Genomic DNA, 57,671 nt, shown 5'->3' with positions numbered 1-57,671 from the left:
TGCCTGGGTCGGTCGCTCATTGCGCTCGCTGACGGGAAGACCCGCGAGAGACACGGAGGACGCCGACCGGACGGCAGGAATGCCGGACAGACCGGTGCCCAGGTTCGAGACGCCGAGCATGCGTGTGGAGACGACGACCGAGCGATCGGTCATTTTCACGGTGTTGATGAAGCTGGTGTTGATGCTGATCACTGGAATCGCCTCCTCTCGGCGTCTTGGGGGACCGGTGCGAGCCGGTCCGACGGTTATTAAGTACAGCACGGAACCAGGGCCTTGGAGAAGGCCGCTGCTGCCGTGGTTAAGAACCTATGGGGATTGCTGGGGCATGCGCAAACTATTTTCTCGACGAGTTTCAATCAGTCGCCCTCACCGTCCCCTGCGACCTCTCGACCTGCGCAGATGGCCAGAACGTCGGCTCCGAAGCGGTTGAGTTTGCGCACACCGACCCCGGGGATACGGGCGAGCTCGCCCTCGTCGTCGGGCGCGGTCTCCGCGATCGCCATCAGCGTCTTGTCGGTGAAGACGCAGAACGCGGGCTGCCCGCTGCGCTGCGCCTGCACCGCCCGCCACTCGCGCAGCCGCTCGTAGAGACCCTCGTCCATGTCGGAGGGGCAGCCCTCGCAGCGCATCAGCTTCATCTCACCGGCGTCGGTGAGGGTACGGCCGCAGACCCGGCAGCGCGCGGGGCTCCGGCTCGTACGCCGTACGGCGGTGACGCCGCTGCTTCCGGCGCCGCGCTCGATGCCTCCCGAGGCGCCGCCACCGCCACGGCCCGCCGTGGCGACGGAACCGGGACGCAGCCCGTCGAGGAACCGGCTGGGGCGTCGGCCCGCGCGGCCGCCGGGCGAGCGGGCGAGCGCCCAGGAGACGAAGAGATGCTCTCTGGCGCGGGTGACACCGACGTAGAGGAGGCGGCGCTCCTCCTCGATCTGTTCATCGGTCTTTGCGTAGGTGATCGGCATCATGCCCTCGGCCACACCGACCAGGAAGACGACATCCCACTCCAGCCCCTTGGCGGAGTGCAGGGAGGCGAGGGTGACGCCCTGCACGGTCGGGGCGTGCTGGGCGCCGGCACGTTCGTCGAGCTCGGCCACCAGATCGCCGAGCGTCGCGCCGGGCTTGGCGGTCGCAAAGTCCTGCGCGAGGTGCACCAGGGCGGCCAGCGACTCCCAGCGCTCTCTGACGGCGCCGGAGCCGGCCGGGGGATTGCTGGTCCAGCCCTCGCCCGAGAGCACCGCTCGGACCTGCGAGGGCAGGTCGATCACGTCGTCGAGCAGCGAGTCGTTGCCGCCGAACCGGGCTGCGGCGCGCAGGGCCGCGCCCGCCTTGCGCACCTCGGGGCGGTCGAAGAACCGCTCGGCGCCGCGCAGCTGGTAGGGCACACCGGCGTCGGCGAGGGCCTGTTCGTAGATCTCGGACTGGGAGTTCGTGCGGAAGAGAATCGCGATCTCACCGGCGGGGACGCCCGAGGCGATGAGGTCGCGGATGCGGCGGGCGGCGCCCTCGGCCTCGGCGGGCTCGTCCGTGTACTCGGCGTAGACGGGCTCGGCGCCCGGGGGCCGCTGGGAGATCAGTTCGAGGCGGTGCTCGGCGGCCCGGCCGCGGGCCTGGGAGAGGAGGCCGTTGGCGAGATGGACGACCTGGGGCGAAGAGCGGTAGTCGCGGACGAGCTTGACGACGGTGGCTCCGGGATGGCGGGTGCGGAAGTCGAGAAGGTGGTCGGGGGTTGCACCGGTGAACGAGTAGATCGTCTGGCTGGCGTCACCGACCACGCAGAGGCTGTCCCGCTCGCCGAGCCACAGCTCCAGAAGGCGTTGCTGCAACGGGCTGACGTCCTGGTACTCGTCGACCACGAAGTGCTGGTACTGGGAGCGGACCTGCTCGGCGATGTCGTGCCGGTCCTGCAGGATGGCGACCGTCAGCAGCAGGACGTCCTCGAAGTCGATGACCGCGCGGTCGCGCTTGAGGTCCTCGTACGCCGAGTAGATCTTGGCGGTCTCGGCCGGGTTCCGGGGGGCCTCGCGGCCGGCACGGGCGGCGGCCGCGGCGTAGTCGGCGGGGATGGTCTGGGTGACCTTGCACCACTCGATCTCGCCGGTGACGTCCCGCAGCTCCCCTCGGTCGAGGCGGATGCGGCAGGCCGCCGCCGCGTCCGCGACGAGCTGGATCTTGCGGTCCACGAGCCGGGGCAGGCTGCCACCGACCGCTTTCGGCCAGAAGTACTGGAGCTGGCGCAGCGCGGCGGAGTGGAAGGTGCGGGCCTGGACTCCGCCGGCGCCGAGCTGGCGCAGCCGGCCCCGCATCTCACCCGCGGCCCGGTTGGTGAAGGTGACCGCGAGCACGCTGGAGGGCTGGAGGATCCCCGCGCGCACCCCGTAGGCGATGCGGTGGGTGATCGCCCGCGTCTTGCCCGTACCGGCGCCCGCCAGCACGCACACCGGACCGTGCAGGGCGGTGGCGACCTCGCGCTGCTCGGGGTCGAGCCCGTCGAGCACCGCGTCGGCCGTGTCCGGAACCTGCGGGAAGAGGGTGGAGTGCGTTGCTGCTGTCACCCCGCCATGCTGCCAGGTCGGAGGAGACGGGTGAGCCGGTTGTCCACAGGGAGGCGCCTGCAGTCGTACGAATGCGGCAAGCGTCACGTCCGCCGCGCACACCGGGGTCGCATCTCGGCCATGCCCCGAGCGTCACGCCCCTCCCCTCCCCTGCCGCGCCCGTCGCGTCTACGGTGCAGGCCAGGACAGGCCAGTGCCCTGCAGGGCATGGCATGGCATGGCAGGGCAGGGCAGGGCAGGGCGGCGAGGATCACGTCTCGGCGGGCGCCCCTGATACCCCCCACGGGAATGGCGACCGGGTGACCTGCGTTCCACTTGCAGCGACCACGCACCCGAAGCCGTGAAGGAGCCAATGGACATGCAGGGCACTGTGACGATGTACAGCACCACGTGGTGCGGTTACTGCCGTCGGCTCAAGAGCCAGATGGACCGTGAGGGCATCGCGTACAACGAGATCAACATCGAGCAGGACCCGCAGTCCGCGGCGTTCGTCGAGAAGGCGAACGGCGGGAACCAGACGGTTCCGACGGTGCTGGTGGTTCCCTCCAGCGGTGGCGAGAACATCGTCATGACGAACCCGAGCCTGGCCCAGGTGAAGCAGGCTCTCGCGGTCTGACGCTCCCGCGCGCCACGCCCCCTCCGGTCGAGGTCACCGGAGGGGGCGACGCTGTGTGCGGCTGTGCGGCTGTGCGGCTGTGCGGCTGTGCGGCTGTGCGGCTGTGCGGCTGTGCGGAGGGTAGGGCCGGCAGCCCCCTGACGCAGCCGGTCGATCACGTCTCCGGCCGACCCGGACCCGGCCGTCACGCGCCTGGGTACACGAACGGTCTAGGCACCGCCCCCCGGGGAGATCAACCCCGCCTCGTACGCGAGGACGACGGCCTGGACGCGGTCGCGGAGATCCAGCTTCGACAGGATGCGGCTGATATGCGTCTTGACCGTGGTCGGGCTGAGGAACAGCCGCTCGGCAAGCTCGGCGTTGCTGAGACCCGTCGCAAGCAGCCGGAGCACCTCCAGCTCGCGCGGCGTCAGTCCGGACAGGTCGCGGTGCAGGATGGTGGCCTGCACCTCGTCGCGGGGGGCGAAGCGCTCGATCAGCCGGCGGGTGATCGTGGGCGCGAGCAGGGCGTCGCCGGACTGCACCAGTCGTACGGCGGCCACCAGATGCTCGGGGGTGACGTCTTTGAGCAGGAAGCCGCTGGCGCCCGCGGTGAGTGCGGCATAGACATAGTGATCGAGGTCGTACGTGGTCAGAATGATCACTCTGGTGCCGTCCGGGCCGCAGTCGGCGAGGATCCGCCGGGTCGCCTCGATGCCGTCCATCTGCGGCATCCGGATGTCCATGAGGACGACGTCGGGCCGGGTTCGCCGGACTGCGGCGACCGCCTCGGCTCCGTCGGCCGCCTCGGCCGTCACCTCGATCCCGTCGGCGGCGAGGATCATCCCGAAGCCCGTACGCACCAGGGCCTGGTCGTCGGCAATGACAGCGCGCAGGGCCGGCCGGCTCATACGGTCCGCCAAGGGATGCGAGCGTTGATCCGGTAGCCGCCGACGAGCGTCGGCCCGGACGTCAGCTCGCCGTGGTACACCGCCAGCCGCTCGCGCAGCCCGATGAGGCCGCGGCCGTTGCCCGCCACCGGCACGGCGTCCCGCGCTCCGCCGGTGTCCATGACCTCGATCTCCAGACAGTCCCCGGCGTAACCGATCATGACGGAGGTTTCGGCGCCGGGCGCATGCTTGATCGTGTTGGTCAGCGCCTCCTGGACGACCCGGTACGCCGTGAGGTCCACGCCGGACGGCAGCGGGTCGGGCGGCAGCGAAACCGCAACGCGCACCGGTGTCCCAGCGGCGCGCACCCGCTCGACCAGGGCGTCCAGCTGCCCGAGCCCGGGCTGGGGCTCCAGGCTGTCGGGGCGCTCGTGGTCCGGGGCCGCGAGCAGGCCCATGACGTGGCGCAGTTCGGCCATGGCGGCCCGGCCGCCGGCCTCGACCGTGAGCAGCGCCTCCTTCGACCGCTCGGGCGCCGTGTCCATCACTTTGCGCGCCGCGCCCGCCTGGATCACCATCACGCTCACATTGTGGGTCACGACGTCGTGCAAGCTCGGCGGCGATCCTGGAACGCTCCTCCTGGACGGCCCTGCGCGTCGCCTGCTCCTGGGCCTGCTGCAACTGCGTGTAGCGGTCCCTGCTCGCCGCCAGCTGTCGCCGCCAGATCCGGACCAGGCCGGCCAGCACCCCGGCGATCAGCAGCACGACGGCCGGACTCGACCAGCCCGGCAGGATGGGTTCCGTGTCCTTGAACGCGAGGCCGGCCAGCACGGCGGCGAGGACCATGCCGGCCATCGCCCGTATCCGGTGGCGGCTGTGCATGACTGCGCTGTAGGCGCCGATTACGCAGGTCACCACATTGATCCAGGTGGCGTCGTCGACCATGGCCAGCGTCGCGCCCGTCACCACCGCGAACGCGATCAGCGGATACCGGCGCCGGTAGGCCAGCGGCAGCGCCGACAGTACGACGAGCACCCAGATCATCGACGACGGTTCTTCCTCCCGGACCTGGCCGTCGAAGGGCACCCCGGGGATCCTGGGCGCCGGAGGCACCTGGGGCCCGACCGACACGTCCTGCCGCATCTGGACGGGCCCGCTGTCGGGGTACCGCGTCGCGACGATCAGCGCGACGACGGTGAGCACGACCGCCAGCACCACGTCGGCGCGCACCGCCCGGCGCGACAGCGCGGCCGGCTTCGCCTCCGGGCGTAGCGCGTCACGCAGTTGCTGACGCCATCCGCGCCGGTCCACCGTCTCCATCAGCTCAGTGTGCGGCCCTTGCGCCCGGACCCGCGTCCGCCTGCGTGAGCAGGCCCGCTGTCCTCGAGGCGTACATCGCAGGGATGACCCCGTGGACGGATCCTCCGCGAGAAGGGCCCGATGTCGGTGCTGCGGCCGACGCGTCCGGAACGGGACCGCTCCTACGTTCACTGAGCCGACAGTCGGCACAAGTCCCCTCCCGACCCTGAAGGACGGACACTCCACATGACCCAGGTGATCCAACTGGAGGGCGTGACCAAGCGGTACGACAGCGCCGACGCGCCCGCGCTCGGACCGCTCACGCTCACCGTCGAAGAGGGCGAGGCGCTCGCCGTGACGGGCCCTTCGGGCAGCGGCAAATCCACGCTCCTGAACCTCGTCACCGGTCTGGACAAGCCGACCGAGGGAGCCGTGACCGTGGCCGGGCAGCGGATCGACCAGCTGAGCGAGCACGCCCTGGCCAAGTTCCGCCGGGCGCAGATCGGCATGGTCTTCCAGTTCTTCAATCTGCTCGACGACCTCACCGTCGAAGACAACATCCAGCTCCCCGCCCAGCTCACCGGGACCCCGCGGCGCAAGGCGGCGGCCCGCGCCGGTGAGCTCATGGAGGTGCTCGGCATCACCAGGCACGCCCGCGCCTACCCCGGCAGGCTGTCCGGCGGCGAACGCCAGCGGGTCGCGGTCGCCCGGGCGTTGGTCAACCGGCCCGCGCTGCTGCTCGCCGACGAGCCGACCGGCGCGCTCGACACCGCCTCGGGCCACGACGTACGGGAGCTGCTGCTGGATCTGCACCGCGGCGGGCAGACCATCGTGCTGGTCACCCACGACCTGCCGCTGGCGGAGGCCTGCGCGAGCCGCACGATTCATCTGGTCGACGGTCACCTGGCCCTCGACACGCACGCGGAGGCCGCCCGATGAGCCGCTGGGGCACGGGCGCGCTCGGCCGGATCGTACGTTCCGGGGTGGGCCGGCGCCGGGTGCAGACGGTGGTGATCGCCGTGGCCACGATGATGGCCGTGGCCTCGGCCGTCGTCGCCGGATCCCTCATGGTCGCGACGAACGCGCCCTTCGACCACGCCTTCGCCGCCCAGCACGGTGCGCATCTGACCGTGCAGTTCGATCCGGCCAAGGCCGGTGCGGCGCGGCTCGAGGCCACCCGGCAGCTGGACGGAGTCACGGCGAGCGCCGGGCCGTACCCCATCACGACCATCCACCCGGTGGACGGTCACGGCGGGCATCTGCCGGGGCTGACCCTGGTCGGGCGGTCCGATCCGGGCGGTGCCGTCGACCATCTGACCCTGAAGTCCGGCCGGTGGGCGCGGAAGCCCGGCGAGATCGTGCTCTCCTCGACGTTCGCCGGACCCTTCCTCAAGACCGGCTCCACCCTGAAGGCTTCGGAGGCCGCGAACAGCCGGACCCTCACCGTCGTCGGATTCGCCCTGTCGGCGAGCCGGACCGCCGACGCCTGGGCACTCCCCGCACAGGTCCGTGGGCTGGCGTCGAAGGACAGCCCGGTCACGAGTCAGATGCTCTACCGCTTCGACTCGGCCGGTACGAAGGGGCAGATCACCGCCGACCGGAAGAAGCTCGCCGCGGCGGTGCCGTCCGGGGCGCTGCTGGGAGCGCAGTCCTATCTGGACACCAAGCACGCCGCCGATCAGGGCGCGGCGGCGACCATCCCGTTCCTGATCGCCTTCGGCCTGCTCGGCATCGTCATGTCGGTGATCATCGTCGGCAGTGTGGTCAGTGGCGCGGTCGGCACGAGCCTGCGCCGGATCGGCATCCTCAAGGCCATCGGCTTCACCCCGCGTGAGGTGGTACGCGCCTATGTGGCCCAGGCGCTGATCCCGGCCGGTGTCGGCATCGCGCTGGGGGTCGTGCTGGGCAATCTGCTGGCCGTACCGCTGCTGGAGGACACCGAGCAGGTGTACGGCACGGCCTCGCTCGCCGTGGCCTGGTGGGTGGACGTCGTGGTACCCGCCGTGGCGCTGCTCATCGTCGGGATCGCGGCGCTCGTCCCCGCACTGCGGGCCGGACGGCTGCGTACGGTCGAGGCCATCGCGGTCGGCCGGGCGCCGCGCACGGGCCGGGGCCAGTGGGCGCATCGGGCGGCGGGGCGGCTGCCGCTGCCGCGGCCGGTGACCTATGGCCTCGCGAGCCCCTTCGCGCATCCGGTCCGTACGGCCGCGCTGCTGCTGGCAGTCGCTTTCGGCACGGTCGCGACGACCTTCGCGGTGGGGCTGACGCAGTCCCTGAACGCGGTCGGCAGGGCATCCGATCCCGAGGACCGCGCCACGGTCACGGCTGTCAGCGGCGGACCGGCCGCCCAGGACAGCGGGCCTCGTTCCAAGGCCCATGGCGCGCCGCCGTCCGCCGACCCGGCGAAGGTCCGCGCCGCCATCAAGGCGCAGGCGGGTACCGCCACGTACTACGGCCTGAGCCAGGACGACGTCACGGTGGCCGGGATCACCGGCTCGGTCCAGGCCAGCCTCTACCAGGGCGATTCGAGCTCCGGCAGCTACGAGATGCTCTCCGGGCACTGGCTCTCCGGCGCGGGACAGCTCGTCGTGTCGACGCGTTTCCTGGAACGGACCGGCACCAGGATCGGCGACACCGTGCGGGTCACCCTCGAGAAGGACACGGAAACCCTTCGGATCGTCGGCGAGGCCTTCGACACGTCGGACGACGGCCTGCACATCCACGCGGACATCGCCGACTTCGCCGCCGCCGAACCGCAGGTCTTCTACATCGAGGTGAAGCCGGGCGTCTCCCCCGGCACGTACGCCCGCAAGCTCTCCGCGGCGTTGAAGCCGCTGGGCGCCCAGGCCTTCGCCAACTCGGCCTCGGAGCAGGAGAACATGATCATCATCTTGGACGCGATGGCGGTGCTGCTCACCCTGATGCTGGTCTCCGTGGCGAGCCTCGGCGTGCTCAACTCCGTCGTCCTCGAAACCCGGGAACGCGTTCACGACCTGGGTGTCTGCAAGGCGCTCGGCATGTCACCGCGGCAGACCGTGAGCCTCGTGCTCGCCTCGGTGGCCGGGATCGGCCTGCTCGGCGGACTGATCGGCGTGCCGGGCGGGTTCGCGCTGCACGGCTTCGTGCTGCCGGTGATGGGGCACGCGGCGGGCACCGATCTGCCCCCGTCGGTCCTCGATGTCTACGACGCTCCACAGCTGGCGCTGCTGGCGCTGGCCGGGATCGTGATCGCCATGCTGGGCGCGCTGCTTCCGGCGGGCTGGGCTGCCAGGGCCCGCACGGCCACGGCGCTGCGCACGGAGTGACTACCGGGTGAACCGCCGGGCAACGCCCGCCGGCCCGCGGGGTTGGGGCTGCCGTGCGGCCGCAGGCACGCGGCGCCTCGGGAGGCGCCAAGGCGCCCCCGGGTGTTCCGGACGGAGCGGGCAACGGGAAACAGGTGCAGGCGTCGGCGGTGCGACGGGCGCCCATGGTGTCCCCGCGCCCGTACGGCAGGCCCCGGGGCGGGGCGGCGCCTGGCTGGTGCCGTCCGCCCTCACCGCCGGGGCGCCCGGGAGCTCGAGGCGGGGCCGGATCGCCCCTGGCGCCGCACTGGCGTCAGGGGCTGTCGGCGAACCGCTGCCAGGGGTGTGCCGGGACGTCGTCGAGATGGTCACGGCTGCGCCGGGGCAGGCGACACGGATCGCGCCCGCCTTTCTCTTCCCGGACGGTTCGGCGCTCACGATCCCTTCGCTCGCACGGGTCTTCGGCGCCCACGATCCCTTCGCTTGCACAGGTCAAGGAGAGGATCGACATCCGACCGGCGTCAGGCGGTGTTCCCCCGCGTCGGCAGGGGCTTGCCGTACCAGAGCTCGATCAGGCGGGCCGCGATCGAGATTCCGTAGGGAGGCACCACCTCCCCGGACTCGAAGGCGGCTCTCAGGTCTTCCCGGGAGAACCAGCGGGCTTCGTGGATCTCCTCGCCGTCGACGTTGATCTCCGACGAGGTGGCACGGGCCATGAAGCCCAGCATGAGGCTGGAGGGGAACGGCCAGGGCTGGCTGGCGACGTAGTCGACCGCGCCGACCGTGACGCCCGCCTCTTCGAAGACCTCGCGGCGTACGGACTGCTCGATCGACTCGCCGGGCTCGACGAAGCCCGCGAGCGTGGAGAAGCGGCCTTCGGGCCAGTGCACCTGGCGGCCGAGCAGGATGCGGTCCTCGTCGTCCGTGACGGCCATGATCACGGCCGGGTCGGTGCGCGGGTAGTGCTCGGCGCCGCACGCCGGGCAGCGGCGGATGTGGCCGGCGGCCGCGATGACCGTGCGCTCGCCGCAGCGGGAGCAGAAGCGGTGCAGTCGCTGCCAGTTCTCCAGGGCGACCGCGTGGACCATCAGGCCGGCGTCGCGGGGGGACAGCAGGAGACCGGCCTCGCGCAGGCCCGCCGGGCGGGCGGACTGGTCGATACGGCCGGGAAGCGCGTCCTTCTGGAGTGCGAAGTAGCTCACCCCGTCGTCGTCCGTGCCCAGGAAGTAGCGGTGCGCCTCGGTGAGCGGGGCCTCGAAGGAGGGCGTCATCAGCAGTTCGGTGGTGCCGTCGGCCACCTCGTCGATGAGCACCTGACCGCCGGAGACCACGAAGGCGCGGGTCGTGGGATGGCTCCAGGCCGCCGCGAGCCAGGCCTCGTCGAGCCGGTGGTGGGCGGCCCGGTCGATGCCGGTCGGAGCGGTGAGCGAGATGGGACGGTCGGCGCTGTGGTCGGTCCAGGTGGTCACGGGTGCTTCCAACTCCCCCGGTGGAACGGTTATTTCGGCGGGCGGTTCAGCAGGACGGGCGTGCGGTGCGCTCTTGAGGGTGTGAATCGGCTTGTTCAGGGTGTGTCGCGCCAGTTCTCGGCCAGGTCGCCCCACAGGTAGGCGGTCGTTTCGACGCCCTTCATGAGGAGGTCGAGTTCGACCTTCTCGTTGGGGGCGTGCCAGCCGTCGGAGGGAACGGAGATGCCCAGGAAGAGCACCGGGGCACCGAGGACTTCCTGGAGGTCGGCCGCGGGTCCGGAGCCGCCCTCTCGGGTGTAGCGGATCGGCTGCTCGAAGGCGCGGCCCATGGCGCGTACGACGGACTGCAGGGCGGGGTGGTCCAGTGGCGTCAGGCACGGGCGGGTGGCCGCGCCGAACGTGATCTCATACCGGATGCCGTCGGCTGCCTGCTCGGCCGCCCAGTCGCGTACGGCCTTCTCGATGTGGTCCGGGTCCTGCCCGGCGACCAGCCGGAAGGAGAGCTTCACCAGGGCCGAGGACGGAATGATCGTCTTGCTGCCGGCGCCCTGGTAGCCGCCGCCGATGCCGTTGACCTCGGCGGTCGGGCGGGCCCAGACGCGCTCCAGGGTGGTGTGCCCGGCCTCTCCGTGGGTGGCCGTCGACCTGGCCGTGCGCAGCCACCGCTCCTCGTCGAAGGGCAGTTCGGCGAAGAGTTCGCGCTCGCGGTCGGTGAGTTCGGTGATGCCTTCGTAGAAGCCGGGTACGGCCACGCGTGCGTGCTCGTCGTGCAGGGCGGCTACCAGGCGGGCGGCCGCGGTGGCCGGGTTGGGCACGGCGCCGCCGAAGGACCCGGAGTGGATGTCCTGCTCGGGCCCGTGCAGGACGATCTCGCACTCGGCGAGGCCCCGCATGCCGGTGCAGACCGTGGGGGTGTCCTCGGACCACATGCCGGTGTCGGAGACGATCACGGCGTCGGCTGCGAGCCGCTCCGCCCGCTTTTCGACGAGGTCGCGGAAGTGCGGGGAGCCGGACTCCTCCTCGCCCTCGATCAGCAGCTTGAGGTGCACGGCCGGGGCGGTGCGCCCGGTGGCGGCGAGGTGCGCCCGGACGCCGAGTGTGTGAAAGAACACCTGGCCCTTGTCGTCGGCGGCGCCGCGCGCGTGGAGGCGGTTGCCCCGGATCACCGGTTCGAAGGGGTCGGTGTCCCAGCCGTCCTCGCGGGCGGCCGGCTGCACGTCGTGGTGTCCGTAGACGAGGACCGTGGGTGCGCCCGGGTCCTCGGAGGGCCACTCGGCGAAGACGGCCGGGGCACCCGCGGTCGGCCAGACCTCGCTGGTCGGGAAGCCGGTCTCCCGTAGCTTGGCGGCGAGCCAGTCGGCGCTGTGTGCCACGTCCGCGGCGTGGTCGGGCTGAGCCGAGACCGAGGGGATGCGCAGCCACTCCGCGAGGTCGTCGAGGAAGGCGGCGCGGTGGGTCTCGATGTACGTACGGACGGTGCTGACGGCGTTGTCAACGGGCTTGCTCATGTTCCTGAGCCTATCCGCCCACAGAGGCGTGTTCGTCCGGCGGTTCGCCGGGAGCCCCGTCCTGTGGACCCGGCGGGTCCTCGGTGAGCAGTCGCTCCAGTGCGGCACGGTCCGGGAGACCCTCCGGTCGTACGACCTCGCCGTCGCGGACGTACAGGAACACGGCCGTGACGGATTCCAGGGGCACACCCTGCCGCTCGGCCCAGCCCAGGCGGTACAGCGCGAGCTGGAGCGGATCCGCGGTGCGGCCGTGGCCGGTCTTCCAGTCGACGATCTCGTACGTCACCCCGTCGCCGTCGCCGTTCCTGTAGACGGCGTCGATCCGGCCGCGGACGACCCGCCCGGCGATCGCGAACTGGAAGGGCACCTCGACGCGGTACGGGGTGCGGTGCGCGTAGGGAGTGCGTTCGAAGGCGTCCTTCAGCGCTTCCAGGTCACGCTCGTCGGCGATCTCCGCCTCGCTGCCGGGCAGCTCCTCGGGGTCCAGCATCGGCAGCCGCAGCTCTTCGAAGCGGGACTCCACCCAGGCGTGGAAGCGCGTGCCCCGACGTGCGGCGGGCTGCGGGGGCCGGGGCATGGGGCGGGCGAGCTCCTGCGCGAAGCCGTCCGGGTCGGCGGCCAGACGCAGCAGTTGGGAGGCGGTGAGCGAGGCCGGCAGGGGTACGTGGGTGACGGTCGCGCGGGCGCGCAGGAGTTCTCCGGTCAGCGCGTCCAGATCGCGGTCCCAGGAGGCGAGGGTGCGGACCTCTTCGGGCGTGAGGGGCTCACTCACGGTCTCCTGGGAGTGCGGGCGGGCGGCGAGGGCCGGCCCCTGGGCCTGGTGCGGCACCATCGGTCGGCCGCCCCCCCGGCTGGCCGGGCGGTCTCCCGGTCGTTCCGTCGTCCAGGAGTCCCAGTCGGATTCGTCGCCTTCGGGCAGGGCGGTCTCCGTGAGGTCGCCCTCCGGGAAATGGTCCTCCGGGAAGTGATCGGCGGGAAAGTCGCCTTCGGAGAACGCGTACACGTCCTCGGGGAGGTCGTCCTCGTCGTGGGGCGGGATGTCGTCCGCCGACGGCGGCGGCCACTCCGGGTCGTCGTACGAGGCGGGGTCGTGGGCGGCCGCGCGCCGGGGTCCGTCGGACCCGGGGTGGGCCCCGTCGTGAGACGCGACCCGCTCCAGGTGGGCGAGTACGGTCTCCGCCGCCGCGCGACGCCGGGCGAGGGCCGAGTCGTCGAGCGGGATCGGCCAGGCGTGGTCGGCGGCCGCCTCGCGCAGGGCCGGGTTCTCCTCGTCCTCCGCCGGTTCGTCCGCCCAGACCTCGATCTCGCCGTGTCCGGCGGCGCAGTGGTCGTGAAGGGCGTGCAGGAAGTCCGAGGGGCCGCGCGGCCGTTTCTGGGAGGGGCCCCACCAGTGGCCGGAGCCGAGCAGGAGCGAACGGGGGCGGGTGAACGTGACATAGCCGAGGCGCAGTTCCTCGGTGTGCTGGTGGTCCTTCATGGCCTCGTGGAAGACCTTGATGCCCTTGGCGTCCCAGGCTTCGATGTCGGGCAGCGTGTCGGCATCACCGCGCAACTGGTGCGGCAGGACCTTGCCCTGGGCGGTCCACTTCTCGCGGCCCTGGCCGCTGGGGAAGGTGCCGTCGACGAGGCCGGGGACGACGACCACGTCCCACTCCAGGCCCTTGGACTTGTGCGCGGTGAGCACCTTGACGGTGTTCTCGCCGCCGGGCAGGGCGTTGTCCAGACCCTTCTCGTACTGCGCGGCGGTGCGCAGGAAGCCGAGGAAGGCCAGCAGGCTCGCCTCGCCGTCGCCGGAGGCGAAGGACGCGGCGATGTCCAGGAAGTTCGACAGGGTCTCGCGGCGGCGTGCGGCCAGGGCGTGCGGGGACGCCGAGAGCTCGACCTCCAGTCCGGTGACGGCGAGCACCCGGTGCAGGACGTCCATCAGGGGGTCGGCGAGCGAGCGGCGCAGGTCGCGCAGCTCGGCGGCGAGCCGCGCGAAGCGCACGCGCGCGTCCGGCGAGAAGGGCAGCCCGTCGTCGTCCCCCGCGGCCTCGATGGGCGTCTCCAGGAACGTGTCGAGGGCGTCGGCGAGCGATATCACCTCGGCCGGGTCGACCCCCTCGACGGCCGCGGCGAGCCTGCGGTCCGCATCGTCGTCGGCCCCAACGCGCGCGTGGGACACGAGCAGACGTGCGCGGCGCCCGAGGAGGGCGAGATCGCGCGGGCCGATCCGCCAGCGCGGGCCGGTGAGCAGCCGGACGAGGGAGGCGTTCGCCCCCGGGTCCTGGAGGACCTCGCAGACCGCCACGAGGTCGGCCACCTCGGGCAGGTGCAGCAGACCCGAGAGGCCCACCACCTCGACGGGGATGTCACGGGCGACGAGCGCGCCCTGGATCTCGGCGAAGTCGGTGGCGGTGCGGCACAGGACGGCGATCTCGGCGGGCGCCTTTCCGGTGCGTACGAGATGGGCGATCGAGTCGGCGAGCCAGCCGATCTCCTCGGCGTGGGTGCGCAGCAGCGCGCAGCGCACCAGGCCGTCCCGCTCGGCCCCGGGGGCGGGCCGCAGGGCCTCCACGCCCGCGTGCATGGCGCGCAGCGGCTCCGCGAGGCCGTTGGCGAGGTCGAGGAGGCGGCCGCCGCTGCGCCGGTTCTCGCTGAGCGACTGGCGGGTCGCGGGGCGGCCGTCGGGGCGCGCGAAGTGCTCGGGGAAGTCGTCGAGGTTGGCCACGGAGGCGCCGCGCCAGCCGTAGATCGCCTGGCAGGGGTCGCCGACCGCCGTGACGGGGTGCCCTGTGCCGCCGCCGAACAGCCCGGCGAGCAGGATGCGCTGGGCCACCGACGTGTCCTGGTACTCGTCCAGCAGGACCACCCGGAACTCGTCGCGCAGGATCTCTCCGACCTCTGGACGGGTGCCGGTCAGGGTGGCCGAGAGGGCGATCTGGTCACCGAAGTCGAGGAGGTCGCGCTCGCGTTTGGCCGCCCGGTAGCGGCCCACCAGCTCGGCGAGTTCACGCCGGGCGGCGGCGGCCTCGGGGACCTTGCGCAGATCCGCGTTGGTGAGTCTGGCGCTCTCCAGGGCGCGCAGCAGTTCGGCGTCGTAGGCGCGCAGGTCCTCCGCCCGTACGAGGTGTTCGGAGAGCTCGGAGTCGAGGGTCAGGAGGTCTCCGACCAGGTCCGGGAAGGAGCGGGTCAGCGACGGATACGGGCCCGGCGCCTCGCGCAGCACGCGCGCGGCGAGCTGGTAGCGGGTGGCGTCGGCGAGCAGCCGGGACGTCGGTTCGAGCCCGATGCGCAGGCCGTGGTCGGTGAGCAGGCGGCCCGCGAAGGCGTGGTACGTGGAGATGACCGGCTCACCCGGCGGGTTGTCGGGGTCGATGACGTCCGGGTCGGTGACACCCGCCCTGACGAGCGCCTTGCGCACGCGTTCGGCGAGTTCGCCCGCCGCCTTGTTGGTGAACGTCAGGCCGAGGACCTGCTCGGGGGCGACCTGCCCGGTGCCGACCAGCCACACCACGCGTGCCGCCATCACCGTGGTCTTGCCCGAACCCGCTCCGGCCACGATCACCTGCGGGGCCGGCTCCGCGGTGATGCAGTCCGTCTGTTCCGGGGTGAACGGGATGCCGAGGAGCTCCTTGAGCTGTTCGGGGTCGGTGATACGGGCGGGCATGTCGCAGAGGCTAGCGGCGTCCACCGACAGCCGTGGCCACATCGACGTCCGGGGCGGAAGAACCACAGGTCAGCACATGTGGTGCCGTACGTCACTCGCTGACGTCGCATCCTCTGACCCACGGACCGGCGACCTGGACTGCGCCACGGGACCCGGCATTCCACCACTTGGTGTGCGCTGCGTGCATCGTCTCGCTCGCGGCCGGTACGCGTCTCCGATCAACCTGTCCGACGACCCGTCCGACCCCTGCCCGGAGCCGCTGCGGGATCCGTCACTCGACCACCTGCCGGCCCTCCGACCGGGCGCTGCAGGATGCCCGGAAGGAGCAGTGCGTGCAGTGTTGTCCCGTTGTCGGTGAGAACCGTTCGTCGAGGACCTTGCCGGCGGCGTTCGCCAGGAGGTCGCCGACCCACTCGCCCTCCGGCGGCTCCTGCGCCTGCACCTTGGGCAGGGTCTCGCCGCCGTTCTTCTTGGCGGCGCCCTGGCGGAGCTGGACGAGTTCGGCACCGCCCGCTTCGGGGCGTACACCGTCGAAGACGTCGTCGACCGCGCCCTCGCCGATGGCGAGCTGGTAGACGGCGAGCTGCGGGTGGTGGGTCACCTCGGCGGCGCTCGGCGCCTGCTTGCCGGTCTTGAAGTCGACCACGTAGGCGCGGCCCTCGGTGTCGGCCTCGACGCGGTCCATGGAGCCGCGGATGCGCACTTCGTAGGAGCCGGCTTCGAGGGTGACGTCGAAGTCGTGCTCGCTGGCCACCGGCGTACGGCCGGTGCGGTCCATGACGTGCCACTTCAGGAAGCGTTCGAGCGCCACGCGCGCGTTCTCCTTCTCCTGCGCGGACTTCCAGGGCGCGTCGAAGGCGAGCGCGTTCCACACGGAGTCGAGACGCTCCATGAGGACGTCGAGGTCGGCGGGGGTGCGTCCGGACGCGACCTCGTCGGCGAGGACGTGCACCACGTTGCCGAAGCCCTGGGCGGCTGTCGCGGGCGCGTCGGCCTTCACCTCCCGCCCCAGGAACCACTGCAGGGCGCAGGTGTTGGCGAGTTGGGCGAGGGCGCTGCCGGAGAGCACGACGGGCTGGTCGCGGTCGCGCAGCGGGACCTTGCTCTCCGTCGGCTCGTACATGCCCCACCAGCGGTAGGGGTGCGCGGAGGGGACCAGCGGGCGGCCCTCCTCGTCGGCGAGCGCGGCGAGCCGGGCGAGCCGGCGGGCCGCGGCCTGCCTGAGGCCGTCCGAGACGCGCGGGTCGACGGTGGTGGCGCGCAGCTCGGCGACCAGCGGGGCGACGGCCAGGGGGCGGCGTGGGCGGCCGGTCACGTCCTTGGGTTCGACGCCGAGTTCGGTAAGGAAGCGCGAGGGCTGGTCGCCGTCGTCGGCCGGAGCCTTCACCGCGGTCACGACGAGGCGTTCACGCGCGCGCGTGGCGGCCACGTAGAACAGCCGGCGTTCCTCGGAGAGCAGTGCCCCGGGTGTGAGGGGTTCGGCGAGTCCGTCCCGCCCGATGCGGTCGGCCTCCAGCAGGGAACCGCGGCGGCGCAGATCCGGCCACAGGCCCTCCTGGACGCCCGCGACGACGACGAGGCGCCACTCCAGGCCCTTGGAGCGGTGTGCCGTCATCAGGCGTACGGCATCAGGGCGGACGGCCCTGCGGGTGAGCGTGTCGGCGGCGATGTCCTCGGCGTCGACCTCCTCCAGGAAGTTCAGGGCGCCGCGGCCTCCCGTGCGCTCCTCCGCGCGCCCGGCGGTCGCGAAGAGTGCGCAGACGGCATCGAGGTCCCGGTCGGCGTTGCGTCCGGCCGCGCCACCGCGCCGGGCGGCCCGCTCCAGGCGCTGCGGCCACGGTGTGCCGTCCCACAGGTCCCAGAGGGCCTCCTCGGCCGTTCCGCCGCCCGCGAGACGCTCACGCGCCCTGCGTAGCAGCGCGCCGAGGCGCTGGGCCCCTCGGGCGTACGCGGGATCGTGCGCGACGAGCCGCTCCGGCTCGGCCAGCGCGCGGGCGAGCAGGACGTCGGACGGCGGGGGTACGAGGTTTCCGCCGGCGCGCTCCTCCTCCCGCAGCGCTCGTCCCAGGCGCCGCAGGTCGGCGGCGTCCATGCTCGCGAGAGGCGAGGCGAGGAGGGTGAGCGCGGTCTCGGTGTCGAGCCAGGAAGCGACGCGGACGTCGGCGGTGTCCTCATGCGGGTCGATGTCGGCACTCGGATCGGGCTCGGCACGCGGGGCGGTGCCGGTGCGCGGATCGGCGTCGGCACGCGGGCCGGTGTCAGTACGCGGATCGGCGTCGGCGTCGGCACCGGACACCCGGTCCGCACCCGGCTCCGACTCCGCCCGGGCCACCGCCCGCAGCGCGGTCAGCAGCGGCGCGACGGCGGGTTCGTGCCGCAGGGGCAGATCGTCGCCGTCGATGTCGAGGGGCACCCCGGCCGAGGTGAGCGCCCGCCGGATCGTGGGGATCGTCCGGGAACCGGCGCGCACCAGGACGGCCATCTCTCCCCAGGGAACACCGTCCTCCAGGTGGGCGCGGCGCAGGATGTCCGCGATGTTGTCCAGCTCCGTGCCGGCCGTCGGATAGGTGTAGACCTCGATCTCTCCACCGTCCCTTACCGGGGACAGCTCGCGATGGGCACGCACCTTGTGGGCCGGCAGACGGGTCAGCGGCATGCGCTGGGTGAGCCGGCGGGTGGCGGCCAGCAGATCGGCGCCCGAGCGGCGGGACGTCCTGAGGACCTCGACCGGAGCCGGGCGGCCGTCCGTGCGCGGGAAGGCGTCGGGGAAATCCAGGATGCCGTTCACGTCGGCGCCGCGGAAGGCGTAGATCGACTGGTCGGGGTCACCGAAGGCGACGAGGGTGCGCCCGCCGCCCGCGAGGCCGCGCAGCAGCCGCACCTGCGCGGGGTCGGTGTCCTGGTACTCGTCCACATAGACGGCGTCGTACTGCGCCGCGAGCCGCTCGGCGACCTCGGGGCGTCGGACGAGGAGCACCGCGCGATGGACCAGTTCCGCGTAGTCGAGGACTCCTTGCATGTCGAGGACGTCGAGGTACTCGGCGAGGAAGGCCGCCGCCGCGCCCCAGTCCGGGCGGCCGATGCGCCGCGCGAAGGCCTCCAGGGCGTCGGGGCCGAGCCCGAGTTCCCGGCTGCGGGCGAGGACCGCGCGGACCTCGTCGGCGAAGCCGCGGGTGGTCAGGCACGCGCGCAGTTCGTCCGGCCAGCGCACATGGGCGAGGCCCAGCCGCTCCAGGTCGGGCTGGCCCGCGAGCAGCTCGCGCACGGCCACGTCCTGCTCGGGGCCGGACAGCAGCCGCAGGGGCTCCACGAACAGGTCGCTGTCCTGGTGGGCGCGGATCAGGGCGTAGCAGAAGGAGTGGAACGTGGTGGCCCGGGGGGCGCGGGCGGCCCCTATGCGCAGCGCCATGCGGTCGCGCAGCTCGACGGCCGCCTTGCGGCTGAACGTGAGCACCAGGATCCGTTCCGGGTCGCCGCCCCGTTCGATCCGGGCGGCCACGGATTCGACGAGCGTGGTCGTCTTGCCCGTACCGGGACCCGCGAGCACGAGCAGCGGACCGCTCCCGTGGTCAACCACCGCGCGTTGTCCTGCGTCAAGACGAGGGGGATCCACCCGGGTCGGCGAGGTGCGCACGAGACGGTACGCACCACGGGCCCCCTGGCGCACCGATGGGTGCGTCAGGCGCCTGGTGGAAGAAGTGGAGCTCACGTGGTTCGCCGGTCCTGGTGGTCGTACTGGTTGGCGGACTGCCGCGCGTGGAGGGCGGTGACCGCGGGGTGAGGGGGACGCGTGCCGACGACGCTACGCCGTCGCCGTTCACGGAAGGAGGGCTTCCGATTCTTCCCTCATGCCACGTGCGTCCCGTCCTTCACGAACGTACGGCATGTCACGGATGTGCCTCGTTTCCCTCTTACCGGCCTCGGTTTCCCCTTCGGCCCCGTGAATGCCGGAAGCTGTCAGGTGTGACCTTCCGCGCGTTCGCCGCCGTCCCATCGGGCCCGTCTCATGTCGACACGCGGCAGATGCCCCTCGGCGGCCCGGCTCGCCTCCTTCAGAGGCGTTCCTTCGGCGCGGTAGTGGGCCAGCGCGTCCAGTTCGTGGCCGGGGAGCAGCACACCGTCGGCGCGTATGACTCGCCACCACGGAACCGCTCCTCCGTAGAGGGCCAGCACCCGGCCCACCTGGCGCGGCCCACCCTCTTCCAGCCATTCGGCGATGTCGCCGTACGTCATGACGCGGCCGGGCGGGACCAGCTCGGCGACGTCGAGGACCCGCTCCGCGTACTCCGGCAGGGCGCCCGCCGGAAGGCTCTGCTCGCTCATCCGCCCCATCCTGCCCCACCCCACCGACAACGTGACGCGGCGGCGGCTGTGCATATTCCCCGCCACGGAGTGACGCTTGTAGCAGATTGCGCGCCCCGCATTTGCACCCTGATGCCCCCGTGTGTCGGTCGGGCATGCCACCATCGTGCGGGCGGTGACTGGTGATACGAGATCAAGAAGAGACCATGAGGCAGCAGGGCGTGCACCCCGAAGACGCGGAGAGCACCTCCGCTGCCTCGTCACGCCCGGACACCGGCGGCGTCGACGAGAAGGACGCGGACGGCAGGGCGAGCGAGTCCTCCTCCCTGCCGAGCACGACGGGCTCAGGCGAGGCCGAGGACCCCTCTCCTAGGACCCACCCGTCTCGGACCTACGGGGACGAGAAGCGGCAGGCCGAGCGGGACGCCGACTGCGCCGACGAGGTCCATGCCGACGAGGTCGAAGGCGACGAACCGCTGCTCCCCGCGCGCGTGCACCGCCCGTCCGACCTGATGCGGCTCCTGGTCGGCGTTCTCGCGATCGTGGTGCTGCTCGCCATCGCCGCGTTCGCGCACGGCACCACCTCGGGTCTCGAACAGGACATCAACAAGGGCACCGGACAGGCACCCGATCTGCTGATCAAGATCGCGGGTTTGGCGTCGAGCATCGCGATCCTCCTGGTGCCGGTGGCCTTCGCCATCGAGCGGCTGATCAAACGCGACGGGCTGCGCATCGCCGACGGCGTCCTCGCCGCGGTCCTCGCCCACGGAGTGACACTCGCCACGGACCTCTGGGTCGCGAAGGGCGCCCCGGGCTCCATCCAGGAGGCGCTCACCCAGCCCTCGCCGGGTGACATACACGCCCTCACCGACCCTGTGCACGGCTATCTGGCACCGGTCATCGCCTATATGACGGCCGTCGGCATGTCCCGCAGACCGCGCTGGCGCGGGGTGCTCTGGGTCGTGCTGCTCCTCGACGCCTTCTCCATGCTGGTGACCGGCTACACGACCCCGTTCTCGATCATCCTGACGGTGCTGATCGGCTGGACCGTCGCCTACGGGACGCTGTACGCGGTCGGTTCGCCGAACGTACGGCCGACCGGACGGACACTGATGGCGGGCCTTCGCCATGTCGGCTTCCACCCGGTCAGCGCGGCCCGCGAGGAGATGCCCGAGACCGCGGAGAGCGGCGACCGCGGCCGACGCTACTTCGTCACCCTGGAGGACGGCCCGCCGCTGGACGTCACGGTCGTCGACCGCGAGCAGCAGGCACAGGGCTTCTTCTACCGCGTCTGGCGCCGTCTGACGCTGCGCGGCATCACCACGCGCCGCAGCCTCCAGTCACTGCGCCAGGCCCTGGAGCAGGAAGCCCTCCTCGCCTACGCGGCCATCGCGGCCGGGGCCAACGCGCCCAAGCTGATCGCGACCTCCGAGCTGGGCCCGGACGCCGTGATGCTCGTCTACGAGCACACCGGTGGTCACACCCTCGACTCGCTGCCCGACGACCTGATCACCGACGAACTGCTGCGCGACACCTGGCACCAGGTGCAGGCGCTGCAGTCCCGGCGCATCGCGCACCGCCGGCTCGCGGGCGACGCGATTCTGGTGGATCGTTCCGGCACGGTGATCCTCACCGATCTGCGCGGCGGCGAGATCGCGGCGGGCGATCTGCTGCTGCGCATGGACATCGCCCAGCTGGTGACCACCCTCGGACTGCGCGTGGGCGCCGAGCGCGCGGTGACGTCCGCGGTCGGCGTGCTCGGCCCGGACGCCGTCGCGGACTGCCTGCCCATGCTCCAGCCGATCGCGTTGACGCGCTCCACGCGCGCGACGCTGCGCAAACTTGCCCGGGAGCGCTCGCAGCGCGAACGCGAGGCGGTGCTGGAGGCCTCACGGCAGGCCAGGCTCGCCCGCGCCGAGGACGCGGCCGAGGACGCCGGCGAAGCGGCCCCGCCCGTACCGGAGAGGTCCGGGAAGAAGGCCGTACGCGCCGAGCAGCGCGCCGAGAAGCGGGCGATCGACGAGGCCCTGGACGAGGCGCGCGAGGAGGATCTGCTCACCCAGATCCGCCACCAGGTACTGCTGATCAGACCGCAGGCACCCGTCGAGCCGGCCCGCCTGGAGCGGGTCAAGCCCCGCACGCTGATCAGTTTCATCGCCGGAGCGATCGGCGCGTACTTCCTGCTGACCCAGCTCACCCACATCGAGTTCAGGACCCTCTTCGACAACGCCCAGTGGGGCTGGGTCGCGGCGGCCGCGCTGTTCTCCGCTCTGAGCTACTTCGCGGCGGCGATGAGCCTGCTCGGCTTCGTTCCCGAGCGGGTGCCGTTCCTGCGGACCGCGGCGGCGCAGGTCGCCGGTTCGTTCGTGAAGATCGTGGCGCCCGCCGCGGTCGGCGGCGTCGCCCTCAACACACGCTTCCTGCAGCGTGCCGGGGTGCGGCCGGGACTCGCGGTGGCGAGCGTCGGCGCGTCGCAGCTGTTCGGGCTCGGCTGCCACATCCTGATGCTGCTGTCCTTCGGCTATCTGACCGGTACGGAGAAGACGCCGTCCCTGTCGCCGTCCCGTACGGTCATCGCGGGTCTGCTGACGGTCGCGGTGTTCATCCTCGTGGTGACGTCGGTGCCGCTGCTGCGCAAGTTCGTCTCCACGCGCGTGAGGTCGCTGTTCGCGGGCGTCGTACCGCGCATGCTCGACGTGCTGCAGCGGCCGCAGAAGCTCGTCACCGGCATCGGCGGCATGCTGCTGCTGACGGCCTGCTTCGTCATGTGCCTGGACGCGTCGATCCGTGCGTTCGGCAACGAACAGACGACCACGCTCAGCCTCGCCAGTGTCGCCGTCGTCTTCCTCGCCGGTAACGCGCTGGGTTCGGCGGCGCCGACCCCGGGTGGTGTCGGCGCGGTCGAGGCGACCCTCACCGTCGGTCTGATCGCCATCGGCCTCCCCAAGGAGGTCGCGGCGCCCGCGGTACTGCTGTACCGGCTGCTCACACTGTGGATTCCGGTGCTGCCGGGATGGCTGTTCTTCAACCATCTGACGCGCAAGGGCGCACTCTAGGGTCCGCGCGAGGACCGTCCCGTACGCGCCTCGGCCCACCCGCGTGCGGACGGTCTCGTCCATGCCCCGCGCCCTCCGGGTGCGGGCCCCGTGAGGCGCCCTCACCCACACGGCTCGTGCCCCGAGCGCCCCACCTCGCACGCCCGCAGGATGGGGAACATGCCGAACCCGCCCCAGCTGCGCGCCGCCGCTCTGGCCGCCACCGCCGCCCTGCTGACCTCGTGGGTGTCCGGCTGCAGCGGTGACTCCAAGGACGGGGATCTGACGGCACAGAAGCTGAGCTGGAAGGCGTGCCCGGCGCCGTCCGAGGCCGAGGGCGGCGGCAGCGCCCCCTCACCTCTGCCGGGCGGTGCGGAGTGGCAGTGCGCCACCTTGAAGGTGCCCCTCGACTGGTCCGACCCCAAGGGCGACACGATCGGACTCGCGCTGATCCGTGCGAAGGCGAGCGGCGAACCGGACAAGCGAATCGGCTCTCTCATCTTCAACTTCGGCGGCCCCGGCGGCTCGGGCGTCACCGCCCTGCCCGCCTTCGGCCAGGACTACCCCGCCCTGCGCACCCGCTACGACCTGGTGAGTTTCGACCCGCGCGGCGTCGGCCGCAGCGCGGGTGTGAAGTGCGAGAACGACCGGCAGCTCGACAGGTTCTTCCAGCAGGACGCAACTCCGGACGACGCCGCGGAACAGCAGGAACTCCTGCGGAACACCAGGACGTTCAACACGGCGTGCGAGAAGAACTCCGGCAGGGTCCTCCCCCATGTACGCACGACGGACGCCGCTCGCGACATGGACCTGATGCGACAGGTGCTCGGCGACGACAAGCTGCATTACTTCGGCATCTCGTACGGCACCGAACTGGGCGGCGTCTACGCCCACTTGTTCCCCAAGAACGTGGGCCGCGCCGTCTTCGACGGAGTCGTCGACCCGACGCAGAACGTGGAACAGAGCTCCCTCGGGCAAGCCAAGGGCTTCCAGCTCGCGCTGGACAACTTCGCCGCGGACTGCACCTCGAAGGCCGAGGACTGCCCCATCGGAGACACCCCGCAGGACGTCAAGGACCGCATCGCCAAACTGCTGAAGGACCTCGAAACCAGTCCGATCCCCGGTGTCTTCCCGCGTCGGCTCACCCAGACCGCCGCGACCAGCGGCATCGCGCAGTCGCTGTACTCCAAGGACTTCTGGGAGTACCTGACGGAAGGGCTTCAGCAGGCGTACGACGGCGACGGCAGGGTGCTGATGCTGCTGTCGGACTCGATGAACGGACGCAGCGAGAACGGCCAGTACAGCAACATCACCCCGGCGAACATCTCCATCAACTGCGCCGACGACAAGCCGCGTTACACCGCCGACTATGTGCAGTCGAAGGTTCCGGAGTTCCGGTCCGCCTCACCGCTGTTCGGCGACTACCTGGCCTGGGGCATGGTCAGTTGCACCGACTGGGCCGTGCCGGGGGCCGCCGAGCACCCGGATGTCAGCGCCCCCGGCGCGGCACCGATCCTCGTGGTCGGCAACACCGGCGACCCCGCCACGCCGTACGGGGGCGCCCGGGCGATGGTGGACGCGCTCGGCAAGGGTGTCGGAGTCGAGCTGACGTACAAGGGTCAGGGGCACGGATCGTACGACAGCAAGAACAAGTGCGTGCAGGGCGCGGTGAACGGCTATCTGCTCGAAGGCACCGTGCCGTCGGCCGGCACCGTTTGTTCCTAGAAAACTGCAGGTCACAGTGTTATCCACAGGCCTCGGCGGCGGTCGGCGGCTGACGCCTACTATGGCCTGCATGTGATCCGCGACTTCGGGCGGACCACGGGCGAGGGGGACACTCATGACACGTTTCGCACGGTGGACGGCCGCTGCCACCGCCGCGTTGCTGCTGGCCGGCTGCGGCGGGGGCTCGTCAGCCGACAGCAAGGACGAGGGGAAGAACGGCGACGGACCGTCGGCCACCGTTCCGTCTTCCGGCGGGCCGTCGGGGCTGCCCGCCTCGCTCACCTCGCAGAAGCTCGACTGGGTCCGCTGCAAGGGCACTTCGGACTCCCCCGCGCCCGGGAACGGCTGGCAGTGCGCGACGCTCAAGGTGCCGCTGGACTACGCGAAGCCGGGCGGCGGGACGATCGGCCTGGCGCTCATCCGCTCGAAGGCGACCGGCGGTCGGGGCAAGCGCATCGGCTCGCTGCTGTTCAACTTCGGTGGCCCCGGCGGCTCGGGAGTATCCACGATGCCGTCGTACGAGAGCGTCGTCGGCCCGCTCCACGAACGCTACGACCTGGTGAGCTGGGACCCGCGCGGGGTGGCCGCCAGCGAAGGCGTGCGGTGCCGTGGGGACAAGGCGATCCAGGCCTCCGAGTCGGTGGACGCCACACCGGACGACGCTGCCGAGGAAGCGGCGTACTTCAAGGACGCCGCGGACTTCGGCAAGGGCTGTGCGAAGGCCGCCGGAAAGCTGATGGCCCATGTCTCGACGACCGACAGCGCCCGCGACATGGACCTGATGCGCCAGGTCCTCGGCGACCGCCGGATGCACTACTTCGGCATCTCCTACGGCACCGAACTGGGCGGCGTGTACGCCCACTTGTTCCCGAAGAACGTGGGACGCCTGGTGCTGGACGCGGTCGTCGACCCGAGCGCCGACACCGTGGGCCACGCCAAGAACCAGACGCTGGGCTTCCAGCGCGCCCTGGACGACTACCTCAAGTCCACCGGCCAGGACCCGAAGCAGGGCTCCCGGAAGATCGCGGACCTGCTGAAGCGGATCGACGCGAAGCCCCTGCCCACCGCCGGCGGGCGCAGGCTCAGCCAGACGCTGGCCCTCACCGGCATCGTGCTGCCGCTCTACAGCAAGGAGGGCTGGCCGCGCCTCACCGAAGCTCTGAAGGACGCCGAGGGCGGGGACGGTTCGGCCCTGCTGACACTCGCCGACGGCTACAACGAACGCGACGCCTCGGGGCACTACGGCACGACGACGCATTCCCAACGGGTCATATCGTGCTTGGACGACAAGGAGCGGCCGACTCCCGAGGAGACGAGGAAGCGGCTGCCCGAGTTCGAGAGGATCTCGCCCGTCTTCGGGGACTTCATGGGCTGGGACACGGCGGGCTGGTGCCACGACTGGCCGGTGGCCGGTCAGTACGACAACCCCGAGGTCAGTGCGCCGGGAGCCGGACCCGTGCTGGTCGTCGGCAACACCGGGGACCCGGCGACACCCTACGAGGGTGCCCGCAGGATGGCGGACGAGCTCGGCAAGGGCGTGGGCGTGGAGCTCACCTGGAAGGGCGAGGGCCATGGCGCCTACGGGAGTGGCAGCGACTGCGTCGACTCGACCGTGAACAGCTATCTGCTGGACGCGACGGTGCCGAAGGACGGCAAGGTCTGTTCATGACGATGGTGGGGGTCTCGCGGACACCTGGTCCGCGAGACCCCCACCATCGGAAAAGCGGGCAGAGCCTGCGCCGGTCAGTACACCGGCTTCTCGGGCTCGATCTGGTTGACCCAGCCGATCACACCGCCGCCGACGTGTACCGCGTCGGAGAAACCGGCGGACTTCAGGACGGCGAGGACCTCCGCACTGCGGACACCCGTCTTGCAGTGCAGGACGATCTTCTTGTCCTGCGGCAGGGTCTCCAGGGCGGCGCCCATGAGGAACTCGTTCTTCGGGATCAGCTTGGCGCCGGGGATCGAGACGATCTCGTACTCGTTGATCTCGCGGACATCGATGATCTCGATGTTCTCGCCGTCGTCGATCCACTCCTTGAGCTGCTTGGGAGTGATCGTCGAGCCGGCGGCCGCCTCCTGCGCCTCCTCGGACACGACACCGCAGAAGGCCTCGTAGTCGATGAGCTCGGTGACGGTGGGGTTCTCACTGCAGACCGCACAGTTCGGGTCCTTGCGGACCTTGACCTGGCGGTACTGCATCTCCAGGGCGTCGTAGATCATCAGGCGGCCGACGAGCGGCTCACCGATGCCCGCGAGAAGCTTGATCGCCTCGTTGACCTGGATGGAACCGATGGACGCGCACAGCACACCGAGGACACCGCCCTCGGCGCAGGACGGGACCATGCCCGGCGGCGGGGGCTCCGGGTAGAGGCAGCGGTAGCAGGGACCGTGCTCGGACCAGAAGACGGAGGCCTGTCCGTCGAAGCGGTAGATCGAGCCCCACACGTACGGCTTGTTGAGCAGCACGCACGCGTCGTTGACCAGGTAGCGGGTCGCGAAGTTGTCCGTGCCGTCGACGATCAGGTCGTACTGGCTGAAGATGTCCATCACGTTCTCGGCCTCGAGCCGCACTTCGTGGAGGACCACGTTCACGTACGGGTTGATGCCCAGCACGGAATCGCGCGCGGACTCGGCCTTGGAGCGGCCGATGTCCGCCTGGCTGTGGATGATCTGGCGCTGCAGGTTCGACTCGTCGACCTCGTCGAACTCCACGATGCCGAGCGTGCCCACGCCCGCCGCGGCCAGGTACATCAGTGCCGGCGATCCGAGGCCGCCGGCGCCCACACAGAGCACCTTGGCGTTCTTCAGCCGCTTCTGCCCGTCCATACCCACATCGGGGATGATCAGGTGGCGGGAGTACCTGCGGACCTCGTCTACGGTGAGCTCAGAGGCTGGCTCGACCAGGGGTGGCAGCGACACGGGGACTCCGTTGGTCGGTCAATCACTACAGTTGTTCTCCCCGTAACACTGCCACGCCCTTCTTCATTCCGAGACACCCGTTCCGATCCGCGAGACGATCTCGTCCCAGTAGCCGGGCATCGTCTCCCAGGGGTCGGCCTTCCCGCCGTGATCCGAGCGGTCGGTGAAGTAGATCGTCGAGGCGCCCTGCCAGCGGGCGATGCGCAGTGCCTCGTCCAGGTGGCCGCGCGGCACACCGTGAACGAAATGGCAGAAGCGCTCGGGGGGATAGTCGGCGGTCCATTCGGCGACCTGCGACCAGCGGTATTCGGTCCAGGGTCCCGAGAAGGTCACCAGCTGGTCGGCGTTCTCGGCGTATCCCGGGTGGGGGTGGGTGCCGTGGCCCAGCACGATGTGGGCGCCGTCGCAAAGGGCGCGGAGCGCGCCGACCGTGCGGCGGATCTCGGGGAGCGCGGCGCGTTCGGTGGGACAGCGGTCGAGGATGAATCCGTCGGCCTGGTACCAGTCGAGATGGCGGCGCGCGTCGGCGATCGTTTCACCGAAGGGGCGTACGCCATGGGCTGCGTCGAGAAGTCCCAGCACCCGGACGCCCGCGTTGCGCAGCCGTCCGGTGGCCTCCAGGCAGCGCGGGTCGGGTCGCTCGCCGGGACCGTTGTCCACGTTCAGGACGACCCAGTGCAAGGGAGTGCCGGGGCGGGTGAGTTCGTCCCATTCCACCGGGGCGACAAGGGGGTGCGCATAGCCGGGGACGCCGAAGCCGAGTCCTAAGTCGGTGCTCGCGCTGCCGGTTGCGGTGCTGGTCAGATACGACATGCCGCCTCCATCCAGATGTCGGCGAGGGATTCCTCGAGGTTGATCCGGGGCCGCCAGCCGAGCCGGTCGCGTGCGGTGCGCACATCGGCCTGCTGCCAGCTGCCGCAGCCGTCCGGGTAGGGGTACGCGACCGGGGCCACGTGGTCGGGTTCGGGGCGGGGGTGGCCGATGGACGGCCTCATGAGCGGGCCGGGCGGGCCGTCGAGTTCGTGCAGGGTGCCGCTGTAGCCGGCCACGCGTGCGAGGACGGCGGCGGCGTCGCGGAGGCGTACGGCACGGCCCGAGCCGATGTTGATCACGCCTTGTGCTGCGGACAGGGAGGCGGCGTGGACGGCGCGGGCGACATCGCGGACGTCGATGAAGTCGCGTTGGACGCCGAGGCCGCCGAGTTTGAGTTCGCCGTCGCTGGCCTGCATGGCGCGGCGCAGGGCTTCGGCGAGCCGGCCGAGCGGGGACCCGGCGGGTGTGCCGGGTCCCGCGGGTGAGAAGACGCGGAGCACGACGGCGTCCAGGCCGGAGCCGAGGACGAGTTCGGTCGCGGCGAGTTTGCTCACTCCGTAGGGGCCGCCCGGGCGCGGGACGGCGTCCTCCGCGGTGGAGGAGCCGGACTGGCTGGGCCCGTACTCGGCGCCGCAGCCGATCTGGACGAGCCGGGCCCCGCAGCCGCTGCGGCGCAGCGCCTCGCAGACGGTGGCGACGGCGACGGTGTTGTGCCGGGTCAGGTCGCGGGCGCCGCCGCGGGTGGCGCCCGCGCAGTTGATGACGACTCCGGGGTGCACCGCGTCCAGGAAGCGGGTGAGTGCGCCGGGGCTGCCCGAAGCGAGGTCGAACCGCACGTCGGCGTCGTCGCCCCGGCCGAGCGCGGTGAGCTGCACGGCCGGGTCGGCGAGCAGTCTGTCGGCGACGAAACGGCCGAGGTAGCCGTTGGCTCCGATCAGCAGGACCCTCATCGGGCGGCTCCCGGGGCGGATTCTCCGGTTCGGGAGGTGATCATCTGGCTGTCTCCTTCGAGGTGGTGCCGTAGGTCGTAGAGGGCCCGCGGTGTCGGCCCCGCGGGAGAAAGAGGGCCCGGATCCGGGACGCTGCCCGGGTGCCGGGGAGGGCTCACGGCGGTGGGGGTGTCGTGGGCCGGTTTCGGGCGGCCTCGGGCCACCGGGCAGGCGGGCTCGGTGGGTCGGGGCGCGGATCGTGGCTCATGGGGCCTCGCAGGGCGGGGCGTGGGCCGAGGCGCGGGTGAGGGTTCGGGTCGCCTGGACGAGGAGGACGAGTGCGCCCGCCCCGCAGGCCAGGGCCGGTACGGCGCCGGGTCCCGCTGCCCCGATCAGGCTGTCGACGGGGGTGGCCAGGAACGAGCAGCCGGGCAGGCGCGCGGCGAAGACCGTGGCGAGGGCGGTGGCCTCCGTCGCGCCCGCGCCGGCGAGCGCGCGGCCCGGCGCGCGGGTGAAGCCGCGTGTGGTCAGCAGTCTGGCGAGCAGGAGCAGCGCGCCGAGGGCGCCGGCTCCGGCGTAGGCGGGTGACTCGTTCAATACCGTCCCGGACAGCGCGAGCAGTCCGCCCAGTGCGCACAGGAACAGGGTGAACGCCCCGAGGAGCAGGGGGCGGACGGAGGCGGCGAACTCCTCGAGGCCGCGGCTCGCGCTCAACCGGCGACGGGCACGGACGGCGAAGAGGTGGGCGCACCAGGCCGCCGGGGCGCAGGCCAGGGAGAGGGCCGGCACGGACGCGGTGGCCAGGGGCCAGGGGCCGTCCGGGCCGCCGTCCTGCCCGGCGCTCAGCAGTCCGTCACCGACGAGGGCGTATGTGACGAGCCAGCAGGTCCAAGCGCGTGCGGCGTTCGCCGTGCGGTGCGGGGTGCTCAGGGGGCCGCGGCGGAGGGCGACGTGCAGGCCCGACGCCATGGCCAGGGCGCCGAACGCGGCGACGGCGAGACGCTGGTTCCCGTCGGTGAGCCGCAGCCCGACGACGACGGCCGTACCGAGGGCGCCCGGCACCAGGGCGAGCGCCGCCCAGTAGGCGCGCGTGCCGGGGTGTCCCGGAGTCTCGGTGCGGGGCGCGGAGTCCCCGTCGCGTGCCGCGCGGGCGTACATCTCCTCGGCGAGCGAGAAGACGTCCCGGTGCCGCAAGCGCGCGGCGGTCCGGTCGGTCACCCCGTGCGCCTCCAGGCCCGCCGCGATCTCCAGCGGGTCCACGGCCCGCTCGCAGAGCTCGCGGTGCCGGTGCATCAGCGCTTTCACGGGGTCCACAGCGCCTCGGTGCCCGGCGGGCCCGCGCACGCTCGAGGAGCCGTCAGGTGCCGAGTCACGGTCGCGGAGTGGACCGGTGTCGCGTGCCGACCGCTCGTCCCGGGTGCCGGGGCTCGCCGCTGTCGCGGGCCGGTCCGGTTCGCCCAGGTCGTCGAGCCCGCTCGGGGCGCCGGGTCCGGCGCTGTCGATCGTCACGCGCCCTCCCCCACGGAAACGGACACCGGCCCGGGCGCTGGAACCGGCGCCGTCAGGGGCGCGGTGGCTCGTACCGGTGCACCCTCCGCCCAGCGCGGTCGGCCCGCGGTCATGAGGCGCGGCTCGGTCCAGCGACCGGGCACATGGGCCTCGGCGGGGACTCCGAAGGGCAACGGCTCCCCCTCCTCGTCCACGATGACCCGACGCACCGGGGAGTGCGAGACGATCTCCAGGTAAATGCCGTGAAATGCCGTGATGTTCTGCTCGACGGTGAAGAGTTCGAGGGCGCGTGCGCGGGCGGCCGCGCCCAGACGCTCACGGCGCTCGGGGTCGCGCAGCAGCGCCACGCAGGCCTCCGCGAGCGCCCGTGGATTGCGCGGCGGAACCACCAGCCCCGTACCGCCGATGACCTCGACGACCGCTCCCACGTCCGTGGAGACGGTGGCCCGGCCGCAGAGCATGGCCTCGACGAGACTGACCGGGAAGCCCTCGACGACGCTGGACAGGACGATCAGGGCTCCGCAGGCGTAGGCCTCCGCGAGGCTCGGGATCTCCGGGCCGCCGATCTCCTCGAAGGAGACCGGGTTGTCGCCGACCGCGTGCACACCCTCCGCCTCATCGGGGAAGAGCTGCGCGGCCAGCGCCTTGCAGTGGGCCAGATAGGTCGCGCCGTCCGGGCCTTCGGCCGGGGCGCCGATGATCCGGAGCCGGGTCTTCGGCTCGGCCCTGCGGATCTCGGCGAAGGCGTGCAGCAGGGAGATCAGGTCCTTGGCCGGTTCGATGCGGCCGACCCACACCAGCGTGTCGGGGTCCGCGCACCGGCTGCCCCGCACAGCCTCCCCGACGTCCGCGAAGCGCGCGGCCTCCATGCCGGGGTGGACGGTGCGCAGCTTGGCGCGGTCGGCGCCGCAGCGCTCCTGCCAACGGCGGGCGTGCGCGTTGCCGGGCGTGACGATCGCGGCGGCGCGGTAGACCTCGGTGGCGAGCCGGCCGTGGAACGCGGCGAGCAGCGCCCGGACGGCCGGGGCCTCTTCGAGGGTCGCGGCGGCCAGGTAGTGCGCCCGCAACTGCACGCCGTACTCGGTGACCAGCAGCGGGACCCCGAGGAAGTGCCGGGCGAGGAGGCCGGGCAGCGCCGCCGCTCCGCCGGCCGCGGCGTGGCAGAGGTCGGCCGAACCGAGCGCGTCGTCCTCGTACCAGTCCAGCGAGAGGGGGCGCAGGGTGCGCTCGATGTGCGCGGCGACGCTGAGCAGATCGGGTACGCGCGCGGTGCGGGCCGTGCGGAGTGCGCCGGGCACTCGGCACGCGCGCTCCAGGGCACGCACCGCGCTCTCGGAGCGCAGGGCGCCGATCAGTCCGCCCTCGTCCCTGGCGAGTTCGGCCAGTCCGTACAGGGCGCTGGCGAAACGGTCCGCCTGGGCGGCGACGGAGTCCGCCGGGTTCCCGGAGGCTTCCGTGCCCGCGGCTTCCGGGCCTGCGCACACCGCCGCCGCGAGCTCCCCGTACGCCTCGGCGAACCGGCGCCGGGCCCGGCGTCCGTACACCACTCCGTCGCTGTGCGCCGTCCACAGCGGCGCCGTGCGTACGCGTTTGACCTGGGGCGGCAGCTGGATCCAGCCCTGGTCCTCCTGGCGCTCGGTGCGGCTGAGCGCGTAGATGTCGAACTCGTGCCGCCCGAGCCCGCGCACGAGCCGGTCGCACCAGAGTCCGGCGTCACCGCTCACATACGGATAGCCACCCTCCGTCAGCAGTCCGATGCGCACGAGCACACCCCCGATCTCCCGTATGGGGAGCCGCCGTTGACCCGGCGGCTCGCAGCGGGACGAACGTATGCGGACAAGGCGGTGGTGCGACGGACGGTTGTCCGCCACACCACCAAAAGGGGTGAACGGTCGTAACTTTCCCGCGCAGGCCGCGTTTCGTCGCGCTACGAGGTCAAGCAGGAACGATTTCGCCGGGCCCGGGGCCGCGCATCACGCCGGGGACAGCTTCTTGCGCTCCGCGCGGCGCCGCGCCGCGATCTCCGGGTCGAGTGCCGGTACGGCGGCCAGCAGCTGCCGGGTGTACGGGTCCCGCGGGCTCTCGTAGACCTCGTCGGCGGGACCGTACTCGACGAGCCGGCCGCGCCGCATCACCGCCACCCGGTCGCTGACCTGGCGTACGACCGCGAGATCGTGGGCCACGAACACCAGCGCGAGTCCGAGTTCCCGCTGCAACTCGCCCAGCAGGGCGACCACCTGGGCCTGTGTGGTGACGTCGAGCGCGGAGACGGGCTCGTCGCACACGATGGCGTGCGGCTCGGCGGCGAGTGCCCGCGCGATGCCGACACGCTGGCGCTGCCCGCCGCTGAACTCGTGCGGGTAGCGGTCGTAGTGCGCCCCTTCGAGCCCCACGCGCTCCAGCAGTTCCCGTACGCGCCCTCGAATGTGCCCCTCGTCCCTCCCCCACTCCCGGCTTCGCCCGAGCGGGGGGACCCCCATCCCGCGTGCCCGCAGCGGATCGGCGATGGACTCGCCCACGCTCCGCCGTGGATTGAGGGACGACACCGGGTCCTGGAAGACCATCTGCACCGAGGGGCGGACGCCGGACTGTTCGCGCCCCTCGTGACGGACCACGCCGGACGTGGGCTCCAGGAGCCCGACCAGCATCCTTCCGAGGGTCGTCTTCCCGCTGCCGCTCTCGCCGACGATGCCGAGGGTCTCGCCCCGGCGGACGCTCAGCGACACGTCGTCGACGGCCGCGAACCGCTGCTTCCCGCGCCCGAACTCCCGCCGGAGCCCGACCGCTTCGAGGACGACGTCGCCCGACCGGACGCCCCCGACCTGGCCGGTTTCCCCGGCCGGGCCGCGTTCCCCGACCCGATCGGTCCCCGCGAGCGAGCCCGTGCCCCCGGCCGGCCCGTCGTCCCCGGCAGGCCGTGCGCCTCGGTCCGGTCCGGCGCCGTTCGCGACAGGCCGTGCGCCTCCGCCCGGTCCGATGCCGCCGTCGCCGGACCCGTCGCCCGCGTCCGGTCCGGCGCCGATTTCGTACCGGGTCCGTTTGACGGCCCGAGGTGTGTCCAAGCGGGGGACGGCGCCGAGGAGTTCGCGAGTGTACGGCTCCCGGGGTGCGCCGAGGACGGCGGCAACCGGCCCGTGCTCGACCGCGCGCCCGTGACGCATCACGAGGATCTCGTCGACGCTCTCGGCCGCGACCCCGACGTCATGGGTAACCAGCAGCAGCCCCGTTCCGGTCTCCTGCCGCAGGGTGTGCAGCAGGTCGAGGATCTGGGCCTGGACGGTCACGTCGAGGGCCGTGGTCGGCTCGTCGGCGATCAGGAGCTCGGGCTCGCAGGCCAGCGCCATGGCGATGAGGGCGCGCTGGCGCATACCGCCGCTGAACTCGTGCGGGCGCGAGCGGGACCGGCGTGCCGCGTCGGGGATGCCGACGCGGTCCAGTACCCGCACCGCACGCGCGCGTGCCGCTCGCCGGGACGCCTTGGTGTGCACCCGGTACACCTCGGCGATCTGGTCGCCGACCGCGTAGTACGGGTCGAGGGAGGACAACGGATCCTGGAAGACCATGGCGGCCTTTCCGCCGCGCAGCCGACGCAGTTCGTCGTCGGATGCCCGCTGTACGTCGATGCCGGCCACGCCGACTGTGCCGCCGACACGCGCTCCGGTGCCCCGGTGCAGCGCCAACAGGGCCGACGCCACGGTGGACTTGCCCGAGCCGGACTCGCCGACCAGGCCCAGCGCGGCGCCCTTCTCCAGCCGGAAGGAGAGCCCGTCGACGGCGCGCAGGTCTCCGAAGTCGACGACCAGGTCGCTCACTTCGACCAGAGGGGCCGCGGGGGAAGCCTGCGAAGAGGCCGGGCCGGAAGCCGGGGAAGAGGCCGGAGCGGAAGCCGGGGAAGGGGCCGCTGAGGCAATCGTGGAAGGAGTCGGGGAAGAGTCGCTCATGCCAGCACCACCCGTCGGTCGGCCACCGCGTAGAGCACGTCCGCGACGGCGTTGGCGATGACCACGAAGAAGCCGATGACCAGGACCATGCCGACGACCACGGGAAGGTCGACGACGTTCACCGCGTGCACCAGTTCCTGGCCGATGCCGGGCAGTCCGAAGAGTGTTTCGGTGAGCACCGCGCCGCCGACCGCCGACCCGAAGGTGTTGGCGTTCAGCGCGATGATCGAGGCGAGCGCTCCCCGGACGGCGTGCCGCCCGATGATCGACCGCTCGCCCACGCCGTACGCGCGGAAGGTCCGGATGTGGTCCTCGGCCAGCGTCTCCAGCATCGAGGACCTGGTCAGCCGGGCGAACGCGGCGGCTTCGACGAGGGCCAGCGAGAGCCAGGGGAGCAGCAGGTTCCACGCCCACTGTTCGGGGTCGTCGGAGAAGTTCACGTACTGCGGGAAGGGCAGCAGTTCCAGCTGGCCGCAGACGACGATCATCAGGATCAGGCCGATGACGAAGACGGGCGTCGCCGTACCGGCGAGGGTGACACCGGTCAGCACCCGCTCACTGAGCCGGCCGCGCCGCCAGGCGGAGAGCACGCCGGTGCCGACGCCGAGAACCAGCCATACGACCATCGCGCCGAACACCAGCGACAGGCTGACCGGCAGTTTCGTCAGGATCAGCCGCGTGACCTGCTGGTCGGTCTGGTACGACAGCCCGAGGCAGGGCGCCGGGCAGTGCTGGACGGAGGTGCCCGTCGAGTAGTCCTGGCCGGCGAGGATCCCCTCAAGGAAGTGCCAGTAGCGCACGTACAGCGGGTCCCCGAGATGAAGTTGCTCGGCGACCTGGCGCACCTGGACGGGTGAGCAGCGCGGGCCGCAGGTGATCTGGGCGACGTTGCCGGGGGTGGCGTAGAACACGACGTAGATGATCACCGAGATGGCGAGGAGGGTGACCGCGGTGCCGAGGGCGCGGCGCAGGACGAACCCGCCGAAGCCGCTCATGCCGTGGCCTCCTTGGTCTCGTCGGCGGGCGCGCCCGGCCGGGGTACGGCCGTGCCCTGCGGGGGCGTTCCGGCGTCCTGCCGGGGCAGGTCCGCGCCGCCGGCAGGTGTGTCCGTGCTCGCGTCGGCCTTGGCCTCGCTTCTGCGGCCCGTGCCGACGCGCAGGCGGGAGGCCGCGCGCGGGTCGAGGGCGACGCGCACGCCGTCGCCGAGGACGGTCAGGGCGAGGACGGTGACGAAGAGCGCGCCGGCGGGCAGCAGCAGGTACTGCGGCGCGGCCTGGTACCAGACGTCGGCGGCGGTCAGCATCTGTCCCCAGGACGGCGTCGGGGGCTTCACGCCGACCCCGAGGAACGACAGGGCGGCCTCGACACCGATGTTCGCCGGCACGAGGAGCGCGGAGTACGTGATGAGCGGGGCGGCGAGGCCCGGCAGCAGCTCGCGCCGGGCGATCCGCCAGGTGCCCCAGCCGCTGAGCCGCGCGGCGGCGACGTAGTCCAGCTGTTTGAGCGTGAGCGTATGGGCGCGCACGATCTTCGCGAGCGTGCCCCAGGCGATCAGGCCGATGACGAGAGCGACCAGAACGGGACGCGGGAAGCTGCCGGGCACGATGGCCAGCAGCGCCAGCGACATGATCATCAGCGGCAGGGCGACGATGATCTCCGTGATGCGGCTCAACAGTTGATCAACCCATCGCTTCCCGAGCGCGGCCGCGACGCCCACGACGACGGCGATCAGGACCTGCACCAGCGTCGCCGCGAGCGCGACGCCGAGGGAGACCCGGGCGCCGTACACGAGGCGTGCGAACAGGTCGCGGCCGGTCTGGGGTTCGACACCGAGCCAGTGGTCGGCGCCGATGCCGCCGAGTGGGCCGACGGGGACGCCGCCACGCGCGGAGTCCACCAGCGAGGGGTGGTACGTGGTGGGGTCCTGGCCCTCGATCGCCGTGAGCAGTGGTGCGGCGAGCGCGACGAGGACGAGCAGCGCGACGACGGCCGCCGCGACGAGGGCGGCACGCTGCGCACGCAGCCGCCGCCAGAACTGACGGGCCCCCGAGGCCCTCGCGGCGGACGAGTCCGCCGCGAGGGCCGTGGAGGCGACAAGTGCCTCGCTCACAGCGCTACTTCACCGCGACCTGGGAGATGTCCAGAACGCCGGTCCAGTCGCTGATCACGATGTTCTTGACGCCCTCGCCGTACAGGCGCTTGTAGACGGGGTGGAACAGCGGCACGGTCAGCGCCTGCTCACCGATCTTCTTGTCCAGTGCACCCCAGCGCTTGGCGGCCTCGTCAAGATCGGTCAACTTGTTGATCGCGTCGATCTCGTCATTGACCGACTTGTCATTGAGGAAGCCGGAGTTGAAGTTGGCGCCGTCCTTGACGATCTGCCGGCCGTCGAAGATCGGTGCCAGGAAAGGACCGCCGGAGGGCCAGTCGGCACCCCAGTGGGCGAGGAAGAAGCCCGGCTCGGTCTTGGCACTGTGGATCTTGTCGCTGTAGTCGTTGTCTTCGAGACCCTGGAGCTTGACGGTGATGCCGGCCTTCTTGAGGGCGTCCTGGACGGCGGTCGCGATCTCCGGGCTGGTCTCGAAGTCCTTGCTGTTGGAGTGGGTGAGCGTGATGGTCAGGCCGTTCTTGTGGCCCGCCTGCGCCAGCAGCTCCTTGGCCTTGGCCGCGTTGCCGGACGCGCCCGCCGGGAACAGGTCGTACGGCGTGTAACCGAAGGACTTCTGGTTCGGCAGGTACGTCGTCGCGGGCTCGGCGAGCGACGAACCGCCCGCGGCGTTGATCACCGAACTGCGGTCGACGGCGTACGAGATCGCCCGGCGCACCTTCGGGTCGTCGAACGGCTTCACCTTCGGGTTGAAGGCGATGTAGTTGGTGTAGCCGAAGTGCCCGGTGCCGACGCGCGAGGCCAGCGCCTTGTCCCCGGTCACCTTGGCGAGCTCGGCCGGGCCGAGGTTGGTGTCCGTGGTGACGGCGGTGGCGTCCGCGCCCTGGGAGGAGGACAGCCGCTGGTTGATCACGGAGGAGTCCAGGCCGGACCGTACGTCGATCTTGTCCGGGTAGGCCTTGCGCTCGGCGTCGGTCGACGCGGACCAGTACGTGTTGCGCTCCAGGGTGAGACGCTCGCCGTCGTTCTCGTTCTTGACGACCTTGTACGGACCCGAGGAGACCGGGTGCTCCTCGTACTTCGTGCCGGTGTCCTTGGCCTTGGGGACGGGCGTGGTCTGCGTCTGCGTGGCCAGGTAGGGGAACTCGCCCTCGGGCTTGTTCAGGTGGAAGACGATGGTCAGGTCGTCGGGCGTCTCGATCGAGTCGAGGCCCTTCTTGTCCTTGTAGGGACCCTGGTAGTCGGCGCCGCCGATCAGCCAGTCGCGCAGGTAGGGCGCGCCTCCGGAGAGCTCGGCGGCGAAGGAGCGCTCGATGCCGTACTTGATGTCGGCGGAGGTGATCGGCGTGCCGTCCTCGTACTTGAGGCCCTTCTTCAGGGTGTACGTCCACACGGTCGCGTTCTTGCTGGGGCGGCCGGTGTCGGTGGCCAGGTCCGGCACGACCTGGGCGCCGGCGGCCCCGTTCTCGCGGTTGCGGGTGGTGAGCGTACGGAAGACGAGCGAGGGCACGTTGCCGCCGCCGGAGGTGTAGAGCCGCGCGGGGTCGAAGTCCTGCTGCGGGTCGGCGTTCAGGACCGTGAGGGTGCCGCCCTTGTGGGGCCGGGAGTCACCACCGGAGCTCTTGGCATCGCTGTCCTTCGGCCCGCAGGCGGCGGCGCCCGCTGCCACGACCAGGCTGACGGATGCCGCGGCCACGCGGCGCGCTATGACGGACGGTTGACGCATCGGAAGACGACCTCTCGGATGACTCGGATACTGAGACGGAATGACGCGGAGTGAGACGGAAGAGCGCAGAGCTCGCCCAGGGCGTCAGGCGTCGGAGTCCGACCGGACCGAAAGAGGCACGGGCGCGCCGAACCGCTGGGGTTCAGGGGCGCGCGGAAACAAGGCGGGAAGGAAAGCGACGCACTCGCCGGGGGCGGGCGTCAGCAACAGTGAATGTCGGCCACGCAGAGCGCGGTCACGCCGAAGAGCGCCAGCTCAAGAGCGGCGCGAACGGGGGCGTGACGGGGTGACATGCGGAAAAATATGAACGATCTTTCGGCGCATGTCAACGCGGCCGGAGCCCTTCCTGTCAACTCCCGGGATAGGGCCAGGCGTTGGGCAGACAGTGGATTCCGTCGTGGTCGAGGAACTTCGTCTGCTGCTGCATGACCGGGGCGAGATCGCCGTCCTTCTCGCAGGTGACGTGCCCGTATCCGAGCCGGTGGCCGACCTCGTGATTGATCAGCATCTGCCGGTAGGCGTGGATCTTGTCACCGAAGCCGTAGGTCTTGGAGCCCTGGGCCCAGCGGTACGCGTTGATCATGACGCGCTCGGTGGACGCCGAGTCGCACGACACGTTGTCCTCCGTGGTGTCGAGCCCCGACTTGGCGCACCACTCGGCGGTGGTGCCCGGGCTCGCCAGCGTGATGACGAAGTCCGGTTTCCCGGAGTAGATCCGCTCGAAGGTGCGGGCGCCGCCGTGGGCCCAGCTCCGTCCGTCGTTCAGGGTCTTCTGCACGGCGTCGGCGAAGAGCGCGCCGTCAAGACCGAGGCCCTGCTCGATGTCGACGCGGTAGGTGTATTTGTGCCCCTTGCCGGGCGCCTCGGCGACTCCGGGCACCGCCTCGAACTTCCCCGACGCCTTGAGCTTCGCTCCGAGCGGGTACGTCCTGGCCATCTTCTGGTCGTACGTCAGGGCCGCCGCGGCCACGGTCGGCTGCCCCGACTGGGTCGGCCGGTCGTCTCCGCGCGAGGCGGAGTCCTGGGTCACCCGGCCGCCGCCGCTGTCGGCGGACTCCGTCCGCGTGCCGCTGTCGTGCTGTCCCGAGGTCATCTGTCCGGCCACGACGACGGCCAGCACCGTGGTGACGGCGGCCGCCGCGATCCCGGTGAACGCCCACCCCTTGCGGGCCTTGCCCTCGTCCTGCTCGTCGGCATCCGCCGGCGGCCGCTCACCGGTCCCGGTGGACCTGGCGTTCCAGTCGGCGTCGGAGCCGTGGGGACCGGCTGCCCGGGGGCCGGTCGTCCGCCCCGCCGCGCCGCCGCGGGGCGCGGAAAGGTCGCCGCCCTCCTGCGTGTCGAGGTCGAACGCGTCGACGTACGCCTGCCGGGGGGCCGTCACGGCCTGCTGACGCTGCCGGGGGACCCTCGGCCCGGCGGGCGCGCCCTGCGGAGCCCCACCCGCCCTGGACTCCCCCCAGCCACCGCCCTGTTCACGCTGTTCGGGATGCCCGCCGCGCACCTGCGGCATTCCGTGCGCGGGGGTTCCGTCGGGAAGGCGCGGCATTCCGTGCGCCGGGGTCCCGTCGAAAAAACGCGGCACCCCACGCGCCGGGGTGCCGTCGTCGAAACGTGGGACGCCCTGTGCCGGAGTCCCGTCCGCGAATCGCGGCACCCCGCGCGCGGGAGTGCCGTCGGTCATCCGCGGGAAGCCGTGTGCCGGAGTCCCGTCAGGAAAACGCGGCACGCCGTGGGCCGGGGTGCCGTCCTGGAAGCGTGGCACCCCGCGCGCGGGAGTGCCGTCGGCGGTCCGCGGGAAGCCGTGTGCGGGGGGCGCGTCGTCGAAGCGCGGTCCGCCTCGCTGCGGGGTCCCGCCCGCGGGCGGGTAGGGACCCAGGGGGCCGGGCGGGCGTGTCGCCGCTCGGCGGGCGCCGTCCGGGACCGGCGCCGGAGCGGGTGCCGCTTCCTTCGCCGTAACCGCTCGCGTCTGCGAGGTGTCCGCCTTGTCGGCCCGCCCCCGACGACTGTGTCGTCCCACTTCCCGCCTCAGCTCTCCGCGCCGATTGCCACCGAAGAGGTCAACTCTCCCAGGTCCGCCAGGAGTTCGCGGAAGGCGGTGGCCACCGTCTCCGGATACTCCATCATGGCGACGTGCCCCGCCTCCGGCAGGGACAACAGCCGGGAGTCGCGGAAGGCACGGGCCGCGCGCTGCGCCATACGGTAGCCGACAAGTTGGTCGCGGCCGCCGTAGACCAGGAGCGTCGGGGCGAGCACCCGTTCGGCCTGACGCCACAGCCCGTGCTGGCCGCCCAGCGTGTAGGCGTTCACGACACCGCGCGCGGAGCGTGCCATGGCGTCCCAGAAGTAGGGCAGCGTCAGCCGCCGTTCCATCTCCTCGACCGCGTCGCGGAACCCCTCGGGCGTCACGATGCCGGGATCGCCGTAACAGAGGGCCAGCACGCCGCGAACCCGCTGCTCAGCGCTCCAGTCCTTGGTGAGCTTGGTGAACAGCCCCGCCACCCCGGGCAGCGCGAGCAGCGCGGTCGGCCACGCGGTGCGCTGTGCGCGGATCTCGGGGAGCGCGGGTGAGACCAGCGTGAGCGTCCGGACGAGATCCGGCCGGACGGCCGCGACACGCGTCGTGACGGCTCCGCCGAGTGAATTGCCGAAGAGATGTACGGGACCGCGTCCGGACGCGTCGAGATAACGGATGACCGCGCGCGCGTGGCCGGTGACCGAGTAGTCGCCGTCGTCCGGCGGCGGCGAGTCGCCGAAGCCCGGCAGATCGAGGGCCTCGCTGTCCACGAGCCCGTCGAGCAGCGACATCAGCGCCGACCAGTTCTGCGAGGAACCGCCCAGACCGTGCACGTACAGCGCGGACGGCAGGTTCTCCCGGGCCGGCGGTCTCGACCGGATCGTCAGCGTGATGCCCGGCAGCCCGACCGATCGCAGTCGCTCGCCCTCCGCGACCCTGACGGCGCCGACCCTCGGCATGACGGTGGCGGCCGGCGCGGAGGGGAGTTCGGTCGAAGACATGTCGTAATGTTACGAGACGATCACGCGGAGGCTCATGTGTTCGCGGTCACAGATCGCGGACGGATCGCATAGCGTCCGGATCGCGTGTCTCCTAGGCTTCGAACGAGGGCGCTCGTACGTACATCAGGAGCGCACTCGTACCGTTCGGGAAGAGGAACCATGACAGTCGACCCGACAGACCCCGGAACATTCGACGACCAGTTCCGGGAAATCCTCGACGTGGAGGCCCCGGAGGCCGACGCCGCCGAGCAGTCCGCCGAGCTGGATCCCGCGGACGATGTCGACCCGGAACCCCCGGGCGACCGCCTGAACGCCGACGATGCGGATCTCGCCGAGCAGGCCCGGGTCGTCCGGCTGAACGAGGACGACTATCCGGTGACGTGACACCGCCGACCAGTGCCGTCGGGACGGCCGGGTGCCCAGCTCGTCCCCTTCGGCACACTGTGCGCCGTCCCGTCGGCGTCCGGTCCGTGAAATTCTGCGCTCGCACCGCACACAGCACGGTTACCGAAAAGTACGATGGCGGCGCGGCGCACACCGCACGTGGACAATTTTGGGAGGCGGCGTGACAGCCATCGAGCAGACAGAGGCAGCACGCCCGCGGGGCACTCGCCTGCCGCGCCGTGCCCGACGCAACCAGCTCCTCGGCGCCGCCCAGGAAGTTTTCGTTGCGCAGGGATATCACTCGGCCGCCATGGACGACATCGCCGAGCGCGCGGGCGTCAGCAAGCCGGTTCTCTACCAGCACTTCCCGGGCAAGCTCGATCTGTACCTCGCCCTGCTCGACCAGCACTGCGAGTCCCTGCTCCTGGCGGTACGGACGGCGCTCGCGTCGACCACGGACAACAAGCTGCGCGTCCGCGCCACCATGGACGCCTACTTCGCGTACGTGGAGGACGACGGCGGCGCTTTCCGGCTGGTCTTCGAGTCGGACCTGACCAATGAGCCGGCGGTGCGCGAGCGCGTCGACAAGGTGACGCACCAATGCGCCGAGGCGATCTGCGACGTCATCGCCGAGGACACCGGTCTCTCTCGCGAGGAGTCGATGCTCCTCGCCTCGGGGCTCGGCGGCCTGGCCCAGGTGGTGGCCCGTTCCTGGCTGCACAGCGACCGCAGCGTCCCGCGCGACCAGGCGGTCCAGCTGCTGACCTCGCTCGCCTGGCGGGGCATCGCGGGGTTCCCGCTGCACGGCACGGACAACCACTGACCCGCTGAATCACCGACACCAGGGAAGCGGCCGGGGAAGCACCCCTCGGCCGCTTCTTTGTTCCCGTCTGCTGTTCGCTCCTGGCGTTCCCGGGCGGAGCGTGCACCTCCCCTCGCCGGGCTAATGTGTGCTGCGTACGGCGCGTACGAACGCGCACATGACTGACCGTCGGAGGGACAAAGCCGTGGAGGTCAAGATCGGCGTGCAGCACGCGCCCCGCGAGATCGTTCTGGAGAGCGGTCAGACCCCGGAAGAGGTCGAGCGCGCGGTGTCCGAGGCGCTGGCCGGCAAGTCGCAGCTGCTGAGCCTCGTGGACGACCACGGCCGCAAGGTCCTGGTTCCGGCCGACCGGCTGGCGTACGTGGAGCTCGGCGAGCCCACGCAGCGCAAGGTCGGATTCAGCGCTCTGTAGAGCGGCAGAGCAACGAAGTGGTACGGGAAGGGCCCGGTGACCTCGTCACCGGGCCCTTCCCGTACCACTCGACGCACCCGGCCCCCGTCCGGCCCACGCCGAATCCCGCTCCACCGCAAGCCGAATCCCGCTCCCGCGCACGCCAATCCCGCTCCACCCCGGTCCGGGCTGTGCCGTGCGCCCGGCGCGTCCACAGATGGAGCACATGCCGGACACAGAGGAGGGTTGCGTTCCGCACGTCGGGGGTAGGACCGGCTACGACCGATTTGCACCGGCCGTGCGGGAGGGACCTTCACCATGTTCTTGGAAGCGCTCGGCTCCGCGCTGCTCGGTCTCGCGCTGGCGTGGGCGGCTTCGTACCGCCTGCCCCACCGATTGCCGGCACGCAGTCTGGTCCTGTCGACCGGCGTGGCAGGAGCCCTGTTCGGCGCCTTCCTGACGCACACGGCTCTGGGCTCCGGCCACTTCCTGGTCATCCTGCTCGGCGCGGCGGCCGTCTCCGCGGCGCTGCTGTCGCTGCTGCTCCGCCCCGAGGAGCGGTTTCGCCGCCGCTCGGCGACGGCGTAAGCCGTTCCGCAACCCCCGCTTCCGCGACCGTGAACCGCGCGGCTAGGGGCGTCCCTCGACGCTTGTTCCGAACCACGCCCGGGGGACCCGCCCGAAGGACCGGCCGCGGCGCAGGTTCCAGGACCTGCGCCCGGACGAGTCCTAGGCGGCGAGGCCCAGTGCGGCCATCCGCTTGGTGTGCGCCTCGGTGATCCGGGAGAACATCCGACCGACCTCCGCGAGATCGAACCCGTCCGCGACGCCGCCCACGAGCATCGTCGACAGGGCGTCGCGGTCGGCGACCACACGCTGCGACTGGGACAGGGCCTCGCCCATCAGCCGTCGCGCCCACAGCGCGAGCCGCCCCCCCACCCGCGGGTCGGCGTCGATCGCGGCGCGCACCTTCTCGATGGCGAAGCCGGCGTGACCGGTGTCGTCGAGGACGCCGAGGACGAGCTTGCGGGTGTCCGAGTCGAGGCGGGCCGCGACCTCACGGTAGAAGTCACTGGCGATCGAGTCGCCGACGTACGCCTTGACGAGCCCCTCCAGCCAGTCCGAGGGAGCCGTCTGCCGGTGGAAGCCGTCGAGCGCGGCGACGAAGGGCTCCATCGCCTGCGTCGGCTCCGCGCCGACCGCGGAGAGCCGGTCCCGCAGCTGCTCGAAGTGGTGGAACTCGGCCGAGGCCATCTTCGCCAGCTCCGCCTTGTCGCTGAGCGTGGGCGCCAGCTTGGCGTCCTCCGCGAGCCGCTCGAACGCCGCGAGCTCGCCGTACGCGAGCGCTCCGAGCAGGTCCACGACCGCGGCGCGGTACTGCGGCTCGGCCGAGGCCGTGTCCCAGTTCTGCGCGGCGACTCCGGTGGCCGCGGGGGCGGTGTCGGCGGGGGCCTCGGCGGGCTTCTCAGCGGCGTTGTCAGGCGTCGTCATGAAGCGCACAATAGCCCGCTCACAGCACGAGGGAAGCCCCTGGTCAACCAGTGTGACGACGACTACGTGACCAAATCGGCCATCGCATGTGCGCGATTCCGGGGTATGGTGGTAATGCGCCCGGCGAGTAAATTCGACGGGCCGCACGAATGAGGATGCCCGGTCGGTGGCCCGATCGGCTCCGACCCGACAGCCCTCCACGTCGGTACGGCACATTGCGTACGACATCCGGAGGGAACCCTCAGCGGCACGAGAGCTCGAGCGTCGGCAGTGGTCCCATGCCACTCGGCCCGCCCGTCAAGAGCGGCCGACGTCCCCGGCACGGTCCCGACACGACCCCCGCGCTCGCCTCGCACCGCGTACACAGAAGAGGCAGCACCCTGACTACGACTTTCCGAGACCTCGGAATCCTTCCTGAGACCGCCGAAGCCCTTGAGGCCGTCGGCATCGTCAACCCCTTCCCCATCCAGGAGATGACGCTCCCCGTCGCCCTTTCCGGCAGCGACGTCATCGGCCAGGCGAAGACCGGCACCGGCAAGACGCTGGGCTTCGGCCTTCCGCTCCTCGAGCGCGTCACCGTCCCCGCGGACGTCGAGGCGGGCCGGGCCAAGCCCGAGCAGCTCACCGACGCCCCGCAGGCTCTCGTCGTCGTCCCGACGCGCGAGCTGTGCACCCAGGTGACCAACGACCTGCTGACCGCGGGCAAGGTCCGCAACGTACGCGTTCTCGCCATCTACGGCGGCCGCGCGTACGAGCCGCAGGTGGAGGCCCTGAAGAAGGGCGTCGACGTCATCGTCGGCACCCCGGGCCGTCTGCTGGACCTCGCGGGCCAGAAGAAGCTCAACCTCAAGCACATCAAGGCGCTCGTCCTCGACGAGGCCGACGAGATGCTCGACCTGGGCTTCCTGCCCGACGTCGAGAAGATCATGAACATGCTGCCGCCCCGCCGTCAGACGATGCTGTTCTCGGCCACCATGCCGGGCGCGGTCATCGGTCTCGCGCGCCGCTACATGTCGCAGCCCACGCACATCCGCGCCTCCGAGCCGGACGACTCGGGCGCGACGGTCCGCAACACCGCGCAGTTCATCTACCGCGCGCACAACATGGACAAGCCCGAGCTGGTCGCCCGCATACTGCAGGCCGACGGCCGCGGCCTGGCCATGGTCTTCTGCCGCACCAAGCGCACGGCGGCCGACCTCGCCGACCAGCTCCAGCAGCGCGGCTTCGCCTCCGGCGCGGTCCACGGCGACCTCGGCCAGGGCGCCCGCGAGCAGGCGCTGCGCGCGTTCCGCAACGGCAAGGTCGACGTCCTCGTCTGCACCGACGTCGCGGCCCGCGGTATCGACGTCGAGGGTGTCACCCACGTCATCAACTACCAGTCCCCCGAGGACGAGAAGACGTACCTGCACCGCATCGGCCGCACCGGCCGCGCGGGTGCCAAGGGCATCGCGATCACCCTCGTCGACTGGGACGACATCCCGCGCTGGCAGCTGATCAACAAGGCGCTGGACCTCGGCTTCGGCAACCCGCCGGAGACGTACTCCACGTCCCCGCACCTCTTCGAGGAGCTGAGCATCCCGGTCGGCACCAAGGGTGTCCTGCCGCGTGCCGAGCGCACCCGCGCCGGGCTCGCGGCCGAAGCGGTCGAGGACCTGGGCGAGACCGGTGGCCGTGGCGGCCCGCGTGGCCGCGGTGGCCGTACGGCGGCGCCGTCGACCACCGAGCGCGAACGTGAGCGCCCGGCGCGCACGCCGCGCCAGCGCCGTCGTACGCGCAACGGTGCGTCGACGGACGAGACGTCCGCGTCCACGTCCACGTCGCCCGAGGTGACCAGGGAGTCTCCCGCGGCCGTCGAGGCCACCGAGCCCCGCACTCCGCGCCGCCGTCGCCGTACGCGCGGTGCAGCGGGGTCCGAGCCGGTGGCCGCCGCTGCCGTGGCCGCTCCGGTGGCCGAGGCCGCGGAAGCCGCCGTCGCGACGGCGGAGGGGGTCACCGACGAGTCGGCCGCGCCGCGCCGTCGCCGGACCCGGAAGAGCGCCGAACCCACCGAGACCGCTGTCGAGACGGCGGCGGTGACCGCTGCCGAGGCCGTGGTCGAGAGCATCGCCGCCGAGGTCGTCGCCGAGGCTCCGGCCAGGCCGGCCCGCCGTCGCACCCGTAAGACGGTCGAGACGGCGCCCGCGGCCGAGACGGTCACGGAGGCCGCCGAGGTCACCGAGGCTCCGGCGAAGCCCGTCACCCGTCGACGGACCCGCAAGGCCGCGGAGGCCGTCCTCGACACCGTCGAGGCCGCCGCCACCGAGGTCGCCGAGACCGTCGCCGAGACCAAGCCCCGGCGCACCCGGGCCAAGGCCGCGACCGCCGCCACGGACACGGCCGAGGCCGCCGCCGAGGAGACGGACGCCAAGCCCGTACGCCGCCGGACCCGCAAGGCCGTCGCCGACGCCGACATCCCGGCCCAGGCCGCCGACGAGACGGACGCCAAGCCCGTCACCCGTCGACGCACCCGCAAGGCCGCGGAGGCCGTCCTCGACACCGTCGAGGCCGCCGCCACCGAGGTCGCCGAGACCGTCGCCGAGACCAAGCCCCGGCGCACCCGGGCCAAGGCCGCGACCGCCACCACGGACACGGCCGAGGCCGCCGCCGAGGAGACGGACGCCAAGCCCGTACGCCGCCGGACCCGCAAGGCCGTCGCCGACGCCGACATCCCGGCCCAGGCCGCCGACGAGACGGACGCCAAGCCCGTCACCCGTCGACGCACCCGCAAGGCTGTCGCCACGGAGCCCACGGAGAGCTGATCTCCAGCCCGATGGCCCGGTCCCCCCTTCCGGTGGGGACCGGGCCATCGGCGTTTCCGCCGCCTCCGCCCCTGCTTTGCCTGTCCCCTTTGGCGCCTTCACCGATCCGGCCCCGCCGAGCGGCCGTCACCGGCGCCCGATAGCCTCCTCCGCATGAGCAGGCCCTACACGTTCGTTCCGCCCACGGGTGTCCGCGCCTACCGGCTGTCGACCGCGCGCGGCGAGTTCGCCGTGCTCGACGCCGTGCCGGACGGACAGTCCAGGGGGACCGCCTTGCTGCTGCCGGGGTTCACCGGGAGCAAGGAGGACTTCATCGCGCTGCACACGCCGTTGGCCGCGGCGGGGTACCGGACGGTGGCCGTGGACGGGCGCGGACAGTTCGAGACCGAGGGGCCACAGGACGACGAAACGGCTTACGCGCAGAGCGAGTTGGCACAGGACGTGCTCGCGCAGGCGGCCGCCGTCGGCGCCCCCGTCCACCTCGTGGGGCACTCGCTCGGCGGCCAGATCGCCCGCGCCGCGGTACTGGTCGACCCGTCGCCGTTCGCCTCACTGACGCTCATGGCCTCCGGCCCCGCCCAGATCTCCACGGCTCAGCAGCAGCGCGTCAAGCTGTTGCGGGACGCGCTGGCCGTGATGAGCATGGCCGAGGTGTGGGAGGCGATACGGGCGATGGAGCCGCCCGAGGAGACCGACACGGGAGGGCTGGACGCGGGGCTCGACGACCTCGCCGACCTGCGCCGCCGCTGGCTCGCCAACAGCCCCGCCCAACTCGTCGCCACGGGCCGCCAGCTCTGCGACGAGCCCGACCGCGTCACCGAACTGGCCGCCGTCCCCCTCCCGAAGCACGTGATATCCGGCGAGCGCGACGACACCTGGCCGGTCTCCCTGCTGGACACCATGGCCGTACGACTGGACGCGCACCGCACCGTCGTCGAGGGGGCGGAGCACTCCCCGAACGCCGACCAGCCCCTGGAGACCGCCCGCGCTCTGGCCGGTTTCTGGGACAGCACGCGCTCGCGCCCCGCGACCTGACCCGAACGGCAGCCCCTGGCCGGTGCGGCGCCCGCGCCCCTGGTACTGCGCCTGCAAGTGCTCCTAGTACTGCGCCTGCAAGTGCTCCCAGAAGCCGTCCCGCAATGCGCGGCGCAGATCCGACTGTCCGCGCAAGGAGTACTGGAGCAGGCCCTCGGCCTCGACCAGCAGGTCCTGGTCGACCGAGCCGGGGAGGTAGGGGTGCCCGGGAAGCAGCTCCACCAGGGATTCGCGGCCCCGCGCGGCCAGCCACTTCGCGGCGATCTGGGCGCCCACGAAGCGCACGTCCTCCCGGGTGGGCCGGACCGCCGCCGTCGGGTCGTACGACTGGGCGGTCCGCCTGGCCACATACGGCTTGAAGAAGTCGAGGTCGAGCGTGCGCTGGCTGTCGACCTCCCAGAGAAGCGGTTCGGCCTGGTTGCGTCCCTCGGGCGCCTCGATGCCCCAGAGGTGGACCCGGGCGCCGTAGCCCTGCGCCGCCTCGACCGCGGAGACGAGGTCCTCGTCTCCGCCGAGCAGCGCCGCGTCACTGATGGCGCGGTGCCGGGCGAGGGACTCCAGGTCCGACCGGATGAGTGAATCGACGCCCTTTTGCTGGTTGTTGGCGTTCAGGTTGCCCAACCGGACCTTCACGTCCGGGAGTTCGGCGATGGACTGCTGTTCCGCGGTGTGGATGCGACGCCGCGCGCCGTCGTACCAGTAGACGCGGAGCAGTCGGCTGTCCGCGAAGATCGTGCGGGCCCGGTCGATGAGCGCCTCGATGAGGCCCTCGGTGTCCAGGTCGAACGAACGGCGGTCCTCCGTGCCGGCGACGAGCCGCCCCGCGGCCGCGTACAGATATCCGGCGTCGACGAAGATCGCATGGGTGGAAGGGGTCTTCGCGACCTCGGCGAGCATGCGCTGGAGCAGCTCGTTCGTACGGTCTATGCGGGCGGCGAGCGCCGCGTGGTCGTCGTTCATCAATCCCATTGTCCCGGCGGTCACGCTGCGAACACAACCGGCGCCGTTCAGTCTCCGCCACCCGGCCTACCCGCCAGTAATTAGGTTCTCGAAAAGTTTCCTTAGCGTAGGGAATGTTTGTAACACGCATCCCGTTGACTCCCTACGAGAGCGAGGACAGCAATGCCTCGCTCTTCACACACAAGTAGTTCTCCTCAGGAGGATGACCAGACGAAGGGAGAAGCCCATGCGCTTCGAAATCATGCGACTCGACGATGTCGACGGCACACCCGTGGACAGCACTGTCGTGGACGCCGCCTCCGTCAACCGGATCGTTCAGCAGGCCGCCGCCATCGGGCAGCGACTGTGGATCCGCCCGGCCGATTCAACCGCTTCGTAACACGACGATCATCCGCTTCGCCGTACGAGGACGCATCGAAAGCGCCTCGTAGGACCGAAAGGCGTTGCGGACCGCAGACGCTGCTCAGACTTCAGAGCCCCGCACGGCGAGGATGCCGTGCGGGGCTCTGCGTGTCCGGACGAAGCCATGGGCCCCGTCCGGATCGCCCCGGGAACCCATCCGCTCCCTGGACCGCCCGGGGGAGGCCGCCAGCCCCCTGCTCCCCCCGGGGAAGGCCGTCAAGGTCCCTGGATCACCCCGAGAAAGCCGGTCGGGTCCCTGGATCCCCCCGGAAAGGCCGTCAGCTTCCCTGGACCGCCCGGGGGAGGCCGCCAGCCCCCTGTCATCGGCTTTCCTGGACCGCCCGGGGAAGGCCCTCAGCTCCCCTGGATCACCTGCGTGACGCCGTTGATGATCTGCTGCACCGCGATGGCGGAGAGCATCATGCCCGCGAGCCGGGTCACCAGTACCACGCCACCGTCCTTGATGACGCGGATGATCAGCAGCGAGTAGCGCATCACGATCCACAGCACGACATGGATCGCGAGGATGGCGGACCACAGCGAGACCTGTGTGGCGACCGTGTCGGCCTTCTGCACCGCGAGGATCACGGACACGATCGCGCCCGGCCCGGCGAGCAGCGGCATGCCCAGGGGGACGAGGGCTACGTTGACGTCCTTGGTCTGCTTCGGCTCGTCGGTCTTGCCGGTCAGCAGGTCGAGGGCGATGAGCAGGAGCAGCAGTCCGCCCGCGATCATCAGCGCGGGCACGGACACGTGCAGGTAGCCCAGGATCTGGTGCCCGAGGAGCCCGAAGGTGGTGATGACGCCACCGGCGACGCAGACCGCCTGGAAGGCCATCCGCCGCTGCACCCTGGCGGGGCGGCCGGCGGTGAGCGCCAGGAAGATCGGAGTGATCCCGGGGGGATCCATGATGACGAAGAGGGTGACGAAGAGGGAGCCGAAGACGGCGACGTCGAACATGGTGGAGAGAAGCCTTGCGAGGTGGTGGGAGAGGGTGGGCGGATCTTCCGGCCACCGTTTCGGGCAGTCGTTCCGCAGGGCGGAACAGGGCGGCACGACCGGCGGTGCCGGGTGCCTGGGAACGGGCCGGTGAACACGGTTCCGGCCGAGCGCGGGGCGGGACGTGCGCCCCGGACGTACGCCCCGTGCGGGCGCGGGTCCGTCCGGCAGCCGGCCGGGCGGGGCCGGGAACACGGCCCCCCGGAACGCGTGCCGCGGACCGGCGACGACCAGGACATCCGGCCGACCAGGCACGAGTCCCAGTGCACGCCACCCGGCGGCCGGCCGGCGCCTTACGACACCGACCAGGTCCGTACGAGCCTCACGTACGGGCCGCCTCGCCTACGGGCCTCATGACACCGGCCCATCGGCACCCACCCACCCGCAACCGCACAGGCACAGCCGCAACCGCAGCGCAGTCGCGGGAAGCGACAGAGGCACCGGCACAGGCCCGACGGAACGGTCCGGTACGGGACGTCCGGAGGTTCAGGATCCGCCCGCGCCCGGTACCGGGAACGCCCCGGTGGCGCGGCGGGTGATCTCCCCGTAGACCTCGGGGTCGGTCGTGAACTCCCCGAGCACACAGGTCTTGCGGCTGCCGTGGTAGTCCGACGAGCCCGTGGCCAGCAGCCCCAGCTCGGAGGCCAGACCCCGCAGCCGTGCCCGGGTGGCCGGCTCGTGGTCCATGTGGTCGACCTCGATGCCGTCGAGGCCCGCGGTGGCCAGCTCCGCGATCACCGACTCAGGCACGGTGCGGCCCCGCTTGGCGGCGGCCGGGTGCGCGAAGACGGTGACACCCCCGGCCCCCTTGACCAGCCTGATCGCCTCGAAGGGGTCGGTCTCGTGCTTGGGGACGTAGGCGCGGCCCCCGTCGGCGAGCCACTGCTCGGTGAAGGCGTCGGAGACGCTGTCGACGACACCCAGCTCGACCAGCGCGGAGGCGACGTGCGGGCGCCCGACCGATCCGTCGCCCGCGATGCGCGCCACCTGTTCCCAGGTGATCGGCACGCCGAGTTCCCGGAGCCTGGCGATCATGCCCTGGGCGCGCGGCACCCGGTCGTCCCGCACCAGTTCGCGCTCGGCGAGCAGTGCGGGCTCCTCGGGGTCGAAGAGGTAGGCCAGCAGGTGCATGCCGATGCCGTCGATCCGGCAGGAGAGTTCGGCGCCGGTGACGAGAACGAGCCCCTCGGGCAGTGCGGCGATCGCCTCGGCGTACCCGCGGGTGCTGTCGTGGTCGGTCAGCGCGACGACGTCCAGACCAGCGGCCGCGGCGTTGCGTACCAGCTCGGCCGGGGTGTCCGTACCGTCGGAGGCGGTGGAGTGGGCGTGCAGGTCGATGCGCACTACGCGGACTCCAGGCGGTGACGGAACGGGACGGGGACGCTCAAGGATAACGGGAACCCGGGACCCTCATGTCACACCCGTACCGGCTGAGCACCCCCTACCGATCCCGCCGAGCCGACGTCCACCGAACCCGGCGTCCCGCCAACCCGGCACCCGTCGACCGTCCCCCGCGAACCCGGCATGCGCCCGCGACGAGACCCGGCGGAGCCCTGCGCCCCGGCCCGATGGAGCCCCGCGTCCCGGCCCAGCGGAGCCCGCACTCCGGCCCAGCGGAGCGGGACCGTCCCCGCCCTGCGCCGCCCTACGGCTCCAGGATGCGCGGCGACAACGCGCCGCACGGCAGCAGGTCCACCTCCGCGCCCGCGTCACGCAGATCCGTCAGGACCAGTTCGTCGTACATGAGCAGTCCGGTCTGTTCGGGCCAGACGACGGCCCACAGCCACAGCCCGCGCGCCTCGCCCGCGAAGACGGCTCGGTCGTCGGGGGAGCTGGAGACATGCCAGAGCGGGGTGGGCCGGCCCGCCGCGAGGACCTTCGCCTGAGGCGGTTTCTCGACACTCATGTACGGGCCGGGATCGGGTCCGTCTATGCCCGCGTAGCGCGCGCCGAGACCGACACCCAGTTCCTCGGCGACCAGGATCAGCTCGCCCATGCCGCCCAGCGGTCCGGGCCCCGAGCAGGCGATGGCGGTGGCCCTGCCTCCACTACGGTCGTCCCCCGCGAACGCCGCTCCGGTGAACAGCCAGCCGACAGGGAGCGGCCACGGCATCCACACCGGCACCCGGGCGCGGTGCACGACCACACCGAGGGCCTCGACGCTGGGCGGGATCACGGGCTGCAGCGGATGCACCATGCCGTGCACATCGCACTGCCAGGAATCGGCAAAAAGGCCGGGAGCCCTGACCCGGCCACCACACTTCGGGCAACTGGGTTCGCCCCTCATAGGGCCCAACGGTCCTCCCCGTCCTTCGCCGCGTCAAGGACGATCACCCGTCCGGCGTGTGCCTGTCATGCCAAAAACTACGTGCATCTTGCATTAATTAGCCCACCTAATTTATTGTGTGTATAAGACAACGATCCAGTCGGCGCACAGTGAAGGAGCGGGCATGATCAACAGCACCGAGGGCCCTGCGGAGGGGGACGCGTTCGACACCGGCGCGGGCGGTCTCCTGCGCCAGCCGAGGGCCGTATGGGCGACCGCCGGGGCGTCCGTCGTCGCGTTCATGGGCATCGGGCTCGTCGATCCGATCCTGCCGTCCATCGCCCAGGGACTCGACGCCACGGCCGGCCAGGTGTCCCTGCTCTTCACCTCGTACTTCCTGATCACCGCCGTAGCGATGCTGGTGACCGGCTTCGTCTCCAGCCGGATCGGCGGCCGCAAGACCCTGCTGCTCGGCCTCGCGCTCGTCGTGGTCTTCGCCGGACTCGCCGGCACCTCGGGATCGGTCGGCGAACTCGTCGGCTTCCGGGCCGGCTGGGGCCTCGGCAACGCACTGTTCGTCTCCACCGCCCTCGCTGTCATCGTCGGCGCGGCGGCCGGGGGCAGCGCCGCGGCGATCCTGCTGTACGAGTCCGCGCTGGGCCTCGGCATGGCCTGCGGGCCTCTGCTGGGAGCCCTGCTCGGCAACGCGAGCTGGCGCTACCCGTTCTTCGGCACCGCGTTCCTGATGGCGATCGGCTTCCTGTGCATCACGGCGTTCCTGAAGGAGCAGCCGAAGCCCGCGCGCAAGACCTCATTGCTCGACCCGCTGCGCGCCCTCGGCCACGGCGGCCTCGCCTCCGCCGCGACCTCCGCTTTCTTCTACAACTACACGTTCTTCACCGTGCTGGCCTTCACCCCCTTCGTGCTGAACATGACGCCGTACAAGTCCGGCGCGGTGTTCTTCTGCTGGGGCGTGCTGCTCGCGGTCTTCTCGGTGATCGTGGCGCCGCGCATGCAGGCGCGGTTCGGCTCGCTGAAGGTACTGGGCGGCTCCCTGGTCCTGCTCGCCGCCGACGTGCTCGTCCTCGGCTACGGCGACCACACCACCGCCGTCGTCTGCACGATCCTGTCCGGCGCCTTCATCGGCGTGAACAACACCGTCTACACGGAGCTGGCCCTCGGGATCTCCGACGCACCGCGCCCCGTGGCGAGCGCCGGCTACAACTTCGTACGCTGGTTCGCGGCCGCGGCGGCGCCGTACTTCGCTCCGAAGATCGAGGAGTGGAGCAACATCCGTGTCCCGTTCGTGGTCGCCGGGATCACCGCGCTGCTCGGCGCGGCGGTGGTCTTCGTCCGGCGTGACGCCCTCACCCACGAAGCAGAGGAACCGGAGCCGGTCCACGCCACCGAGGACGGCGTCACGGTCTTCGCCAACTGAGCGACTGCGAGCCATTATTGACGTGCCGTCACATCGAGCTGCTGTCACATTTGACTGTCGTCGCATCCGGCTGCCGTCACATTCGGCGTTCCCGGGTCGGTCAGTCCAGGGCAACGGACTTGCGCAGCGGATCGCGCAGGTCCGTTCCGCCGTTCAGCCAGCGCTCCTGAAGGGCGCCGGCGCCGTGGACGCGTTTCCAGGCGGCCTCGTTGGGCGTCATCGGCAGCAGCGGCAGGAAACGTACGGGATCGGCGGGCTCGTCCAGTTCAAGGTCCTCCACCAGACCGCCCGACTCCGCGACCAGGACGGAGGTGAACGGCGCACCGGGCCACAGGGGTTCACCCACGTCGAGAGAGGCGCCGGCGGCCACGACCAGGCCCTCGACCTGGGGCGAGGCGGCGAGCACGGCCAGCGGGCGGAGCACCTTGTCGGTGTCGGTGCCGGCCGGGCGGACCGAGAGGACCAACTCGGCGCGCGGGCCCTTCACCGGATCGGCGAGCACGGCGGTGGGATCGGCCATCGGCTGGGCGGACATGCCGAGCGTGGCGTAGCGGACGATGTCGCCCTCGGTGAAGCGCAGCACCTCGATGCGGTCGGTGCCGAGGAAGGTCACCGCGGCCCGCGCGTCGGGTTCGCCCAGCGCGGAGCGCAAACGGGCCTCGACCAGAGGAAGAACATCAGCCATGAACCGAGCATAGGCCGCGTCAATTGCGCCAGGGTGCACCGGACCCCGGTCAACAACGCGCAAAGCGGGGCCTTGACGTATCGGTGCGCTGATAGTCTTGGCCGCTGGTCGGAGCAGTGCATGAGTCAAGGCCTCACCAGGCCCTCATGGCACTGCGGGAGTTGCTCCCGGGCTCCGACGCACTGAGACTGATCTGACTCCCCTTCGGAGGGAGACAGACTCCCCTTCGGGGGATGGATCGTCCCTCACGGGGGACCGACCGGAGGAGGTGGGGCTGCAATGGACCGAAGTCGACCGTGCAGTACCACCCGCTCTTCCGGTCGCTGAGTCCGTAGCTGGTTCCGCTGGGTTTTCAGCCCTGCCGGCTGCCGCCTCCCGCAATCGTGTGCATACGTGTCAGCGTTGCCCGGTGCACCACGGAAGAGCGCTTCGTTTCCGCCTGATCTGTCCGATCTGAACCCCTGATCTGTCTGATCTGAATCAGTAGCGAAGCTGCCACCGCGACGGTGCGGTGCTCCCCGCTTTGTGGACGTGCCAAACATCCGCAGTCAGGACGTCCCCATTCCGGGTAGTTCCAACCGTCGTCGGCCGCCTCCGTTGCGAAAAGGAGCCTGCCATGTCGATGATCCGTGACCTGCGCGCCGCGGTCCGCCCCCGCCCCTCGCTGCGCAAGGACAGTGGCTCGTACGACACCACCCGTGACCCCGGCACCCCGTCGGCCGTGGTCGACTGCGCCGTCTACCGCGACGGTGCCCGGGTCGCGACGCGCGCGCCGCTCACGCCGCAGGAGGCGATGCGTCAGGTGCGGCGCGACGGCGGCTTCGTGTGGATCGGCCTGCACGAGCCCACCGAGGACGAATTCGCTGTCATCGCCCGGGAGTTCGGGCTGCACCCGCTGGCCGTGGAGGACGCCGTCCAGGCCCACCAGCGCCCCAAGCTGGAGCGCTACGACGACTCCCTCTTCACCGTCTTCAAGACCATCCACTACGTCGAGCACGACCGGCTGACGGCGACCAGCGAGATCGTCGAGACCGGCGAGGTCATGTGCTTCACCGGACGGGACTTCTTCATCACCGTCCGGCACGGCGGGCAGGGTTCGCTGCGCGCGCTGCGGCACCGGCTGCAGGACGACCCCGAGCTGCTCGCCAAGGGCCCCTCCGCGGTACTGCACGCGATCGCCGACCATGTCGTCGACGGCTACATCGCGGTCGTGGACGCCGTGCAGGACGACATCGACGAGGTCGAGACCGAGGTGTTCTCGCCGGGCCGCAAGGGCACCCCGCGCGGCACGGACGCCGGGCAGATCTACCAGCTCAAGCGCGAGGTAATGGAGTTCAAGCGGGCGGTGTCGCCGCTGCTGCGCCCGATGCAGCTGCTGAGCGAGCGCCCGATGCGGCTGATCGACCCCGACATCCAGAAGTACTTCCGCGACGTCGCCGACCACCTCGCCCGTGTGCAGGAGCAGGTCCTCGGCTTCGACGAACTGCTCAACTCGATCCTCCAGGCCAACCTCGCGCAGGCCTCCGTGGCGCAGAACGAGGACATGCGCAAGATCACCTCGTGGGCCGCGATCGTCGCCGTACCGACGATGGTCTGCGGTGTGTACGGCATGAACTTCAAGTACATGCCCGAGCTGCACTGGCGCTACGGCTACCCCGTGGTCATGGGCGTCACGGTCGGGCTCTGCCTCTCGATCCACCGCATCCTGAAGCGCAACGGCTGGCTGTAGTACGGGCTGGATACTCTTGGCCCCATGACGCAAGAGCTGCTCGACCAGGCCCTCGTCGAGGAGGCCACCAAGAAGTCCGGGCTGATCTGGGTGCGCGGCATCGGCGTGCCGACGCCCCCCGGTCCGGACCACGAGGTGCCCGCCCAGGCGCTGTGGCACGTGTGGCACGACGGCGCGGCCTGCCTGGTCGGCGACGGGCCCGGCGAGCAGCCGCTGCCGGGGCTGATCGACGGGGGCGACGCGGTCGTCACCGTACGCAGCAAGGACAAGGGCGGACGGCTCGTGTCCTGGTCCGCCACCGTCGTGGAGCTCGCCGAGAACACCCCGGAGTGGGAGGCGGCCGTCGGGGAGCTCAAGGGCAAACGGCTGAACGCCCCCGACGGCGAGGCCATGCCGGAGCGCTGGGCGCGCGAGTGCCGGGTGCTGCGCCTGGAGCCGACGGGCGCGATTGCCGAGCTGCCCGAGGGTTCGCTCGCCGAACGGCCGCTGCCGTCCCCGGCGACGACCCGCCGGCCGATCCCGGCGGCCCTGCCCCGTCTGCTGATGAAGCGGCGCAAGCGCGGCTAGCGGGCCACGCGGCAGCGCGAACCACGCCGCCCGGCCGCGGGGTCGCAGGCCGCGGGTCGGAGGCCGAAGGCTGCGGGTCGCGGGTCGCGGGTCGCGCGGGCTACGACGAGGGCAGCTGCCGTCCGTAGTCGACCGTTTCCTTCTTGGACGGCTCCGCCAGCGGGAAGTCCTTGCCCCACTCGGTCAGCCGGAGGGTGCCCGCGTTGCCCGCGCGCCCCAGCAGAAGCGGGTACGGGGTGCCCTCCAGGGAGACGTCCAGGGTGCCGCCCGAGCCCTTGTCGCCGGTGATGCGAATGGTGCGGACACCGGACTGGTCGTGGTGGCCGTCCTTGGCCAGGGCGCCGTGCAGACCGAGCAGCCCGTCGAGCAGGACGTCCTTGTCCGTGAAGCCGCTGAAGCGCTTGTACGCGGGGTCGCCGGTCGGCACCTTCAC

The 57,671-nt window shown here is 71.5% G+C and carries 44 protein-coding genes (2 of these 44 cut by a window edge); 16 read left to right on the top strand and 28 right to left on the bottom strand.

All coding sequences use genetic code 11. From position 1 onward, the window contains the following. On the bottom strand, positions 1-192 hold the 5' portion of the coding sequence (locus N4G66_RS03530; protein ID WP_261702422.1) for a hypothetical protein. The gene continues 135 nt to the left of window position 1, outside the view; 192 of the gene's 327 nt are visible here — the first part of the coding sequence; its start codon is at positions 190-192; the stop codon falls past the left edge of the window. Positions 193-356: 164 nt separating this feature from the next. Next, the gene (locus N4G66_RS03525; protein ID WP_261702421.1) at positions 357-2,552 is read right to left on the bottom strand and encodes an ATP-dependent DNA helicase UvrD2; all 2,196 of its coding nucleotides are present in this window, start codon (positions 2,550-2,552) and stop codon (positions 357-359) included. A gap of 358 nt (positions 2,553-2,910) precedes the next feature. On the opposite strand from N4G66_RS03525, the gene N4G66_RS03520 reads away from it, so the two are divergent. Beyond that, positions 2,911-3,168, top strand: coding sequence for a mycoredoxin (locus tag N4G66_RS03520; RefSeq protein ID WP_261702420.1), 258 nt, complete (start codon positions 2,911-2,913; stop codon positions 3,166-3,168). A 209-nt stretch (positions 3,169-3,377) separates the two neighbouring features. Here N4G66_RS03520 and N4G66_RS03515 read toward each other — a convergent pair whose 3' ends face one another. Both N4G66_RS03515 and N4G66_RS03510 read right to left on the bottom strand, forming a co-directional pair. After that, positions 3,378-4,058, bottom strand: a complete 681-nt coding sequence (locus N4G66_RS03515) for a response regulator (protein WP_261702419.1) — start codon at positions 4,056-4,058, stop codon at positions 3,378-3,380. Then, the gene (locus tag N4G66_RS03510) at positions 4,055-4,648 is read right to left on the bottom strand and encodes a sensor histidine kinase (protein ID WP_261702418.1); all 594 of its coding nucleotides are present in this window, start codon (positions 4,646-4,648) and stop codon (positions 4,055-4,057) included. Before N4G66_RS03510 ends, N4G66_RS03515 begins: the two co-directional genes overlap by 4 nt. A 934-nt stretch (positions 4,649-5,582) precedes the next feature. Here N4G66_RS03510 and N4G66_RS03505 point away from each other — a divergent pair. Beyond that, a complete protein-coding gene (locus N4G66_RS03505) occupies positions 5,583-6,275 on the top strand; it encodes an ABC transporter ATP-binding protein (RefSeq protein WP_261702417.1) in 693 nt (230 codons plus the stop codon). After that, positions 6,272-8,641, top strand: a complete 2,370-nt coding sequence (locus N4G66_RS03500; protein WP_261702416.1) for an ABC transporter permease — start codon at positions 6,272-6,274, stop codon at positions 8,639-8,641. Before N4G66_RS03505 ends, N4G66_RS03500 begins: the two co-directional genes overlap by 4 nt. A 500-nt stretch (positions 8,642-9,141) precedes the next feature. Here N4G66_RS03500 and nudC read toward each other — a convergent pair whose 3' ends face one another. The 5 genes from nudC to N4G66_RS03475 form a co-directional block, all read right to left on the bottom strand. Then, positions 9,142-10,089, bottom strand: coding sequence for an NAD(+) diphosphatase (gene nudC / locus N4G66_RS03495; RefSeq protein WP_261702415.1), 948 nt, complete (start codon positions 10,087-10,089; stop codon positions 9,142-9,144). A 95-nt stretch (positions 10,090-10,184) separates the two neighbouring features. After that, positions 10,185-11,597, bottom strand: coding sequence for a dipeptidase (locus N4G66_RS03490; protein WP_261702414.1), 1,413 nt, complete (start codon positions 11,595-11,597; stop codon positions 10,185-10,187). A 10-nt stretch (positions 11,598-11,607) separates the two neighbouring features. After that, positions 11,608-15,246, bottom strand: coding sequence for a UvrD-helicase domain-containing protein (locus N4G66_RS03485; RefSeq protein ID WP_261702413.1), 3,639 nt, complete (start codon positions 15,244-15,246; stop codon positions 11,608-11,610). 271 nt (positions 15,247-15,517) lie between these two features. After that, a complete protein-coding gene (locus tag N4G66_RS03480; protein WP_261702412.1) occupies positions 15,518-18,955 on the bottom strand; it encodes an ATP-dependent helicase in 3,438 nt (1,145 codons plus the stop codon). A gap of 248 nt (positions 18,956-19,203) precedes the next feature. Beyond that, entirely contained in the window at positions 19,204-19,569 is a 366-nt protein-coding gene (locus N4G66_RS03475; RefSeq protein ID WP_315903608.1) for an MGMT family protein, read from the bottom strand. 185 nt (positions 19,570-19,754) lie between these two features. On the opposite strand from N4G66_RS03475, the gene N4G66_RS03470 reads away from it, so the two are divergent. From N4G66_RS03470 to N4G66_RS03460, 3 genes are all read left to right on the top strand, one after another. Then, entirely contained in the window at positions 19,755-22,604 is a 2,850-nt protein-coding gene (locus tag N4G66_RS03470) for a lysylphosphatidylglycerol synthase transmembrane domain-containing protein (protein WP_261702410.1), read from the top strand. Positions 22,605-22,763: 159 nt separating this feature from the next. Further along, the gene (locus N4G66_RS03465) at positions 22,764-24,308 is read left to right on the top strand and encodes an alpha/beta hydrolase (protein WP_261702409.1); all 1,545 of its coding nucleotides are present in this window, start codon (positions 22,764-22,766) and stop codon (positions 24,306-24,308) included. A gap of 115 nt (positions 24,309-24,423) precedes the next feature. Next, positions 24,424-25,977 carry an alpha/beta fold hydrolase gene (locus N4G66_RS03460; RefSeq protein ID WP_261702408.1) on the top strand — a complete coding sequence of 518 codons (1,554 nt, stop codon included), beginning with the start codon at positions 24,424-24,426 and terminating at the stop codon, positions 25,975-25,977. Positions 25,978-26,051: 74 nt separating this feature from the next. Here N4G66_RS03460 and moeZ read toward each other — a convergent pair whose 3' ends face one another. From moeZ to N4G66_RS03405, 12 genes are all read right to left on the bottom strand, one after another. Next, on the bottom strand, positions 26,052-27,230 hold the full coding sequence (gene moeZ, locus N4G66_RS03455) for an adenylyltransferase/sulfurtransferase MoeZ (RefSeq protein ID WP_261702407.1): 1,179 nt from the start codon (positions 27,228-27,230) through the stop codon (positions 26,052-26,054). Positions 27,231-27,293: 63 nt separating this feature from the next. Beyond that, entirely contained in the window at positions 27,294-28,043 is a 750-nt protein-coding gene (locus tag N4G66_RS03450; RefSeq protein ID WP_261702406.1) for a spherulation-specific family 4 protein, read from the bottom strand. Further along, complete coding sequence (locus N4G66_RS03445) at positions 28,031-28,993, bottom strand: NAD-dependent epimerase/dehydratase family protein (RefSeq protein WP_261702405.1); 963 nt, start codon at positions 28,991-28,993, stop codon at positions 28,031-28,033. The genes N4G66_RS03450 and N4G66_RS03445 overlap by 13 nt, the downstream gene beginning before the upstream one ends. A 243-nt stretch (positions 28,994-29,236) precedes the next feature. Then, complete coding sequence (locus N4G66_RS03440; RefSeq protein WP_391858742.1) at positions 29,237-30,265, bottom strand: hypothetical protein; 1,029 nt, start codon at positions 30,263-30,265, stop codon at positions 29,237-29,239. Between the two features lie 212 nt (positions 30,266-30,477). Next, complete coding sequence (locus N4G66_RS03435; RefSeq protein WP_261702445.1) at positions 30,478-32,244, bottom strand: DUF3492 domain-containing protein; 1,767 nt, start codon at positions 32,242-32,244, stop codon at positions 30,478-30,480. Positions 32,245-32,454: 210 nt separating this feature from the next. Then, positions 32,455-34,422, bottom strand: a complete 1,968-nt coding sequence (locus N4G66_RS03430) for a dipeptide ABC transporter ATP-binding protein (RefSeq protein ID WP_261702404.1) — start codon at positions 34,420-34,422, stop codon at positions 32,455-32,457. After that, entirely contained in the window at positions 34,419-35,417 is a 999-nt protein-coding gene (locus tag N4G66_RS03425; protein ID WP_261702403.1) for an ABC transporter permease, read from the bottom strand. Before N4G66_RS03425 ends, N4G66_RS03430 begins: the two co-directional genes overlap by 4 nt. Continuing rightward, positions 35,414-36,532 carry an ABC transporter permease gene (locus N4G66_RS03420; RefSeq protein ID WP_261702402.1) on the bottom strand — a complete coding sequence of 373 codons (1,119 nt, stop codon included), beginning with the start codon at positions 36,530-36,532 and terminating at the stop codon, positions 35,414-35,416. Before N4G66_RS03420 ends, N4G66_RS03425 begins: the two co-directional genes overlap by 4 nt. A gap of 4 nt (positions 36,533-36,536) precedes the next feature. Beyond that, positions 36,537-38,255 (bottom strand): ABC transporter substrate-binding protein, encoded by a 1,719-nt coding sequence (locus N4G66_RS03415; RefSeq protein WP_261702401.1) that lies wholly within the window; start codon positions 38,253-38,255, stop codon positions 36,537-36,539. A 200-nt stretch (positions 38,256-38,455) separates the two neighbouring features. After that, the gene (locus N4G66_RS45610) at positions 38,456-38,548 is read right to left on the bottom strand and encodes an Ms4533A family Cys-rich leader peptide (protein WP_315903607.1); all 93 of its coding nucleotides are present in this window, start codon (positions 38,546-38,548) and stop codon (positions 38,456-38,458) included. 56 nt (positions 38,549-38,604) lie between these two features. After that, positions 38,605-40,272: a DUF3152 domain-containing protein gene (locus N4G66_RS03410; RefSeq protein WP_261702400.1), complete on the bottom strand. Its 1,668-nt coding sequence runs from the start codon at positions 40,270-40,272 to the stop codon at positions 38,605-38,607. 8 nt (positions 40,273-40,280) lie between these two features. After that, the gene (locus N4G66_RS03405) at positions 40,281-41,270 is read right to left on the bottom strand and encodes an alpha/beta fold hydrolase (RefSeq protein ID WP_261702399.1); all 990 of its coding nucleotides are present in this window, start codon (positions 41,268-41,270) and stop codon (positions 40,281-40,283) included. 159 nt (positions 41,271-41,429) lie between these two features. Between N4G66_RS03405 and N4G66_RS03400 the strand changes: the two genes are divergently transcribed. The 4 genes from N4G66_RS03400 (at position 41,430) to N4G66_RS03385 (ending at position 43,456) form a co-directional block, all read left to right on the top strand. Next, a complete protein-coding gene (locus N4G66_RS03400; protein ID WP_261702398.1) occupies positions 41,430-41,654 on the top strand; it encodes a hypothetical protein in 225 nt (74 codons plus the stop codon). Between the two features lie 181 nt (positions 41,655-41,835). Then, a complete protein-coding gene (locus N4G66_RS03395) occupies positions 41,836-42,477 on the top strand; it encodes a TetR/AcrR family transcriptional regulator (protein ID WP_261702397.1) in 642 nt (213 codons plus the stop codon). Positions 42,478-42,661: 184 nt separating this feature from the next. Beyond that, positions 42,662-42,889 carry a DUF3107 domain-containing protein gene (locus tag N4G66_RS03390; protein ID WP_028801993.1) on the top strand — a complete coding sequence of 76 codons (228 nt, stop codon included), beginning with the start codon at positions 42,662-42,664 and terminating at the stop codon, positions 42,887-42,889. Positions 42,890-43,186: 297 nt separating this feature from the next. Beyond that, positions 43,187-43,456 carry a hypothetical protein gene (locus N4G66_RS03385; protein WP_261702396.1) on the top strand — a complete coding sequence of 90 codons (270 nt, stop codon included), beginning with the start codon at positions 43,187-43,189 and terminating at the stop codon, positions 43,454-43,456. A gap of 141 nt (positions 43,457-43,597) precedes the next feature. On the opposite strand, the gene N4G66_RS03380 is transcribed toward N4G66_RS03385, so the two are convergent. After that, complete coding sequence (locus N4G66_RS03380) at positions 43,598-44,359, bottom strand: ferritin-like domain-containing protein (RefSeq protein WP_261702395.1); 762 nt, start codon at positions 44,357-44,359, stop codon at positions 43,598-43,600. 278 nt (positions 44,360-44,637) lie between these two features. Here N4G66_RS03380 and N4G66_RS03375 point away from each other — a divergent pair, with 278 nt between their 5' ends. Together N4G66_RS03375 and N4G66_RS03370 are read left to right on the top strand one after the other, a co-directional pair. After that, complete coding sequence (locus tag N4G66_RS03375) at positions 44,638-47,157, top strand: DEAD/DEAH box helicase (protein ID WP_261702394.1); 2,520 nt, start codon at positions 44,638-44,640, stop codon at positions 47,155-47,157. Between the two features lie 153 nt (positions 47,158-47,310). Next, positions 47,311-48,192 (top strand): alpha/beta fold hydrolase, encoded by an 882-nt coding sequence (locus N4G66_RS03370; RefSeq protein ID WP_261702393.1) that lies wholly within the window; start codon positions 47,311-47,313, stop codon positions 48,190-48,192. Between the two features lie 63 nt (positions 48,193-48,255). On the opposite strand, the gene N4G66_RS03365 is transcribed toward N4G66_RS03370, so the two are convergent. Continuing rightward, positions 48,256-49,152: an NYN domain-containing protein gene (locus tag N4G66_RS03365; RefSeq protein WP_261702392.1), complete on the bottom strand. Its 897-nt coding sequence runs from the start codon at positions 49,150-49,152 to the stop codon at positions 48,256-48,258. A gap of 226 nt (positions 49,153-49,378) precedes the next feature. Between N4G66_RS03365 and N4G66_RS03360 the strand changes: the two genes are divergently transcribed. Beyond that, positions 49,379-49,531, top strand: coding sequence for a hypothetical protein (locus tag N4G66_RS03360; RefSeq protein WP_106983652.1), 153 nt, complete (start codon positions 49,379-49,381; stop codon positions 49,529-49,531). A 377-nt stretch (positions 49,532-49,908) separates the two neighbouring features. Here N4G66_RS03360 and N4G66_RS03355 read toward each other — a convergent pair whose 3' ends face one another. The 3 genes from N4G66_RS03355 to N4G66_RS03345 form a co-directional block, all read right to left on the bottom strand. Beyond that, on the bottom strand, positions 49,909-50,514 hold the full coding sequence (locus tag N4G66_RS03355) for a MarC family protein (protein ID WP_261702391.1): 606 nt from the start codon (positions 50,512-50,514) through the stop codon (positions 49,909-49,911). 525 nt (positions 50,515-51,039) lie between these two features. Continuing rightward, positions 51,040-51,897: a PHP domain-containing protein gene (locus N4G66_RS03350; RefSeq protein ID WP_261702390.1), complete on the bottom strand. Its 858-nt coding sequence runs from the start codon at positions 51,895-51,897 to the stop codon at positions 51,040-51,042. A 301-nt stretch (positions 51,898-52,198) separates the two neighbouring features. Beyond that, positions 52,199-52,840: a DUF6758 family protein gene (locus N4G66_RS03345; RefSeq protein ID WP_261702389.1), complete on the bottom strand. Its 642-nt coding sequence runs from the start codon at positions 52,838-52,840 to the stop codon at positions 52,199-52,201. A gap of 163 nt (positions 52,841-53,003) precedes the next feature. Here N4G66_RS03345 and N4G66_RS03340 point away from each other — a divergent pair, with 163 nt between their 5' ends. Then, positions 53,004-54,257 carry an MFS transporter gene (locus tag N4G66_RS03340; RefSeq protein ID WP_261702388.1) on the top strand — a complete coding sequence of 418 codons (1,254 nt, stop codon included), beginning with the start codon at positions 53,004-53,006 and terminating at the stop codon, positions 54,255-54,257. Between the two features lie 100 nt (positions 54,258-54,357). Here the strand turns inward: N4G66_RS03340 and N4G66_RS03335 are convergent, their stop codons facing one another. Beyond that, positions 54,358-54,942 carry a suppressor of fused domain protein gene (locus N4G66_RS03335; protein WP_261702387.1) on the bottom strand — a complete coding sequence of 195 codons (585 nt, stop codon included), beginning with the start codon at positions 54,940-54,942 and terminating at the stop codon, positions 54,358-54,360. Between the two features lie 616 nt (positions 54,943-55,558). Between N4G66_RS03335 and N4G66_RS03330 the strand changes: the two genes are divergently transcribed. Together N4G66_RS03330 and N4G66_RS03325 are read left to right on the top strand one after the other, a co-directional pair. Beyond that, positions 55,559-56,671 carry a magnesium and cobalt transport protein CorA gene (locus N4G66_RS03330; RefSeq protein WP_261702386.1) on the top strand — a complete coding sequence of 371 codons (1,113 nt, stop codon included), beginning with the start codon at positions 55,559-55,561 and terminating at the stop codon, positions 56,669-56,671. A 24-nt stretch (positions 56,672-56,695) separates the two neighbouring features. Then, complete coding sequence (locus N4G66_RS03325; RefSeq protein ID WP_261702385.1) at positions 56,696-57,238, top strand: hypothetical protein; 543 nt, start codon at positions 56,696-56,698, stop codon at positions 57,236-57,238. A gap of 100 nt (positions 57,239-57,338) precedes the next feature. Here N4G66_RS03325 and N4G66_RS03320 read toward each other — a convergent pair whose 3' ends face one another. Then, positions 57,339-57,671 carry the 3' end of a hypothetical protein gene (locus N4G66_RS03320; protein WP_261702384.1) on the bottom strand. 375 nt of this gene lie beyond the right edge of the window, so only the last 333 of its 708 coding nucleotides appear in the window; its start codon lies off the right edge, out of view; the stop codon is at positions 57,339-57,341.

This window comes from Streptomyces rhizosphaerihabitans (assembly GCF_025399795.1).
Lineage (GTDB): Bacteria > Actinomycetota > Actinomycetes > Streptomycetales > Streptomycetaceae > Streptomyces > Streptomyces rhizosphaerihabitans.
The sequence above is the reverse complement of the archived record's forward strand: the minus strand, read 5'-3'. Positions and strand labels throughout refer to the sequence as shown.

Coding starts and splice junctions, on each gene's coding strand:
- N4G66_RS03520 (WP_261702420.1), top strand. CDS start 2,911: ATGCAGGGCACTGTGACGATGTACAGCACCACGTGGTGCGGTTACTGC.
- N4G66_RS03515 (WP_261702419.1), bottom strand. CDS start 4,058: ATGAGCCGGCCGGCCCTGCGCGCTGTCATTGCCGACGACCAGGCCCTG.
- N4G66_RS03505 (WP_261702417.1), top strand. CDS start 5,583: ATGACCCAGGTGATCCAACTGGAGGGCGTGACCAAGCGGTACGACAGC.
- N4G66_RS03500 (WP_261702416.1), top strand. CDS start 6,272: ATGAGCCGCTGGGGCACGGGCGCGCTCGGCCGGATCGTACGTTCCGGG.
- N4G66_RS03490 (WP_261702414.1), bottom strand. CDS start 11,597: ATGAGCAAGCCCGTTGACAACGCCGTCAGCACCGTCCGTACGTACATC.
- N4G66_RS03485 (WP_261702413.1), bottom strand. CDS start 15,246: ATGCCCGCCCGTATCACCGACCCCGAACAGCTCAAGGAGCTCCTCGGC.
- N4G66_RS03475 (WP_315903608.1), bottom strand. CDS start 19,569: ATGAGCGAGCAGAGCCTTCCGGCGGGCGCCCTGCCGGAGTACGCGGAG.
- N4G66_RS03470 (WP_261702410.1), top strand. CDS start 19,755: ATGAGGCAGCAGGGCGTGCACCCCGAAGACGCGGAGAGCACCTCCGCT.
- N4G66_RS03465 (WP_261702409.1), top strand. CDS start 22,764: ATGCCGAACCCGCCCCAGCTGCGCGCCGCCGCTCTGGCCGCCACCGCC.
- N4G66_RS03460 (WP_261702408.1), top strand. CDS start 24,424: ATGACACGTTTCGCACGGTGGACGGCCGCTGCCACCGCCGCGTTGCTG.
- N4G66_RS03450 (WP_261702406.1), bottom strand. CDS start 28,043: ATGTCGTATCTGACCAGCACCGCAACCGGCAGCGCGAGCACCGACTTA.
- N4G66_RS03445 (WP_261702405.1), bottom strand. CDS start 28,993: ATGAGGGTCCTGCTGATCGGAGCCAACGGCTACCTCGGCCGTTTCGTC.
- N4G66_RS03440 (WP_391858742.1), bottom strand. CDS start 30,265: ATGCACCGGCACCGCGAGCTCTGCGAGCGGGCCGTGGACCCGCTGGAG.
- N4G66_RS03430 (WP_261702404.1), bottom strand. CDS start 34,422: ATGAGCGACTCTTCCCCGACTCCTTCCACGATTGCCTCAGCGGCCCCT.
- N4G66_RS03425 (WP_261702403.1), bottom strand. CDS start 35,417: ATGAGCGGCTTCGGCGGGTTCGTCCTGCGCCGCGCCCTCGGCACCGCG.
- N4G66_RS03415 (WP_261702401.1), bottom strand. CDS start 38,255: ATGCGTCAACCGTCCGTCATAGCGCGCCGCGTGGCCGCGGCATCCGTC.
- N4G66_RS45610 (WP_315903607.1), bottom strand. CDS start 38,548: ATGTCACCCCGTCACGCCCCCGTTCGCGCCGCTCTTGAGCTGGCGCTC.
- N4G66_RS03405 (WP_261702399.1), bottom strand. CDS start 41,270: ATGTCTTCGACCGAACTCCCCTCCGCGCCGGCCGCCACCGTCATGCCG.
- N4G66_RS03400 (WP_261702398.1), top strand. CDS start 41,430: ATGACAGTCGACCCGACAGACCCCGGAACATTCGACGACCAGTTCCGG.
- N4G66_RS03385 (WP_261702396.1), top strand. CDS start 43,187: ATGTTCTTGGAAGCGCTCGGCTCCGCGCTGCTCGGTCTCGCGCTGGCG.
- N4G66_RS03380 (WP_261702395.1), bottom strand. CDS start 44,359: ATGACGACGCCTGACAACGCCGCTGAGAAGCCCGCCGAGGCCCCCGCC.
- N4G66_RS03375 (WP_261702394.1), top strand. CDS start 44,638: ATGCCACTCGGCCCGCCCGTCAAGAGCGGCCGACGTCCCCGGCACGGT.
- N4G66_RS03370 (WP_261702393.1), top strand. CDS start 47,311: ATGAGCAGGCCCTACACGTTCGTTCCGCCCACGGGTGTCCGCGCCTAC.
- N4G66_RS03365 (WP_261702392.1), bottom strand. CDS start 49,152: ATGAACGACGACCACGCGGCGCTCGCCGCCCGCATAGACCGTACGAAC.
- N4G66_RS03360 (WP_106983652.1), top strand. CDS start 49,379: ATGCGCTTCGAAATCATGCGACTCGACGATGTCGACGGCACACCCGTG.
- N4G66_RS03355 (WP_261702391.1), bottom strand. CDS start 50,514: ATGTTCGACGTCGCCGTCTTCGGCTCCCTCTTCGTCACCCTCTTCGTC.
- N4G66_RS03345 (WP_261702389.1), bottom strand. CDS start 52,840: ATGAGGGGCGAACCCAGTTGCCCGAAGTGTGGTGGCCGGGTCAGGGCT.
- N4G66_RS03340 (WP_261702388.1), top strand. CDS start 53,004: ATGATCAACAGCACCGAGGGCCCTGCGGAGGGGGACGCGTTCGACACC.
- N4G66_RS03335 (WP_261702387.1), bottom strand. CDS start 54,942: ATGGCTGATGTTCTTCCTCTGGTCGAGGCCCGTTTGCGCTCCGCGCTG.
- N4G66_RS03330 (WP_261702386.1), top strand. CDS start 55,559: ATGTCGATGATCCGTGACCTGCGCGCCGCGGTCCGCCCCCGCCCCTCG.
- N4G66_RS03325 (WP_261702385.1), top strand. CDS start 56,696: ATGACGCAAGAGCTGCTCGACCAGGCCCTCGTCGAGGAGGCCACCAAG.